This window comes from Methylobacterium sp. BE186 (assembly GCF_031457035.1).
GTDB classification, from domain to species: Bacteria; Pseudomonadota; Alphaproteobacteria; order Rhizobiales; family Beijerinckiaceae; genus Methylobacterium; species Methylobacterium segetis.
This window is the reverse complement of sequence record NZ_JAVDVV010000034.1, coordinates 1-57,014: the sequence shown is the minus strand read 5'-3', so window position 1 is coordinate 57,014 and position 57,014 is coordinate 1. Positions and strand designations below refer to the sequence as shown.

Genomic DNA, 57,014 nt, shown 5'->3' with positions numbered 1-57,014 from the left:
AGCATGAAGAACGAGCCCGTCAGGTAGAGCACGTTCACCAGACCGCTCATCACCCCAACGCCGATGAACGCCGTCCGGCATCGGCTCAACGCCGATACGATCTCGACCGAGTTACGTTCACTCTTCACAGCGATCGATCCTCCGAGGCCGAGGTTTTGTAGACGGTTCGTACGATGGGAATCCAGAACTATCTGTCGCTAGTCCTAAGGACTAATCCCTAATCATCGATGCACGACGCGCGATTTCTAATGACGCTTAACACAGGATTGCTTTTCGACGGCGCCGTCGCCTCTTTCGGATGATACGAGAGCCCGCCGCGCCTCCGGCGCAAGCCAACGACCACGCCGCCTGCGCCCATGAAATTCCATGAAGAGGCTGCTCCTCAAGCAGTCTTCCAGACTGGGCTCGTCGCCCCGAGCAGGCAAGAGAGCAAGGTGATTTTCGGCGCGAGACGCATAGGTCCGTGCTTCCGTCGGAAAGCGAGGGTTGTCGGCCTGGAATTCGTTCCTCCAGGCGACCGCTCGACAGCTGCGGTGGAAAACTCCTTTCCAAGATGTACACTACCGTACGAAGCTCAACATTTGACGTTATGTTAGTGTAAAGGCCCTATCTTTCGCTGGATGCGTATGCGGGCCATGTTGATGTGCTCGATGCGTGATGATGACGTCTACGTCGCTGTTCGGCGAAATCAGGATTGCGGGTTCCATGTTCTGCCTGGGCCGCTGCGGATGTGAGGCTCGGGACGAGCGTTCGTCCCGTCGCGCATCCGGCGCGCTCACCTTAGCGGGAGCCCGGGCGTCCGCGTGGTCGCCGGCCGTCGCCCGCCCGAGCGGCGGCGCCGAGCCGGGGCTCCTGCACCCCTGCCGGGCTTGTCGCCCATGACACGCCCCTCCCACGCGCTGGTCGTCGATACGCATCGGCTGTTTCGAGAGGCTTTCGGCACGCTGCTCCGGCGGGATTGCGGTTTCGCCACGGTCCTGGAGACGGCCTCCCTCGACGAAGCGCTCCAGATGCTCGACGAGCACCGCGAGATCGTTTTCGCCTCCTTCGATCTCGCCACCCCCGGGATCGGCAACCCGCTGAGCCTGCGCAGCGTGCGGGAGGTCTATCCGGACCTGCGCATCGCCGCGCTCGCCGCCGCTTCCCGCCGCGAGGACATCTTCCTCGCCCTTCGGGCGGGCCTGCACGGCTTCGTCGCGAAGACCTTCGAGCCGGCGGAGATCATCCGCGCGGTGGGCCTCATCATGGAGGGCGGCATCTTCGTGCCGCCCGATCTCGTGGAACTGCCCCTCGCGGCGGAGGCCGGCGGCGAGCCCGGCTCAGAGCGCCGCAATGCGCAACCCTTCCGGTTGACGCCGCGCCAGCTCGACGTGCTGCGCCTGATTCGGTCCGGCCTGTCCAACAAGGAGATCGCCAAGACACTCGGGCTCACCGAAAACACGGTGAAGGTCCATGCCAACGCGCTCTACCGCGCGCTCGGCGTGAAGGATCGCTCGGGCGCGATGAAATGGGCGGAGACGCCCGGGCTTTCCTAGCTCTGCGCTCAGCCCTATCCTCCCCGCGGACGAGAGGTGCGGGATGCGCGACGCGGCGATGGTTCCTGCGTTTCCGGGGACGGAGGCGCCCGGCTCGGCGGACGGGCGGACGCGACGCGCCGTGATGCTCGGCCTCGCCGTCGCGGCGGTGCTGGCCGTCCTCGCCGCGGGTGGCGGGGCGGCGGATACGGAGCCCGACCTGCTCCGGCTCGTCCGCTTCATGGCCGCGCTCAAGGGCGCCTTCGCCCTGGCCGCGCTCGTCGCCTGCTTCTGGCGGCTCCGGCGCCCGGCCCTGCCCTGGCGGCAGGCCGTCTACGTCGTCGCGCCGGCCCTGATGGCGGGAGGTGCGCTCGCCCTCTGGCAGGTGCAGCTGCCCGGCCTCGCCGCGATCCTGCTGCATGCCGGCCTGTTCGGCTTCCTCGCCGCCGCTCTGACCGATGCCGACTTCCTCGAAATGCCCGTCCGGCGACTCCGTCAGGCGGCGGGCGGGCGCGAGCGCAGGCTCTCGCCGACGGAGTGAAGGGCGCTGGCGCAGGCGATCGCCTGGTCGACCGAGAACCGCAGGACCAGTTGCGCGCCGCCGAGGAGGTGGGCCACCATCACGGGCAGGCGGGAGGCGCTGAGGCTGCCCGTCTGCCAGCCGATCACGGGCAGGTGCACCGGCTCGATCCGCTCGCCCTCCTGCGGGCGGGGGTGTCCGGGCGAGCAGACGGCGCTGGCGGCGAGCAGCGACAGGGCGAGCTGGTTCGCCTGATCGGGCCTGATCTCCACCGGGATCGACCGGTCGCCGATCTGAATGCGGAGGCGCGGATTGCTCGGCCCCATCTCGACGCTGAACGTGACGCCGGGCGCTGTTCCGCTCTCACTCACGATGCCCCACCCCACCTATACCCAGGGGTTGTGGCATGCAGGACCATCCCGCGTCGACTCTCCGGAGGGGGCCGTCCGGCGTTGGTCTTCGGGGAGACGGAGGCCGGGGTCGGCGCGGTGACGGAGGCGGGCGGGCGCCATCTCCTGCCGGTGCGGGCGCCCTACGATTGGGACGCGATGGCGGCCTTCCTGGCGGGGCGGGCGATCCCGGGCGTGGAGCGGGTGGAGGCCGGGCGCTACCGGCGCACCGTCCGGTTCGGGGCGCGGCAGGGGACGGTGACGGTGCGACCGGGGCCGGGCGGGCCGATCGTCGAGCGTGATCTCGGCGAGGATGATCGCGATCTCCCGCGGAGCCTCGCGACGTTGATCGCGATCTTCGACACGCAGGCCGATCCGGAGGCCATCGCGCGGCACCTCTCGCGCGATCCGGGCCTCGCCCCGCTCGTCGCGGCCCGGCCGGGCCTGCGCGTGCCGGGCGCCTGGGACGGGTTCGAGATGGCGGTGCGCGCGATCCTCGGGCAGCAGGTCTCGGTCGCCGCCGCGACGCGGCTGGCGGGACGCCTGGTGGCCGCCTTCGGGACGCCGCTCGCCGCCGGAGGCGACGGCCTGACCCACCTGTTCCCGGAGCCGGAGCGGCTGGCCGGGGCGGACGTGTCCGCGGCCCTCGCCATGCCGCGCGCCCGAGGGCGGGCGATCCAGGCCCTCGCCGCCGCCCTGCTGCGGGAGCCGGACCTGCTCGCGCCGGGCCAGGGGCTCGAACCCGCGGTGGCGCGGCTGACGGCGTTGCCCGGCATCGGTGCCTGGACGGCGCAGTACATCGCCATGCGCGTCCTGCGGGAGCCGGACGCCCTGCCGCCCGGCGATATCGGCCTCCTGCGGGCGCTCGATTCCGGGCGGGGGCGCCCGTCGCCCGCGGAACTGCTCGCGCGGGCCGAGAGCTGGCGGCCCTGGCGCTCCTACGCCGTGATGCATCTCTGGACCGCGGACGCGGCAGCGATTGCCGAGCAAGCGCCGGGATGCGAGGCCGGAGCGGACGGGCGAGGGTGAGCCGGGACGCGAGCCGAGGGGCTCCGGGACGAGACGGGAGTGGCTCATGGTGGCGAGGCCAGCGCTGGTGACCGCGATCGAGGCGGGCGAGGCGGCGGACGAGGATGCGGCGCGCTGGGCGGCGCTCGAGCGCCGCGATCCCGAGGCGGACGGGCGCTTCGTCTATTCCGTGCGGACGACGGGGGTCTATTGCCGGCCGAGCTGCCGGGCGCGGCGCGCGAATCCCGGGAACGTCGCCTTCCACGAGACCTGCGAGGCGGCGGAGGAAGCGGGCTTCCGCCCGTGCCGGCGCTGCCGCCCGGACGAGCCCTCGCGCCGGGAGCGGCAGGCCGAGGCGGTCGCCCGCGCCTGCCGCCTGATCGAGCGTGCCGAGGGCGTACCCCCGCTGGCCGACCTCGCCCGCGCCGCCGGGATGAGCGCCTTCCATTTCCACCGGGTCTTCAAGGCGCTGACCGGCGTCACGCCGGCCGCCTTCGCCGATGCGCGGCGCGGCGCGCGGGTCGCCGACGGCTTGCGGACGGCCGGCAGCGTCACCGAGGCGGTCTACGGGGCCGGGTTCAACGCGGCGAGCCGGTTCTACGCGGGCGCCGGCGCCCGGCTCGGCATGACGCCGCGGGCCTATCGCGAAGGCGGCGTCGGCACGGTGATCGAGTTCTCGACGGCGCCCTGCTACCTCGGGACGGTCCTCGTCGCGGCGACCGGGCGCGGCCTCTGCGCGATCCTGCTCGGCGACGGCCCGGAGGCGCTGGAGCGCGACCTGCGCCAGCGTTTCCCGAAGGCCGACATCCGGCCGGCGGAGGCCCCGTTCGGGACTCTCGTCGCGCAGGTCGTCCGCTTCGTCGAGGCGCCGGCCCAGGGGCTCGACCTGCCCCTCGACATCGGCGGCACGGCCTTCCAGCGGCGGGTCTGGGAGGCGCTCCGGACGATCCCGCCCGGCACCACGGCGAGCTACGCCGAGATCGCCCGCGCCATCGGCGCGCCCGGCGCGGTGCGGGCGGTGGCGCAGGCCTGCGGCGCGAACGGGCTCGCCGTCGCGATTCCCTGCCACCGGGTCGTGCGCTCCGACGGGGCGCTCTCCGGCTACCGCTTCGGCGTCGAGCGCAAGCGGCGCCTCCTCGCCCGCGAGGACGGGGCGGAGTGAGGCTCCGCCGAGGGGGTGGCAGGGCTGCGCCGCGGGGGCTGTCCCGCCGGGCGGCGATCTCCTAACAGACCCCGCCCGGCCGATCCGGCCGCCACCGCGAGATTCCAGCGGAGATGTCCCCGTCCTCCCCGTCAGCCGGCCGCCGGGCCTATGCGCTCCTCACGCTCACCGCCCTTCTCTGGGCGGGGAACGCGGCTGCGGGGAAGATCGCGGTGGGCGAGGTCTCGCCGCAGGCGCTCACCTGCCTGCGCTGGGCGGTGGCCTGCGCCGTGCTCGGCGTGGTCGCGCGGCGGCCGCTCCTCGCCGAGTGGGACCGGCTCCTGCCGAGCTGGCGGCGCGTGCTCGCCATGGGCGCCTGCGGCTACACGCTCTACGCGAGCCTGTTCTACGCGGCCGGCACCCTGACGAGCGGGGTCAACCTCGCCCTGCTGCAGGGGTCGATCCCCGTCCTCGTCATCCTCCTCAATCTCGCCTTCTACCGCCGGGCCGTGGGCGCCGGGCAGGCGCTCGGCGTCGCGATCACGCTCGTCGGCGCCGCGGTCGCGGCGAGCCACGGCGACTGGCGCGTTCTGGCGACCCTCGCCTTCAACCAGGGCGACGTGCTGATGCTGGCGGCCTGCGTGCTCTATGCCGGCTACACCGTGGCCCTGCCGGCGCGCCCCAAGGTCTCGGCGCTGACCTTCTTCACAGCGATGGCGGCGGCCGCCCTCCTCACCTCGCTGCCGCTCCTCTTCGCCGAATGGGCGGCCGGGCAGACGATCTGGCCGACGCCGAAGGGCTGGTTCATCGTCGCCTTCGTCGGGCTCGGGCCGTCGCTGACGGCGCAGCTCTTCTTCATGCGCGGCGTCGAGCTGATCGGCCCGAACCGGGCCGGCCTGTTCGTGAACCTCGTCCCCGTCTTCGGGGCGGCCCTCGCGGTCCTCCTCGTCGGCGAGCCCTTCGCCTGGAACGACGCGCTGGCGCTGGCGCTCGTCCTCGGCGGGATCGTGGTGGCCGAGCGCCTGGGGCGCCGGCCGGCGGCCTGAGAGCCTGCTGGAGACCGCTGAAGGCGATGCCGATCGGTTCTCCGTGCGGCCGCTCTCGCTCGGCCGCGCGCGGGCGCCCTTTCAGGCTAGGCCGCCTGCTCGTAAGGTGAGGTCTTGCGCCCCCTCAAGGAGCACCGCCGCGGTGCCGACCTCGACGACGCTTCTCGCCTTCGCCCTCGTCGCGCTCGGGATGGTCCTCACACCCGGGCCGAACATGGTCTACCTGATCTCGCGCTCGATCTGTCAGGGGCGCGCGGCCGGTCTGATCTCGCTCGGCGGCGTGGCGCTCGGCTTCGTTTTCTACATGCTGTGCGCGGCCCTTGGGATCACGGCGCTCGTGTTCGCGGTGCCCTATGCCTACGACGCCCTGCGGCTGATAGGGGCGGTCTACCTCCTCTCCTTGGCTTGGCAAGCGGTGAAGCCGGGGGGCCGCTCGCCCTTCCAGGTGCGCGATCTGCCCGCCGACGCGCCGCGCAAGCTGTTCGCGATGGGGTTCGTGACGAACCTGCTCAACCCCAAGATCGCCATGCTCTACCTGTCCCTGCTCCCCCAGTTCATCGACCCGGCGCAGGGCAGCGTCCTGGCGCAGTCCCTCGTCATCGGCTGCGTCCAGATCGGGGTCAGCGTCACGGTCAACGCCGCGATCGCGGTTGCGGCCGGTTCCATTGCCCTGTTCCTGGCGCAGCGGCCGGCGTGGCTCCTCGTGCAGCGCTGGATGATGGGCACGGTGTTGGCCGGGCTTGCCGTCCGCATGGCGACCGAAGCACGCCGCTAGGGCCGAGATCGCTATCGTGCCGCTCGCCCGCGCAGGCGTGGTCGGCAAAGCACCGTGTCGCGAGGGGCCGGGGGCGACGCGAGCCGCGCGGCAGCGCCACGCCACCGTGGCGGCGAGGCGGTGCCGCCTGCGCCCGATCACGCGTCAGGCCCGCTCGAAATTCCTGCTGCTCACCGCGCCGTCAGGCCCTCACTCCCGTTCCGAACCGGGCTTCGACAGTCAGGCCTCCTCGGGCTCCGCCCAGTCGAAGGCGCGCTTCACGGCCCGGTTCCAGCCCGCGTAGAGGCGCTGGCGGTCGGCGGCGGCCATGCCGGGCTCCCAGCGCCGGTCGACGCCCCAATTGGCCGCGAGGTCGTCGAGGCCGTTCCAGTAGCCGGTGGCGAGGCCGGCCGCGTAGGCCGCGCCCAGCGCCGTGGTCTCCGCAACCTTCGGGCGCACAACCGGCACGTCGAGGATGTCGGCCTGGAACTGCATCAGGAGGTCGTTGCCGACCATGCCCCCGTCGGTGCGCAATTCGCGGATGCCGATCCCTGAATCCTCGACCATCGCCTCGACGACCTCCCGGGTCTGGAAGGCGGTGGCCTCCAGGGCCGCGCGGGCGATGTGGCCGCGATTGGCGTAGCGGGTCAGGCCGATGATCAGCCCGCGGGCGCTCTCGCACCAATGCGGCGCGTAGAGGCCGGAGAAGGCGGGCACGAAGAAGAGGCCGCCATTGTCGGCGACGCCCGCCGCGAGGCTCTCGACCTCGGCGCTGTCGCGGATGAGGCCGAGATTGTCGCGCAGCCATTGCACGAGGGCGCCGGTGATCGCGATGGAGCCTTCGAGGGCGTAGACCGGGGCCTGCCCGCCGAGCCGGTAGCCGACCGTTGTGACGAGGCCGCAGGTCGAGGGCACGGGCTCGGCGCCGGTGTTCATCAGGAGGAAGCAGCCGGTCCCGTAGGTGTTCTTCGCCTCGCCCGGCCGGAAGCAGGTCTGCCCGAACAGGGCCGCCTGCTGGTCGCCGAGGATGCCGGCGATGGGCACGCCCGCGAAGGGCGCCCGCGTCTCGCCGTAGACCTCGCTGGAGGAGACGATGCGCGGCAGGATGGCCTCCGGCACGCCGAGGGCGCGGCACAGATCCGGGTCCCAGGCGAGGTCGGAGAGCGACATCAGGAGGGTGCGGCTCGCATTCGTCGCGTCCGTGACGTGGAGCCCGCCCTCCGGCCCGCCGGTCAGGTTCCAGACGAGCCAGGTGTCGACGTTGCCGAACAGGATGTCGCCGGCCTCCGCCGCGGCGCGCGCGCCCTCCACGTGGTCGAGGAGCCACGCGAGCTTGAGGCCGGAGAAGTAGCTCGCCAGCGGCAGGCCGGTGCGGGCCCGGAAGCGGTCGCGCCCGCCCTCGCGGGCGAGGCTCGCGACGAGGGGCTCGACGCGGGTGTCCTGCCAGACGATGGCGTTGTGCAGGGGCTCGCCCGTCCGGCGGTCCCAGATCAGGGTCGTCTCCCGCTGGTTGGTGATGCCGATCGTGAGCAGGTCCTTCGGGGTCAGGCCCGCCCCATCGAGGGCGTCCCGCATCACGGCCTGGGTGTTCCGCCAGATCTCCCGCGGGCAATGCTCGACCTGACCGGGCTTGGGGTAGATCTGCGCGTGCTCGCGCTGCGCGCAGGCGATGACGCGGCCCTGCCGGTCGAACACGATGAAGCGCGTGCTGGTGGTGCCCTGGTCGATGGCGCCGACGTAGCGCGACATGGCCGCTCCCTCCCTTGGCTGGTTCCGCTTCGGCGGCGCGGCGTCCGCGCCGCCCCGATCATCCCGCGACCGCCTCGGCGCGGGCGAGGTGACGTTCGAGCCGCGCGACGCCCTCGCGGCTGGTGCGCAGGCCGAGCTTCGTCCGCCGCCACAGGATGTCCTCGGCCGTGCGCGCCCATTCCTCCCGCCGGAGATAGGCGATCTCGGCCGCCGTGAGGCCGGCCTCGAACCCCTCGCCGAGATCGGCGAGATTCCGCGCCCCCGACAGGATCCGCTCCGCACGCGTGCCGTAGGCGCGGGCGAGGCGGTGGGCGGTCTCTGCCGGCAGGAAGGGGTGCCTGCCCGCCAGCAGCCCGGCGAAGGCCGCGAAATCCGCCCCCGCGAAATCCGCCCCCGCGAAATCCGCCCCCGCTATGTCGCCGCCCGGCAGGGCCGCCCCTCCGGTCCAGGCCGGCCCGAGGCCGGGGCAGTAGGGCCTCAGCTTCTCCAGCGCGTGCTCGGCCAGCCTGCGATAGGTCGTGATCTTGCCCCCGAACACGGAGAGGACGGGGGCGCCGCCGTCCCGGTCGGCGAGGTCGAGCACGTAGTCCCGCGTCACCGCGGAGGCGTCGGCCGCGGCGTCGTCGTAGAGGGGCCGCACGCCCGAATAGCTCCAGACCACGTCCGCAGGCCCGATCCGGCTCCGGAACGAGCGGTTGATGCAGGCGCAGAGATATTCCGTCTCCTCGGCCGAGATCGTCACCGGGCCGGGCGCGCCGTCATAGGGCACGTCGGTGGTGCCGATCAGCGTGAAGTCGCGCTCGTAGGGGATGGCGAAGATGATGCGCCGGTCCGGCTGCTGGAGGATGTAGGCCTGCGCGCCGGGATAGAGCTGCGGCACCACGATGTGGCTGCCCTTGACGAGGCGCAGGCCGGCGCGGGCAGGGAGGCCGAGCGTCCCGCCCAGGACGCCCGCGACCCAGGGGCCGGCGGCGTTCACGATGATCCGGGCGCGCACGCGGCCGGTGCGGCCGGTGCCGAGGTCGGAAAGCCGCGCGATCCAGGCCGCCTGCGCGCCCGTGCCCACCCGCTCGGCGGCCTCGACCCGGGTGCGGGTGCGCAGCTCCGCGCCCCGGTCGGCCGCGTCCCGGGCGTTGAGGACGACGAGGCGGCTGTCCTCCACCCAGCAATCCGAATAGGCGAAGCCGCGGGTGAGCCGGTCCTGCAGGGGCGCGCCGAGCCCGGAGCGGCGCAGATCGACGCTCTCGGAGGCCGGAAGCGCCCCGAGGCGCGACAGGTGATCGTAGAGGAACAGGCCGAGCCGCAGCAGCCAGGCCGGGCGCAGGCCGGCATCGTGCGGCAGGACGAAGCGCAGCGGCCAGATGATGTGGGGCGCGAGCCGCAACAGCCGCTCGCGCTCGGCCAAAGCCTCCCGCACGAGGCGGAACTCGTACTGCTCGAGGTAGCGCAGGCCGCCATGGATCAGCTTGGTGCTCGCGGAGGAGGTGGCTTCCGCGAGGTCCCCCTGCTCGCAGAGCATCACGCGCAGGCCCCGGCCGGCCGCGTCCCGCGCGATGCCCGTGCCGTTGATGCCGCCGCCGATGACGAGAAGGTCGACCTCGCCGTGCTCCACGCTCCCGCCTCCGTCCGCGCCCCGTTGCCAAGATAGGCCACGCGGCCGGGACCGGGCAGTCGCCCCCGCGCGTTTCCCCCGCGGGGGCGGCGCCGCGCGGATGCGGCGAGCGGAGGCTGCCGATGCCGGCGCTGAACGGCGTTCTCGAGACCGTGCTCTACGTCGAGGATCTCGACCGGGGCGACGCCTTCTACGGCGGCGTGATGGGCTTGGCCTGCCTTCACAGCGATTTTCGCATGCGCGGCTACGACGTCGCCGGGCGCGGCGTGCTCCTGCTGTTTCCCCGCGGCGGCTCCCTGCAGCCGATCGAGACGCCGGGCGGCACGATCCCGCCCCACGACGGCAGCGGCCCCCACCACGTGGCGTTTTCCATCCCCGCCGACGCGCTCGCCGCCTGGGAGGCGCATCTCGCGGCAGCCGGTATCCCGATCGAGGGCCGGACGCACTGGCCCCGCGGCGGCACCAGCCTCTATTTCCGCGATCCGGACGGCCATCTCCTCGAAATCGCCACGCCGGGGCTCTGGCGCGGGTATTGAGGCGCTTCGCCGCCGTCGATCACGCGGTCCAGCTGCCGGGAATCAGTTCTCGCGGGAAACTGTAGGGTCTTCGCGCGGAGGCCCCCGTCCCTATGCAATCGTCGTCCGGTCGGTTACCGTCGATCCGATCGGAAGCGCAGGTTGCGTCGGGACATGATGTCGCGCTGGAGGCCCACGGCCATCGCCGCCCTCGGGGCGGGCCTGTTCCTGGTGTTCGTGGCCGCAGGCGCCTTCGCGATCGTCAGCCTGATGCCCGCCGCCGTGGCGGTGGCCCCGCCGAAGGGCATCTTCCTCGCCGACACGGCCGCGCCCGGCGCCTCGCCCGCCCTCGCCTGGACGGAGGGGCGGGCCGAGCCGGCGGCCGTGACCCCGCCGCGCGAGCCGCCCCCACCCGCCGCGGCGAGGCCGGAGCCCGCTCCCCCGCCGCAGCCGCGGCCCCCGGCGCGGCTGCCGAACCGGGACATGGCCGCGCTGCCGGCCGAGCCGCAGGCGCCCCTCCGGCCCGCCCCGCGCCCGCAGGCCGCGCCGCAACCCGCGCCGGCCGATCCGCGCCTGCGCAACGTCCTGACCCCGGCCGAGATTCGCCGCATCAAGCTGTCGCTGCGGCTGACCGCGGAGCAGGAGCCGCACTGGCCCGCCGTCGAGGCCGTCCTCACCGAGATCGGCGCGCAGCAGATGGCGCTCGCGCGGGCCGGCCAGAACACCGCGGACGCGTTCTCCGGCACGACGCTGCGCATCTACGCCGCCGCCCGCCCCCTGATCGGGGTCCTGCGCGAGGATCAGAAGGCGCAGATCCGCAATCGCGCCCGCGCCATGGGGCTCGAATCGGTCGCCTCTTATCTGTGATCCCGCCGCCGAACCGGCCCGGGACCGGTTTCGCGGGATGTGGGACCTTGCGGCAACAGTCTCCGGCCGGACGAGGCCGCGTGTCGAGGCCGCACCGGCGCGCCCGGAATTGCGCTTTTCTGTGAAGGTGTTCGCGGCAATCGAGCGAGCCCTTTCAGACATCGTCAACCCTGCCGCCAATGAGCGGTGCAGATATTGTATTCGCGCGTCCCAAGAGCCCGTTCGCGTGAAACCAAGATTGATTTCTGCGCGTTTTGGCGCATGGTGAATCACGACATGGCGATTGAAGGAGGGAAGGAGATGGTTCGACACGTACGTTGCTTGGCCGCAACACTCGCGCTCGCGTTCGGTACGCTGGGTGCCGGCTCGGCGCTCGCGCAGAACGAGGTGGTCTCCGAGGCGCGGCTCGCCAACGCGAAGCGGCACATGGAGCTCGTCTGCCAGCCCCTCGAGAACCGCCGGCAATTCGCCAAGGCGGCCCGCTGCTTCTCGAACGTGACGGCCTACCTCACCGATGCGACCGTCGCCCTGGCCGAGCCGGCGCAGCCGCGTCCGGTCCGCGTGGCCGTCGAGGCGCCGACCCGCGTCGCGCTGATCGCGCCCCGCCGCACGGGCGGCCTGCTCACCTCGAACTTCGTGCTCTCCGGCGTCGGTTTCTGACGCCGCAGACCCGGGACACCGAAAGCGCGCCGCAGGACACCCCTGCCGGCGCGCTTCCGCATGTCCGGACCCTCGCGCGGCCGCCTCAGCGGCGGGCGTCGAGGCTCCGCTGCGCATTCTGGATCGCCCGCTCGGCGGCCAGCCGCGCCCGCCGGGCGTCCCGCCGCGCCCGCATCACGGGCGGGCGGGATGCGTGTTGAGCCGCCGTCGGGGCGCCCGTCACCTCGGCCTGGGGTCGCACCGGCACCCCTGGCTTTGCTTGCGCCGCCTCGGGCTTCGCTTGCGCCGCCTCAGGCTTCACGGGCGGCGTGTCCAGCTTCGCGGGCGATGCCTCGGGCTTCGCGGCGGCCGGCGGCTTCTCCTCGGCCCGGGCCGGCAGGGCGGGCGCGAGGGCGAGAAGCAGCGCCGCGAGAAGGGCGCTCCGGCGCCTCGCGGCGGCGGGCAGGGTTCGGCTCGTCGGTCGGCTCATCGGCAGGGATCCTTCCCCAGTTGCGCGTGGCGGAGCACGCTGGTCACGGGTCACGGCCTCGGCGGCGCGGGCCGCACCGGCAGGGAGACGGGCTGGATTCCCGCGTCCGGGCGCGCCACGGCATGCACGTTGCGGTAGCGGTTCAGCCGCAGGCCGATCATCGTCTCGAACTTGTCGCGCACCGCGCTCACCGACAGGCTCTGCATCTTCCCGTCGGCCGCCGCCGAGTAGAAGATCGGCCGGTTCGCCTCCGCGGGCTTCGGCAGCAGCTCGGCCGCCGCCGCGTTCGGCGCCGCCACGGCGCGCGCGATCAGCCGCTCCGCGCCGTCGGGGCCGAGGAAGTGCACGAGGTAGGTCTCGCCGCCGGTCAGGGGACGCCCGAGGCGGCGCGCGATCCGCTCGCCGTCGCGCTTCAGCATCTCCGCGGCGAAGACGGCCGAGAGATAGGCGTCCCGGCGCAGGGCGAGGATGCGGGCGCGCTCGGCGCCGGGCAGGTCCCCGCCCGCGAGGCGCGCCTCCTTCTCCAGGCCGTAGGTGCCCCCGAAATCGCGCACGACGCCGAGCCAGGTCTTCTCGATGAACTGGAACAGCCCGGTCGCCGAGGAGGTCTGGGCCTGGACCTCGGTCGCGAAGCTCGATTCCTTGTCGGCGATGGCCATCAGGAGCACCGGGTCCATGCTCGTGATGCGCGCCGCCCGGACGATCTTCTCGACGAGGTGGCGCCGGATGCGCATCGGCCCGAAATTGAGGAGCTCGTCCGGATTGCGCGGGCCGGAGGATTCGAGGGCCACGGCGAGCGAGGCGTAGGCCGCGAGCTCCGGCCGGTCGGAGGCGCGCTTGCGCGCGTCCGAGAGGTCGCCGGAGAGGATCGACTTGCCCACGGAGGAGGCGAGCTTCACGGAGGGCCGCGCGATCGGCCGCGCCTCGGCGAGCGGCACCCGCTTCAACTCGACGCCCGAGGGCACGAGCCGGATGACGGGTGTGAGGGGTGAGGCGGGCGCGGCGTCGACGTCCGAGACGTCGTAGAGCTGCTCGGCCACGTCCTGCGAGACGAGGAGGACCGGCTCGTCGGCGGCGAGCGAGAGCAGGGCGGTCGCCTGCACGAGATCGGGATCCTCCTCCGGCTCCGCCGGCACGAGAAGCCAGCCGATGCCGATCGCGAGGCAGACGAACACCCCGATCAGGCCCGCCCCGAAGATCGGCCGCCGCTCGAGGTCGGGCAGGCGCAGGAACGAGGTCAGGGTCCGCCAGGGCGTCTCGGCGGCCTCGTCCCGGCGGGGAATCACCCGCGTCGCCCGCTCGGCGTGCAGCCTCTCCGCGGTGAACGCGGACACGGCCTCGAACCAGTCGATCGCGGGCTGCCCCTGCGCGCCCTCGCCCTCGAGCTGCGCCACGCGCTCGTCGAGGTGCTCGGCGAGGAGCCGCGAGGTCTCCAGGGCGCGGGCGAGGTCGGCGGGCTTCGCCGACCGCCCCCGGGCCCGGGCGTCGATCGCGTAGAACCAGTGCTGCAGCGGCGGTTGCGGCTTGGAGAAGGGGGTCCCCTGGCAGGGATAGAGCTTGAAGCCGCAACTCCGGCAGGCGAAGGCGCGGTGCTTGCGCGTCGCCTCGAAGCCCGCCTCGCGGCCGCAGGCCTCGCAGGCGCGCTCCCCGTGCCGCAGCCGCATCACCTCCGCCAAGCAGGCGTCTTCCGAAACGCTGCCTGCAAAGGTCTCGAACGCCGTCACGTCAGATCCCCCGGCGCGACATCAATCGTTCCGCCCTGGTCATGCGCGGACGATCTGTTGTTTTCGCCCGGAACGCAATCGAAAACCGGATCGAGTACGGTATGGGCGGTGATACGCCGGTCTTCACGCGCGTCAGGCCCCGTTGCTGAGCTTGAAGTACTTGACGCTGATGCCGATCGGGCCGCTCTTCGCGGCGTCTTCGGAGACGAGCTTGAAGAAGCGGTCGGCGCTGATCCCGCCGGCCTTCACGGCCGCCATCGCGCCGGCGAGCGGGCGGTGGCTCGCCAGCGCGACGACGAGTTGCGGCTGCGCGTCCGCGCTGCGCTCGTTGCCGACGACGCGCAGCTTGGCGGTGAGGGCGTCGCCGGCCTTCTTGGCGTAGGCGGCGAGGCTGTGGACGGTCCCCTCGTCCGAGATCAGCAGGAGCTCGACGGTGCGGTCCGCCTTGGTGTCGCTGGTCACGACGAGTTCGTCGCCGCTGCGCAGCGTATCCGCCTTGAGCGAGAGCGCGGGCTTGGCCGCGCCGCGCTGCGCGCCCTGCCGGGCGAGGTAGTCGACGAGGGGGCATTGCGCCGCCGTGATCTGGCGCAGGTTGATCTCCGGCTCGAAGCCGAGCGTGCGCTGGAACGCCTCGTCGAAGGCCATGAAGGGGGCGGGGGTCGAGCCGAAAGCCTCGATCGTCGCCTCGTTCATCGCCAGCGTCACGGGCGTGATGAAGAAGCACTGCCCGCCGCTGTAGCCGCGCAGGAAGTCGCGCACCTGGTCGAGGCTCGTCTCCCGCCGCTGCCGGCCCTGGGACGGAGGCGCCTCCGGCGACCCGCTCGGAGGCGGCAGGTGCGCGAGGGCGGGATCGTTGCGGGGGCGCTCGGGCGGCGGCTCTTCCAGCCGTGACTCCTCCTGCCTCTGCGGGTCCTGTCTCGGAGCATCCTGCCTCGAAGCATCCTGCCTCGGCGCATCCTGCCGCGGGCCGTCGACGGGCGGGCTCTCGCGGCGCGCCGTCTCGGTCCGGGGCTCTTGGCGCGGCCCTTGGAGTGGCTCTTGGCGCGGCTCGGGGCGCGCCGGGGGAAGTTCCGGCGGGAAGACGGGGGGCTCCGGGGCGAGCCGCGCGGCCTCGTTCGTCCGGTTCGGGCTCGCCGGCTCGGCGGCCCTCTGGCCGGGCTCGCCCCCGGTGCGGGGCCAGAGCCCGCCGAGATCGAGCGTGCCGGTGAGGAGCGCCGCCCCGAGCCCGCCGGCGATCAGCACGATCGCGGCGGCGCCCGCGAGGAGCCAGCGCCGGCCGCCGCTCGGCGCCACCTTCGGCACCCAGGCCGCGATCTCGGCCATGCTCTGCGGCCGGTCCTTCGGGTTCGGCTGCAGCATCCGCTGCAGGATCGTGCGCAGATCGGGATCGATCCCGGCGAGGTCCGGCACGCGACGGCGGCGGTCGATCACCTCGACATGGCTGTGGCCCATGTCGAGGATCTTGCCCCGCGCCGCCTCGGCCATGACGAGGCCGAGGCTGTAGATGTCCGATGGCGGGCCGACCTCGCCGCCGAACAGGCCGAGCTGCTCGGGCGAGACGTAGTTCATCTTGCCCGCGAAGCCGCTGCCGATCAGGGTTCCCTCGCCGAGCGGCGAGCGCGCGATGCCGAAATCGATGATCTTGGCGCGGGAGACGTCGCCGCCGGGCACCAGGACGTTGTCGGGCGAGAGGTCGCGGTGGACGATGCCGAGTTGGTGGGCGGCCTGCAGCCCCAGCGCCAAGCGGCGCATCAGGACGCAGATGTCCGGGGTGCCGAGGGCGCCGCGGCGGAGGATGTCGGAGAGCGACTCGCCCTCCACGAACTCCATCGCGAGGTAGGGAATGCCGAGGACGGGGTCGATCGTGAAAACGAAGTAGCGGACGATCGCCTCGTTGTAGAGGTTGTGCAGCGAGGCCGCTTCCTTGCGGAACAGGGCGAGCGCGGTGTCGTTCTGAGCGAGGTCCGGCCGCACGGTCTTGATCGCCACGACGTCGCCGGTGACGACGGCGCGGCCCCGGTAGATCTCCCCCATCCCGCCGGAGGTGATGTACCGGTCGATCTCGTAGATCCCGTTCAGGCGCGTCCCCGGCGTCAGCCGGAAATAGGGCCCTGGGGAGATGACAGTCTCGTCGCTCACGCGGATACCTCGTCGGGAGCGCCGGGGCCGTCGGGTCCGGGCGCTGGATCGTAGCGGACGACCACCACCGTCACGTTGTCGGTGCCGCCCCGCTCCAGGGCGAGGGCGACGAGGGCGTCGCAGGCCGCCTGCGGCTCGGCACCGTCGAGGCGCGCGCGGATGTCCTCGGGCTCGGCGTGGCCGGTCAGCCCGTCCGAGCAGATCAGGAAGGTGTCGCCCGGCTCCAGCACGCCGCTCGACAGCTCGATCTCCGGCTCCGGCCGCACGCCGACCGCGCGGGTGATGACGTTGCGCCGCGGCCAGGTCCTCGCCTCCTCGGGGGTGAGGGTGCCCGCGTCGATGAGCTGCTGGACTTCCGTATGGTCGCGCGAGAGCTGGAGGAGGTCGCCGCCGCGCAGCCGGTAGATGCGGCTGTCGCCGGACCAGACGCAGGCGAAGTTGCGCTCGAAGGCGAGGAGCACGGCGACGGTGGTGCCGATGACCCGGTCCCGCGCCTGCCCAATCTCCTGGATGGCCATGTTGGCGCGCAGGATCCGATCCTCCAGCCGCGCCAGGAGGTCGTTCGGGGAGACCGCGGCGCCGATCGAGGCGAGGCTCTCGACCACCGTCGTGCTCGCGACCTCGCCGGCCTCGTGCCCGCCCATCCCGTCGGCCACGGCGAAGACGCCGATCTCGGGCGCCAGGAGATAGCGGTCCTCGTTCAGCTGGCGGACCCGGCCCGTGTCGCTCAGGGCTGCGCAGCGGAAGGGGGAGGGTCCCGGCAGGCCGGGGGCGCCCGGCAGGGGCAGGCCGAGGGGATCGTTGGCGTCCTGCATCATGCGCGGCTAACCCTCCCGAATGACCCCGTGAGCATCGCGGCGAAACAGGCCGGATCGGGCAGGCCGCGGCTCGCCAGCGCGCGCGGCGCCACCTCCTCGCCGCCCAGCGTCCACCAGTAGGTCGCGCCGGCGCTGGAGCGCGCGATCCCGGCGGCGCGCAGGGCCGCGAAGGCCCCCCTCGCATCGCCCTCGGCGAGCGGGCCGGGGAGGGCGGCGCGGGGCCATTCGGCGATGCCCTCGGGCAGGGCCGGGGGCGGTGCCGCGGCCGGCCTGCCGAGCGCCTTCAGCGCCTCGCTGACGCTCTCGAGGCCGGTGCCGGGGGCGAGCGCGGACAGGAGGATGTCCTCGACGGCGCCCATCCAGGCATCCTGCGGGTCGATGTCCGGGGGCACCCAATGCTCGTCGGCCTCGGCGCAGGCGAAGGCCGCCAGGGGGAAGTAGCGCCCGACCCCGTCCACCGAGGGCATCAGGGCGCCGAGCGTCGTCGCCCCGCAGACCTCGTGCCCGAGCCAGAAGCGCCAGATCGGCGCCCGCAGGAAGGCGGGCTGCCACTCGGCCCCGAGGCTCGCCCGGCTCGCCGCCACGCCCTGCTGGAGCCAGGGCTCGACGGTCGCGAGGAACTCGCGCGAGGCCCCGGGGGCGATGAAGTCGCGCTTGGCGGGGAGCTTCCCGTAGAGGCCGCAGCGCATGGCGGTCAGATGCCGGAGGGGCAGCGGAATTCGCGCAGGGCCGGCAGCGCGAAGGGGTTCAGGAGCGAGCTGACGTTGATCTGGTAGGAGAGCTGGCGCCCGCCGATCACGAAGGTGGCGACGATGTTGTCGCCCTGCTTCAGCACCGAGCCCGTGTCGAGGGCCCGGAAGAGGGACCACGCCCCCGTCTTCTCCATGACGATCGGCTGCGTGTTGTAGCCGAAATCGAGGGTGATCGCGGTGCGGCCGAGCCCCGCCGGGCCGGGCCATTGCATGGTGACGGGGGCGTTGACGCCCTGCTGCGTCTCGAGCGCCGTGCCGTTCACGTCGAGCCGCGCCTTCTGGACGTCGGCGCTCAGCGTCAGCGGGGTCACGGCGAAGGCGAAGGCCGGCATGTTGCCGCCGGTGGGGAAGAAGGCGTCGCGGATCTCCGCGGCGCGCTGGAACTCCCTGAGGGTCGCGGCCGAGAAGGAGCGGGCGACCTGATCGTCCTGCCGCCAGACCCATTGCGGGCGCGAGCGGTCCGCCCGGGCCGCGAGGTTCTGGGTGAAGAAGCGGTCGAGGATGCCGCCGGGGCCGAACAGCCGCGCGAAATCGGCGATCGGCGTCTCGCGGTCGCTCGTCCGGACGAAGGGGTAGCGGTTCGTCACGATCTGCTGGCAGTCGCGGATCACCTGATCGCCGAGCGACTGTGCCACCTGCGAGACGGCCGCCCCCGTGGCGCTGCCCTCGAACTCGTTGGCGATGCCGCGGATCATCGGCTCGAAGGGCGGGGGGAAGCGGGCGGCGAGCGCCCGCAGGGAGCGGGCCTGCGTGACCAGGGCGATGTTGGCCTGCGCCGCCTCGGCCGGGTTGAGGGCGGAGAGCGCCGCGTTCTTGATCTCGTTGAGGTTGGCGATCAGTTGGTCCGTGGCCCGGCGGCCGGCCTCGCCGTCGAGGAGGACGTGGAAGGGCCGGAAGGCCGCCTCGATATTGGCGCCGGGGGCCTCGTTCGTGGGCACGGCGAAACGGTCGCGGCCGCCGCCGCGCCCCTCCATCCCGAGGCGGCCGAGGGCGGTCGCTGTCGAGGCGAGGCCGGAGGGGAGCCGGTCCGTGACCGCGCGCTCGGCGGCATCCGCCGCCGCCTTGCCGGCGATGGCCTTGGCCCGGCCCGCCCGCCCGTCGCCGTCCTTGCCCTTGTCGGCCGGGCGCTCGCGGGTGAGCTGCGTCTCGTCGCGCAGCGATTCGAGCATCTGGCGCAGCGGCGAGGTCGGCGCCGCGACCGCCTGCAGCGCGAGGTAGCGCGGCTTGTCGCTGAGGAGCGCGCGCATCTTCAGCTTGGCGAGCGCCTGCTTCCAGGCGGGCACGAAGTCGCGGGCGTAGAGCTTGAGGAGGTCGGCGAAGAGCGAGCCGTACTGCGCCGTGTAGGCCTGCTGCTCGCCCGAGGGGCCGAGCACCCAGCGGTCGCGGTCGGCGGCCTCGGCCACGTCTCCGAACCGGTCGATGAACGCCTCGAAGAACCCGTCATAGGTGAAGAAGAACGGCACCCGGACCCGGTCGAGGTCGCCGCCGCCCACCACCTCGAAGACGAGGGAGGTGTCCGGCCCGCCGGCCCTCAGCGCCGTCCAGTCGCGCTGGGAGGCGGCGCGGGCGTCCGATTTCAGGAGCTCGTAGGCGCGCTCGGCGATGCTGAGGCGGGCGAGCGCCCGCTGGCAATCGTCGACGAGGGATTGGTTGACCGAGACGAGGAGCGGCGTGCCGTCCTCGAGGTCGAGCATCGCCCGCAGGTGCTCCTCGAGGAGTTCGCGCCCCTTCGCGTAGCCGGCGCCGGGGAAGAGGTTCTCCGCCCAGTCCCGCCGCATCCAGGCGAGCACGAGGTCGCGGTCGGGCGGCGCCTCGGGGCGCCCGCCGACCATGAGGTAGACCTTGAGCGCCTCGTAGAGGAAGCCGGGATTGTTGCGGTTCGCCTCCAGCTGCTCCTCCAGGCGGAAGATCAGGCGCGGCCGCAGGAGCCGCTCCAGCCCGGTGTGGTAGGCGGTCAGCGCCGCGGAGTTGAGGCGCTCGCGCTGGCTCAGGCCGAAGGTGGCGAGCGTCGGCGCGGATTCCTCGCGGAAGGCGTAGCCCGCGGGCATGTAGCGGAGCGTGTTGAGGAGCGGCACCACGCGGGCGAGGTTGCGGTCCGCGACCACGGGCTCGCGCAGGATCTCGGCCGCCTCGCCCTGGTACTTGGCGAGCAGGACGTTGCTCTGCTGCACGAGCTGGCTGTTGCGCAGGTAGCTCGTCCACCACAGGCCGACGAGGAGCGCCGAGGCGAGGGCGAGCCCGCCATAGGCGGCGAGCCGGGTCAGGTTCGAGCGGCGCACGGCGGCCCGGTCGGTCGAGACCCAGCCCGCCTCGCCGATGATCACGGTCTTGAGGAGGTCGGTGAGGAAGTAGCTCCGGCCCTGGCCCGAATAGGCGCCGGCCCCGACATCCTCGGAGCCGAAGCTGCGCGAGAGCGAGCCGATCAGCTGGTCGATCGGGGTGCCGTTCTGCGTGCCGGAGGTGAAGTAGAAGCCGCGCAGGGTCGCGTTGACGTGGTAGCGCGAGGGCTCGAACACGCGGTTCAGGAAATCGACCACGTGCGCCTTGGTCGAGGCGAGCTGGGAGGGGAAGCCGAACAGGACGACGCGGGCGGTGGGGTTCGGCTCCTCCTGCAGGCGGTCGGGCAGCCACTCGTTCAGGCGCTCGACCAGCGCGTCGAACTCGGCCGGCACGTCGCCGATCATGTTGCGGGTCTTCTCGTCGGTCTGGAAGGTGTGACCCCAGACCATGCGGCGGTCGATTTCGGGCAGGTGGGCGAAGAAATCCGTGAAGCCCGCCAGGAGGTCGGCCTTCGTGAAGACGACGTAGACCGGGAAATCGATGCCCAGGCGCTCGTTCAGCTCGAGGAGCCGCTTGCGGACGGCGTTGGCGTGGGCGACGACCTCCGCCTCCCCGCCGCGGAGGAGATCCTCCAGGCTGATCGCGACGATGACGCCGTTCACCGGCTGGCGCGGCCGGTACTTCTTCAGGATGTCGAGGAAGGCGGTCCAGCTCTGGCGGTCCGAGCGCGGGTCGGAATCCTGCGTCGTGTAGCGGCCGGCGGTGTCGATGAGCACCGCGTCGTCCGTGAACCACCAGTCGCAGTAGCGCGTGCCGCCCGCGCCCGCCACCGCCTCGGGCGTGGCGCCGCGGCTCAGGGGGAACTTGAGGCCGGAATTGACGAGCGCCGTGGTCTTGCCCGAGCCGGGAGGGCCGATGATCACGTACCAGGGCAGCTCGTAGAGGTGGTCGCCCTTGGCGCCCCGCACCTTGCGCAGGGTGGCGAGCGCGTCCCGCATCGAGGCCTGGAGCACCGTGCCGTCGTTCTCGGCCTCGTCGCCGGCGGCGACCTCCGATTCGAGGGCCCGGATCGCCTTGCGCCGCTTGTAGAGCTCCCAGCCGACATAGCCTCCCGCCCCGAGGAGGATCGCGAGGCACAGGATCGCGCGCGCCCAGACCGGCTCGAGCGGGCGCACATCCCCCACCGCGACGAGGGGCCCGGCCCACCAGAACAGCGCGCAGAGGGCGAGGGCGCCGATCGCGGTGGCGGCCAGACGAAGCCAGGCGGCGAGACTCATGACGGCAGGCTCATGACGGACGGCTCACGACGGACGGCTCGGGCGGGACGGCTCTCGGGCGCTCATGGAAGGGGCTCTCGGCGGGGGATCTCGGCAGGGGCTCTCGGACCGGCGATCAGCCGCCGCGGGGGATCAGGATCTCGACCCGGCGGTTGCGCGCCCGCCCGTCCGGCGAATCGTTCGGGGCGATCGGGACGTCGGCGCCCTTGCCCTCGACCTCGACCCGCTCGGGCCGGGCGAGGCCCGCCTTCATGACCTGTCCGACCGCCTTGGCGCGCTCCAGCGAGAGGTGGAAGTTCGAGGGGAAGCGGACGTTCTTGATCGGGGCGCTGTCCGTGTGCCCGACGACCTTGATGCCGCCCGGCTGCCCGTCGAGGAGCTTCGCCAGACGCTCGATCAGGGTGCGGAACTCGGGCTTCACGGCGGCGTCGCCCGGCGGGAAGAGCGCCGCGGCGATGCGCACCACGATGGTGTTGCCCGCCTCGCTCACCGAGATCTTCTGGCTCGCGATCTCGTCCTGGAGGGCGCTGCGCAGCTTCGCGGTGGGGCTCGTCGGCGGCGGAGGGGGCGGGGGCGGGGGCGGCGTGTAGATGCGGCGCTGGATGCCGAGCTCGGTCGCCGGATGCACGGAGACGAGGGCGGTCGCCGCCGCCTCGGTGCTGCCGGCCAGCATGAAGCGGAGCAGGATGTAGAAGCCGAGGAGCAGGACGGCCACGACGGAGCCGATCGCCCAAAGCGGCACCTGGAACTGGGCGATGGCCGCCGCGAGGCTGCGGCCCTGCCAGCGCGGGGAGACCTCCCGGTTCGCGGGCCGCGTCCGCCGGAGCATCTCGTAGAGGTTGCGCTGAATCTGCTGCAGGGTCGCTGCGCCGCCCGCAGAGGTGCGGTGGATGCCCTGGAAGCCCATCGCCAGGCAGGCGTATTGCAGCTCCAGCAGGTTGTAGTTCCCGTGCGGGTCGACTTTGGCCCGGTCGAGCTCCTCGAAGAAACGCACGCCGCCCGTCCGCTCGCCGAAGAAGCGGCTCAGCATGCTGTACTGCGTCCAGACGTGGCGCTCGTCGGTGGGGATGTTCTGCACGACGTCGTCGGCCGTGGCGCAGACGATGTACTTGGCGGTCCGGGTCTGCTCGGCCGGCGCGCCCGCGGCGCGGGCATCGGCCTCGAAATCCTCGATCGCCGACGCGACCTGCTCCATCAGGTTCGCGAAGGAGGCGCGCGAGAGCTGCACGCGCAGGCGGCCGAACAGCAGCAGGAGGGGGCCCGCCGCCTTCAGGTACGGGTTCTGGTTCGGCGCGACGACGATGTCCCGCTTGAGCACGAGCGCCCGCCCGCGCTCGGCCGGCGGTGGCGGAGGGGGAGGGGCGGCCGTCGAGGACCACGCGTCGGCGGCGCTCGGCTGGCCCTGCCGGCCCGGCTCCGGCGGGGCGCCGTATCCCGGCGGCGGATAGGCCGGGGACGGGGCCTGCGGCGCCTGCGGGGAGAGCGTGTCCGGCCCCGGCCGCCGCCCGGCCGGGTTCGGGACGATGATCGTCCGGTCTCCGCGCCCGAACGGGTCGGAGGGGCTGCTCATCGCTCACCCCGCCCGCGATGCCGCGATCCGGGCCGGGCCGGCGCGGTCATTGCCTCCCCTCCTGGACGGCCCAGAGCTCGAGTTGGAGGTCCGGCCACTCGCCGGCGAAGTGGAGGCCGATCGAGCTCGCGACGCTGAATTCCGGCCAGAGCGGCGAGTGCCGGTCGAGCCGGAAATAGACGTGATCGGTGATCGCGCGGATCTGCGGCGGCGGCGTCGGCAGGTGGACGAGCGGCACGCCCGGGAGGTGGGCGTGCACGATCTCGTTCATCTTCGTGTTCGGGCCGACCTTGAAGAGGTTCGGGAACTGGTTCTGGATTTCGGTGAGGGGCCGGCGCGCGGAGACCTCGATGATGAGGGTCGCGTTGCGGAACAGGTTCCGGTCGCGGATCGTCGAGATGAAGGCGTTCGGCGCCCGTTCGAGCAACTCGAGGCGGATGGCGCGGCGGCCGAGATGCGCGCTCAGGAAGTGCTGGATGTCGCGCAGGACCGGTTCGAACACCATCTCCAGGGCGTCGTGGTCGTAGGCCGGGTAGGTCTGGGCGCGCCGACCCGCCGTGGCGAAGGTCGCGAGCTCGCCCGCGATCCGCAGCAACTCCTCGAAGAGCCGCTCCGGATGCACGTAGCGGGATTCCCGGAAGTGCTTCAGCACCGGGATGTGCCGGTTCAGGACCTGCAGCATGAAGTAGTCGGCGCTCTGCAGGCCGCCGCCGGCGGTCGGGTCCGCCGCGTAGCGGGCGAGTTCCTCGAGCTTGTTGTCGATCCAGCCGATCACCCGGTCGATCCAGCCCGTCGCCACGGGGTGCGCGGCGCAGGTGAGGAGCGGGGGCGCGAAGCGCTCGTCGAACACCACGGCCCGGTCGCGGACCTCGACGACGCGGGCGATCGGCAGGCCGACATAGCCGGGCTTCGCGCTGCGCCGCAGCTCGAAGGACAGGCGCGGATGCGCCACGTCGATCTCCTCCTCGGATCGGAGCGCCGAGGTCGAGTCGATCAGGGTCTCCTGTCCGGGATACCAGCGGCTCGCGCTCTCGGCGTCGGCGGCCTCGACCTCGCGGCTGTTCGGCGCGGCCACCGGCATCATCAGCCAGAGCATCTGCTTGGCCGCGTCCTCCGGCACGTCGATCGGCGGCGGCAGGGGCGATTGCCCGGGTATGTCGAAGGGCGTCCCGTCCGGCAGGATGCCGACGGCGCGGCGCACGGAGAAGCGACTCTGCTGCGCGAGGTCGCGGTCGATCTCGAGTTGAGAGAAACCCCAAGGATAAGGGGCGAGATACCGCACGCGGCTCTCGACTAGACTTTCGAGATATCGATCGTTCTGCTGCAGGTGGTGCGGACGGAGAAACAAACCCTCCGACCAGACAACCTTACTGTTCCAGGACATTCGCCGCGGCCCCTTCCGGCGATGTTGTATAACCGTGCGGCCACCGCCTGTCAGCCAAACACACCGGTTTTCCGCATATTCCAAGCCACTGTCATGGACGCGCATCACTCCCGCGAAAAGGGTATCGGCGAGCGAATCCTTCCCGAATCGGCCGCCAGTGCAGTTTTGAGAGGATCTGTTTACGCTTCGGGCGGGATCGGGACGGTCCGGAGCGGGCCGCCTCAGGCGCGCTCAGGCGCGCGCCGCGATTCAAATGCGGATCACGAATCGCTTTGCCGCCAGCCCCCCCGGGCCTTTCGGGGCCGGGCCAGCCTGTGCGGGGCGGGCGTTCAGCCCTTGCCGCCCCGGTCGTAGCATTCGGCGAAGAAGACCATGAACGCGTCGACCATCCCGTCCTCGTGGGCGGCGGTCATCGCGTCCCAGCGCGTGGCGTAGAGGTCCCAGAGGCGCGCCTTGCGCGAGCCGAGCAGGGCGCCGAGACCCTTGTCGTCGCCCATCGACGCCTCGACCGCCTCGGGATCGAGGTCCTGCAGCAGGAGGCGCAGCGCGTGCTGCATGGCCGAGTAGACCTTGACCTGATGGGTCTTGAGGTCGCGGAAGCCCTCTTCCATCGCCCGGCGGGCGGGCAGGTAGCCGCTCGTCGGGCGCCCGAACAGGATGCGCAGGGCGTCCTCGGTCGTCGGCGTGAACTTCAGCGGGTTGTTGTCGAGGGCCTGGATCATGGTCTGGCTGGAGGCGCGCGCCACGCGCTTCGCCTCGGCGCGGGCGGCGAGAAGCTGCTTCAGGTTCTCGACCGAGAGCCGGGTGAGGGCGCCGAGCTCCTCCGCGAGGTCGCCGGCATCGCGCCACTCGAAGATCTCGGGCGAGACGCCCGCACCCTTGGCGAAGCGCGCGACGAACTCGTCCGCGCCGCTCGCCGGCGCATTTCGGGCGCCGGAGGCCGGAGCCGATCTCGGCGGCGGGGTGAAGGCCGGCTCCTGCACCGGGGCGGGGACCCGTGATTCCGCGGGATGTGCGGGCTCGCGCCCGCTGGAGATCCCGAGGGAGGGCTCGCCCCAGGGCCGGTCCGGCGTCGGCGGCGGCGTGACGGGACCGCCCGGCGCCTCCTCCGCCCAGAGGGAGCCTCCCGGCATCGGCCGGGGCCTGCCGGAATCCGGCGCCCCGGCGGGCGGCCAGCCGCCGGAGGGCGGCGGAGCGGGCGTCTGGACGGAGGGAAGCGGCGCGAAATCGGCCCCCTCCGTCTCGGGCGCCGGGATATGGACGGACCATTCGGCGAAATCGACCTGGGCCGGCCCGTTGCGCTCCTTCGGCATGAACTTGCGCGGGTCCTCACCCGGGGCGGCATCGCCCGCGCCGCCCCAGAGATCGCCCGTTCGATGATCGGTCGGGTGAGCGACCGGGACCGGGGCGGGGGCCGAGGACAGGCCACTCTCGCCGTCGATCTCCACGCGGATGATGTAATGCCCGATATAGAGGCGGTCGCCGCCCCTCAGGCGGTAGGGCTCCTGCAGGCGCTGGGCGGTCTGGTTCACGAAGGTTCCGTTGCGCGACACGTCGTGCAGCCAGTAGGCGCCCTCGCGCCACCGCACCTCGCAATGCTTGCCCGAGATCGCCCGGCCCGGGTCGGGCAGGGGCCAGTCGAGATACTGGTCGCGGCCGATGTCGATGCCCCGCGTCCCGTTCACCGTGTAGGCGAGGGGACCGCCGTCGGGCAGGCTCGTGACATTCTCGATGATGAGACTCAGCGGCATCGGGCCGAACCTGCTCCGGAACTCGTGTCAGCGCTACAGGAAGACGCCGCGCGGCGCACCCACGGGCGCCGCGCGGCCGGGCGTGATCCGGCGCGCCGCATTCAGGCCTCCTGCGGCACCTGCATCAGGCGAAGGCCGCCCTCGAGGCAGCGCCGCAGCCGGTCGGCGCGCTCCCGGGCCGTGACGCGCGCGAGAGCGCTCAGGATCGCCACCCGGACCGCCTTGGCGGTGTAGTGCGGCGCGGCGAGCACGGCGGCCTGGCCCGGCCGCGCGATGTTGCCCCCGGACCACCCGGCCGCCAGGGCGAGCCAGGTCGTCGGCAGGCGCCGGTCCGCTTCGGCGCCGAGGGTGAGGGCGGCGAGGCGGCGCTCCTCCTCCGGCTCGTGCACCCAGGCCTCCGCGGCCTGCAGGGCCGCATCGGACGTTTCCGGCCCGGGGATCAGCAGCCGGACGCATTGGCACGCCCACCAGACCGCCTCGCGGCGCCCGAGCACGTAGGCGCAGAAGGCAACGCCGTCCTCGGGCGTCTCGCTGGTGCCGAGGGCACGCAGGTAGGTGTGGGGCGGCTCGCTCGTCGGAGCCGCCTCCATGTCGTCCCGAAGGGTCGGGAGCGCGTCGAAGACTTCCTGGGCGGTGCTGAAGCGCAGCCTCGTCATGGACGCCTCAATTGATCTTGATCAGCGGGGCGGTCTGGACGATGTCGGCCGCGCCCTCGAGCTTGATCTCGCCGGACTCGATCTTGATCGTGGCGGGCGTCATGGTGATCTTGCTCGCGCCGACTTCGAAGGTGATCTGCAGGCCGGCCTTGAAGTGGATCTTCTGGGCGATGTCGGCGTTCCAGTTGCCGCTCTCGACCTTCAGCTTCTCGTCGCCGTTCTTCAGGGTGGTCGCGCGGGCGGGCGAGCCGACCGGGGTCTCGAAGGTCTCGCCGATCACCCGCGTCTCGGCGTGCCGGACGACCGAGTCGTGGTCTTTCTCGGCCCGGAACTTGACGTTCTCCTGGCCCTTCTTGTCCTCGAACAGGAACTCGTTGTAGCCGTTGTGGCCCTTGGTCGAGTCCGACTTCACGCCGGAGATCGTCTTGTTGGCCGGCAGCGCGTAGGGGAACGCGTAGTCCTTGTTGTAGACCGTGCCGACGACGAGCGGCTGGTCCGGGTCGCCCTCGAGGAACTCCACGACGACCTCCTGGCCGACGCGGGGTATGAACTGCCAGCCCCAGGCCTTGCCCGCCCACATCTGCGCCACCCGGACCGGGCGCGAGATGCGCTTCTTGTCCCGGTTCCAGTGGAACTGGACGAAGATCCGGCCCTCCTCGTCGACGTCGATCTCCTCGCTCTTGAACTTCTCGCGCGCCACGACGATCGCGGTCTGCGGGCCGCGGATATGGGGCTTCGGGGTGACGATCGGCGCGCGGAAGGGGCGCGAACTCTTCAGAAGCTCGTAATGGCCGTGATAGACCTCTTCGGGCGAGGCCGCGCCCGTCGAACTGAACTGCTCGGCGACGAAGGCGTGCGTGGCGCGCACGACGAGATACTCGTCGTCGTCGGTCGGATGCTGGTTCAGGCTGAACAGGCCCCCCGGATAGAGGCTGACGGCGTCGCCCGCGGCGTGGCGGCGATGGTCCAGGGCCTGCTCCGCCTCGAGCCGCACCTGCGCGAAGCTCTTGCCGCGCCCGCGCTCGGTGTAGCGGCCGGGGTAATCGTAGGATTCGAGGCTCGCCTCCGCGTACGCCTCCGAACCCTGCGCATCCGCCTTGAGGTCGGCGGTCGGCTTCATGTAGTCGAAGTCGTTGAGCGTGTACTTGCCGGTGCGGAACCGCCGCTCCGAGACCCAGTGGTAGATGTGCTCCCCGCTGCGCTGGTTCTGCCCGTGATGGGCGATGAAGGGGAGCCTGCCGCCCGCGGCCGCCACCTTCTCGTGGCACGATTTCGAATCGGCGATGACGAGCAGGTGCTGGCTCTCCGAATGCATGTAGAAGGTGTAGAGGCCGAATTCTTCCATCAGGCGTGAGACGAAGGCGAGATCGGTTTCGCGGTATTGCACGCAATACTCGATCTTGGGATAATCGCCGCGATTGGCCTTGATCTTGTATTTGCTGAAGCTGCAATCGGCGAAGACTTCCTCGATGATGTCGAGGACGTTCTTCTCGTTGAAGATCCGGCAATTCGCCTTGCGCCCGAGCAGCCAGAACCAGGGCCGCAGCACGAGACGGTAGGCGAACAGGTCCTGCTGCACGCCGATCCACTGCGCCTCGACGAGGACGCCGTTGAAGTGCCGGACGGCGCCTTCGTAGCTTTGCAGGCTGGCGGTACAGAGTTTTCCAATGGATTGCGAGAAGTCAATATTTCGCTGTGGGCTGAGAGCCTCGATCCTGTACTCGAACGCCTCGCTCAGGCCCTCGTCCGCTTCCATCCGCGACAAGACAAGTTTGTCACCGGATACCGGAGTCTTCAGGCGCGCGATCCGCGTTTCCTGTGACGGCGTTGATTGCATTCGAGCGTTTTCCGGTTTTCGATGAACAGGCGATCACGCAGACTTGACAGTACCGGAACCGGGCCGCATAGTCGACTCGCTGCTATGGGGAATGACGATGGCGCGGCTGGTTTCTGGATTGGGCTGGAGTCTTGGCTTCGCCTGCTGCGTTCTCGCATCTGTTGCGTCTGCACAGACTAAGCCGGCCTACAGCGCCTCCGACATCGAGCGGCATTTCTCCGAAGCGAAGGATCTCGGCCCGTCGCGGGCGCTCTGCATCGGTGCCGACAGCGAGTGCGCGAAGTCGGCGCCCTCCCGCCCGAAGATCAGCAGCGGCTTCGACCTGATCGTCAACTTCGACTACAACTCGGATACGCTGACGCCGGGCGCGCGAGCCAATCTCGACGAGTTCGCCAAGGCTCTGCGCGGCGCGCAGCTCGGCCATTCCGGCTTCATGATCGAGGGCCATACCGACGCCAAGGGCGGCGAGGCCTTCAACATGGACCTGTCGTCCCGCCGGGCGCAGGCCGTGACGCGCTACCTCGCCGAGCGCGGCGTCGATGCCGGGCGGCTCGAGGCCAAGGCCTTCGGCAAGTCCAAGCCCCGCGCGTCCGACCCCTCGGATCCCGTCAATCGCCGGGTCGAGGCGCGCATCCGCGAGGACTAGGCCGGATCGCACGTCCGGGCCGTTCGGCCGCCCCGCGGCGAACGGCCGATGGCAGCCACCGTCCGTCGGCGCGACCTCTCGACCGAGCGCGAGTCTGATCCGGCACCCCTGCCATGGCTTCCCTGAACTTCGCCGAGTTCGAGCGACCGCTCTCGGCCGACGCGCCCTGCGGGCCGGACCTCGACCTTGAGGGCGACGCGGATTTCATGCAGCTGATGGCGCGCGTGGAGTACGTCCTGCCGGCCGCGTTCCTGAAACGGAACGAGGAGGGCATGGTCGAGCAGTTCGACCGCTCCAGCATCGATTTCAAGGCCGAGTTCGCCGCCCTGAACGGGCTCCTCAAGCGCACGCGCGACCTGCGCCTGCTGACCTTCGCGGGCCGCCTCCTCGCCCTCGACCGGAACCTCGCCGATTGCGTGCGCTGCCTCGACCTGATCGCGACCCTGCTCCGCGACCAGTGGGACAGCGTGCATCCGCGGGGCGAGGAAGGGGATTTCGGCTATCGGATGGCGGTCCTGCAGGCTCTCGACGACATGCCGACGATGGTCCTGCCGCTCCAGTATCTGCCGCTCGTCTCGCACCGGCGCTTCGGCGGGATCAGCGGCCGGACGATGATGGTGGCCACCGCCGCCGCGTCGGCGCGCGAGGACGAGGCGACCCTCGATCGCTCCGACCTAGAACGCGCCCTCCGCGAGGCCGATCCGGACGATGTTGCGGCCGCCCGGGAGAGCGCGCGGCGTCTCGGCGAGACCGCCGCGGAGATCGGGCGCATCAGCGCCGAGCGGGCCGGCGGCTCGGGAGCGGCCCGGCTCGACCGGCTGGTCGAGTTGGCCGAGGGGATGCTGCGCGCCTTCGCGGATGTCTCTCCGGCCCCGGCGATGCCGGCCCCGGCAGAGGAGGGGGCTGCCGCGCCGTCAGTCGGTCCGGCTCCCGCGGCGGCTCTGCCCACGGGCGCCATCACGGGGCGTGCCGCCGCGGCTGCCGCCCTGGCGGCTGTGAGCGACTATTTCCAGCGCCACGAACGGTCGAGCCCTGCCGCGCTGCTGGTGCGTCAGGCCCAAAGGCTCATCGGCCTGCCCTTCCACGAGATGCTGCGCGCGCTGGTGCCGAACCACGCGGGCGAGGCGAGCCTCTATATCGGCCCCAAGCCCGGATCCTCGTTCGAGTTGCGCATCGACCGGATCGCCGAGCTCATCGGCGAGGACGAGCTCTTCCTCGATCTCGAGGACGCGCCGGTGCCCGTCTTCGAGGTGGCCTCGCGCGCCGCGGCCGTCGCTCTCCTCCGGGAGGTCGCCGCCTATTACCGGACCTACGAACCCTCGAGTCCGATACCCCTCTTCACCGATCGTGCGTGTAGCCTCGTCAACCAGGACTTCCTCAGCATCCTGACCGACGTTCTACCGGGTATTCGTCTCTCACGCGATACGGATTAAAGCTTGATGGTGAGACTGGAAGCTTGACATTGGCCGGCGTGTGGATTTTATCGTCTATGCAATCGTGGGTCCGAATCTGAGGAAGAGTCGCGGCGGATTCCATCCGAAGCATTCCTCGCACGAATGATGCTCCCCTTTTTCGCGCTCGGCAGTCGTCGCACCTGCAGGAGTCCCGGATGTCCGACTCGAGTCAGAAATTCATCAAGCGGAATCGCCCGCCGCGCGTGCACATCACTTACGAAGATCCCTACGACGCGGAGAAGAACGTCGAGCTTCCGTTCGTGATGGGGGTGATGGCCGATCTCTCGGGCAACGATCCCGGCACCGCCAAGGAGAAGGTCGGGGACCGCAAGTTCACCGAGTTCGACATGGACAATTTCGATCGCCGGATGAAGGCGATCAATCCGGGCGTGGCGTTCCGCGTGGCGAACCGCCTGTCGGACAATCCCGACGAGAAGCTCTCGGTGAACCTGCGCTTCGAGCGGATGGAGGATTTCAGCCCCGCCGCGGTCGCGCGCCAGGTCGAGCCGCTCGCCGAGATTTTGAAGGCGCGCGAGCAGCTCGCCAACCTGCTCCGCTACATGGACGGCAAGGCTGCGGCCAGCGACCAGATCCAGGCTCTCCTCGGCAATCGCGACCAGATGGCGGCGCTCAAGGAGCTCGTGGAGCGCACCCGCGCGGCCAAGGCCGAGGGCGGGGCGCAGGAGAACGGGGCCGCCCCGGCGGACGGGGCCTGAGGCGGGGCGAGAGAGCCCACCCGGCGAGCCGGGCGGGTTCGGTGACGGGGTGAGGCGCGTGGCGGGCGCGGGGCCGGGAGGCGGCCCCTCGACGCCGCGGCGGTGAGGGGTTTCGAGGGGCGACCATGTCGGCAGGAATGGCAGGCTTCGAGCCGCAGCGGGACGACGCCGCTGTACAAACCAGCGAGCTCGGCGAGTTCGCGGATCTCCTGAAGCAGAGCTTCAAGCCGCGCAGCAAGGACGCGCAGACCGAGGTCGAGAGCGCGGTCGTCACGCTCATCAACCAGGCGCTCGCGCATGGCGACGTCGTGAAGACCGACGTCCTCGACACGATCGAGGCGATGATCGCGCAGCTCGACCGGAAGCTGACCGATCAGGTCAACGCGATCCTCCACGCGGAGCCGTTCCAGCAGATCGAGAGCGCGTGGCGGGGCCTGAACTACCTCGTCTTCAACTCGGAGACGGACGCGACGCTGAAGATCCGGGTGCTGAACGCCTCGAAGACCGAACTGTACCGCGAGCTGCGCCAATATCCCGGCGCCCGCTGGGACCAGAGCCCGCTGTTCAAGCAGGTCTACGAGGCGGAGTTCGGCCAGCTCGGCGGCGAGCCGTTCGGCTGCCTGATCGGCGACTATTATTTCAGCCACCAGCCGACCGACGTGGCGCTGATGCGCGACCTGAGCAAGGTGGCGAGCGCCGCCCACGCCCCGTTCTTCGCCGCCGCCGACCCGACGCTCCTCGGCATGGACAGCTACACCGAGCTGTCGAACCCGCGCGACATCGGCAAGATCTTCGACACGCCCGATTACGCGGCCTGGAAGTCGCTGCGGGACTCGATCGATTCCCGCTACATGGGCCTGTGCCTGCCCCGCGTCCTCGCCCGCGTGCCCTACGGCGCACGGACGGAGCCGGTGGAGGAATTCGCCTTCGAGGAGGAGACCGACGGCCATACGGGCGACAAGTACGCCTGGATGAACGCGGCCTACGCGATGGCCGTGAACATCAACCGCGCCTACAAGGAATGCGGCTGGACGGTGCGCATCCGCGGCGTCCAGTCGGGCGGCGAGGTCGTCAACCTGCCGAGCCACACCTTCCCGACCGATGACGGCGGCGTCGACCTCAAGTGCCCGACCGAGATCGCGATCAGCGACCGGCGCGAGGCGGAGCTCGCCAAGGCCGGCCTGATCCCGCTGATCCACCGCAAGAACACGGACAAGGCCGCCTTCATCGGCGCCCAGTCGCTCTACAAGCCGAAGACGTATTTCGGTGAGAAGGGCGTCGAGCAGACGGCGTCCGACAATCTCTCGTCCCGACTTCCCTACATGTTCGCGGTCTCCCGGTTCGCGCACTACCTGAAGTGCATGGTCCGCGACAAGGTCGGCTCCACCAAGGAGAAGGATCAGCTGACGCGATGGCTGCAGGAATGGATCAACCAGTACGTGGACGGTGATCCGGTCAATTCCTCCGAGCAGACGAAAGCCCGCCGACCCCTCGCCGATGCGCGCGTCGACGTGTTCGAGAACGAAGAAAATCCTGGATACTACTCAGCCCGCTTCTACCTTCGGCCGCATTACCAGCTCGAGGGCATGGATATTGGGATGAGCTTGGTGTCACGCCTGCCCGCACCGGCGAAATAGCCCCTCCGCCCGCGCCCCGAACCGACGCTCGCGGGGCGCGGCGTCCTCTTCAGCATCGGCTGAGGTCAGATCGAGCGGACATCCCGAACGGACCCGCGCATCTCTGCGGGCAGATGGAGTAGTGTGACGATGGCCGTCGATATTTTCCTCAAGCTTGATGGCGTGAAGGGCGAGGCCCAGGACGCGAAGCACAGCAACGAGATCGACATCCTGGCTTGGTCCTGGGGTGCCTCGCAATCGGGAACCACGCATATGGGCTCGGGCTCGGGCTCGGGCAAAGTCGCGGTTCAGGATCTCAGCCTCACGAAGTACATCGACAAATCTTCGCCGACGCTGTTTCAGTTCTGCTGCAACGGTAAGCATATCGCGAAGGGCCAGCTCGTCGTCCGCAAGGCCGGCGAGAATCCGCTCGAGTACATCAAGATCGATCTCGAAAACATCATCGTTGCCAACGTGTCGCTGGGCGGGTCGGGCGGCGAGGATCGCCTCACCGAGAACGTGACGCTCAATTTCAGCAAGATCAAATACGTCTACACGCCCCAGGAGAAGAATGGCGCTCCTGGTCAAGCGGTCGATATCTCCTGGGACATCGCGAAGAACGTCTCGTCCTGAGAGCGCTCCGATACGGCTCTCGCGGCCCCGACGGCTTGAGGCCGATCGGGGCCGCGCCCCGCGGGCCGCCGCATCGCCTCCGCCGCATTCCGCAGGATCAGCCTGTCGCAGAAGCGAAGCCCTCAGATGACCAAGCGGGTCCGGACTCCGATCACGGAGGCGTTTCGTCTTGCGGCCCGGCAGCGTGACCGTGGGCAGGGGCGCCCTGCCGACGCGGCGCCGGAAGGCGCCCAACAGCCGCGCGCGATCGTCGGCCGCCGCTCCGTCGTCGCAGGGTCGATCTCGGAGAACGAGCTGCAGGAGATCGTCCAGTTCGATCTCGGATCGCTCCTCAACACCGTGAACTTCGCCGCGGGCACCGACCTCTCGGACCATCCGGAGGTGCGCCGCTCAATCCTGAATTTCGGCTTCCCCGACACGATGCACCGCTCGATCGACGAGCACTCGGTCAACGACATCGCCGACGAGATCGTCTGGGCGCTCTCGAACTTCGAGCCGAGGCTCGTTCCGGGCTCCGTCCGCGTCGACCGCGACCGCTTCATCGGCACCGAAACGCTGCGCATCCGCTTCGTCGTCTCCGCCGCCCTCGACATCGAGCCGCTCAGCCTGCCGGTGCAGTTCTTCGCCGATCTCGAGCGCGATACCGGCCGGATCGTGATCCAGCGCCGATGAACCAGGAATTCCTCGATCTCTACAATCGGGAACTCGCGGTCCTGCGAGACCAGGCGAAGGAGTTCGCCGAGGAGTTCCCGAGCCTCGCGGAGCGGCTCGGGGGCCTCCTGGAGGAGCGCTCGGACCCGATGATCCTCGGGATGCTGGAGGGCGCGGCCTTCCTCGCCGCCCGCGTCCAGCTGAAGCTCAAGCACGAATTTCCCGAATTCACCGCGAGCCTGCTCGAGCAGCTCGTTCCGAACTACCTCGCCCCGACGCCCTCCGCCCTGCTGGCGAAGGTGGTGCCCGTCTACGGCGATCCCGCCCTGCGCGAGGGCCGCCGCATTCCGCGCGGCGCCCTCCTCGATTCGACCTACAAGGAGATGCAGCGGCAGATCTCCTGCCGGTTCCGGACGACGTCCGACCTCACGATCTGGCCCTTCGAGATCGGGCGCGTCGAGTATTTCGCGTCGCCGGGCCCGATCCAGGCTCTCGGCATCCCGACCGGGCGGGAGGACGTCGCGGGCCTGCGCATCGAGATCCTTCACCGCTCGGCGAAGGAGCGCGGCGACGAGATCACCGATCACGCGGAGATCGCGCGCAGCCCCGCCTCCTGGATCGCCGGCTGCGCCGTGCGCGAGTTGCCGATCCACCTCGTCGGGCCGGAGGCCGACGCGGTGGCGATCCTGGAGCAGATCTTCGCCGACCGCACGGCCACCTACATCCGCCACCTCGACAAGCAGGGCGAGGCGATCGTCCGCCGCGCCGGGGACGATTGCATCGCCCCCCTCGGCTTCGAGCCGGAGGATGCCCTGATCCCGAACGACCTGAGGGTGTTCGAGGGCTTCAACCTCCTGCGCGACTACTTCCTTTTCCCGCGCAAGTTCGTCGGCTTCGCGCTCACCGGCCTCGACGCACTCGTCGGACGGCTCGAGGCGCGCGCCTTCGACATCGTCTTCACCTTCGACGAGGCGAGCGCGCGCCTGCCCGCCGCCGTGAAGCCGGACGCCTTCGCCCTCTACGCGGTGCCCGCCGTCAACCTCTTCCGGATGTCCCTCGACCGCGTCCCGGTGAGCCACCGCCAGCACGAGTTCCACCTCGTCCCGGACCGCAGCCGGACCCTCGACTTCGAGGTGCATCAGGTGCTGGAGGTCAACGCGCACGAGGCCGGCAGCGCGAACAAGGTCGCGGTGCCGCCCCTCTACTCGGCGCGTGGCGAGGCGACCCGGCAGCCGGCGCTCGCCTACACGATCCGGCGCCTGCCGCGCCGCCGGACGAGCTCCGAGCGGACCTACGGCACCGTCTCGGACTATGTCGGCACGGACGTGTTCCTCTCCCTCGTCGAGCCGACGCGGATCGACGAGGAGCGAGGCCTGTCCGAGCTGAGCATCCGCGCCCTCTGCTCGAACCGCCACCTGCCGGAGCAGCTTCCCGTGGGCGAACGCTCCGTCGACTTCCACTTCCTCGACGACAGCGAGTTGCAGATCGTCTGCCTCCACGGACCCACGCGCCCGCGCGAGGCGGTCGTCTCGGCCCTGCGCAGCCGGACCGAGACGGCCTTCACCGGTTCGGTCGCGTGGCGGCTCCTCAACATCCTGAGCCTCAATCATCTCGGGCTCGTCGATCGCACCCTGCGCGGCACGCCGAGCGGCGCGGAGGCGCTGCGCGAGGTCCTGATGCTCTTCGCCGATCTCAGCCAGGGCTCGATCGAGCGGCGCATCCGCGGCGTCCGGTCGATCGGCAGCCGGCCCGTCGTGCGCCGCCTGCGCCGCCGGACCGGCACCGGAACGGCGCGGGGCACCGAGATCACGGTGCTCCTGGAGGAGAAGGCCTTCGAGGGGACGGGCGTGTTCCTGCTCGGCGCCGTGCTCGACCGCTTCTTCGCCGAATATGCCGGCCTCAACCACTTCACCCAGACCGTGATCCGGACGGTGGAGCGCGGCGACATCATGCGATGGCCGCCCCGCTCGGGCGCGCGGAGGCCGTTGTGACCGGCCCGCTGCGGGCGAGCGCCCGCCCCGCCGACGCGCCCCTCCGCCCGCATGCGGGCACCCGGCACAGGGTGCCGGCATGAGCACGATCGACGACCTGCGCGAGCGGCCCTGGGAGTTCGACCTCCTGTGGACCCTGCGGCTGATCGAGCGCAGCCACGACACGCAGCCGCGCATCGGCGACAGTGCCAGCCGGGCCGACGATTACGTCGCGCTCGGCGAGAACCCCTTCCTCGAATTCCCGGCCTCGAGCATCGAGGCGGCGGACGAGGACGCGCGCAAGCGCCTGCGCCTGTTCGTGCGCTTCCTCGGGTTGCTCGGCCCGCAGGGGCCGCTGCCCCTGCAGACCACGGACGAGGTCTACGGCTGGTGGAGCAACGGTCACGAGGGCTTCTCCCGTTTCCTCGACCTGCTGAACCACCGGTTCCTGCAACTCTACTTCCGCGCCTGGGCGGATGCGCGGCCCGCCGCGCAGGCCGACCGGCCGGGGCAGGACCGGTTCGTCGCCTATATCGGCAGCACGATCGGCCTCGGGAGCGCGCCCTACCAGAAGCGCGACACCGTCTCGGATGCCGGGCGCCTCGTCTATGCCGGCCTGCTCGGGGACAAGGCCCGCTCCGGTTCGCGGCTCTGCCAGGCCGTCGAGGGCCTGTTCGGGATCCGGTGCGAGGTCGAGGAATTCGTCGGCACCTTCCTGCCCTTCGAGAAGGGAGAGCAGAGCCGGCTCGGGCGCAGCTATTGCGGGCTCGGCGTCGACTGCCTGATCGGCGCGAGCGTGTTCAGCGTCGAGGACAAGATCCGCCTGCGCCTGTTCGCGCGCGATCTCGAGGAGTTCGGCCGGTTCCTGCCGAACGGCTCGCTCTGCACGCCGCTCGCCGACCTGCTGTTCTTCTATCTCGGCAGCGAGCTCGATTGCGAAGTCGAGATCGCGCTGCCGCGCCGGTCCGTGCGCCCGCTCCGCCTCGGCGAGGCGGGCTGCGCGCTCGGCTACACGACCTGGATGGTGAAGTCGCAGGATCCGGCGGCGAAGGGGTACCGCTTCGACGCCCGGCTCAATCCGGCGGAGCGCGCCCGCCGTCAGGCGCCGAAGAGCGAAGGGCGACAGGGGGAGAATCATGGCCGACATCAGTCTTGAGACCGTCACGGGCAAGCTCAACCGGGTCGGCTACGAGGGCTTCTTCCAGGCGCTGCGCCAAGCGAAGGGCGCGGGCAACCGCAACGTCGAGCTCGCGCACTGGCTGTCCCACCTCCTCCAGCGCAACGCGACCGACATTGCGCTCTCGGCCGACGCCTACAAGCTCGACCGCGCCAAGCTCCTGATGGATCTCGAGCGCGCGATCTCGGGCTTCCGGCGCAACGAGACCGAGATGCCTGGCGTCTCGAACACGATCGTCGACCTGCTCGACCGCGGCTGGCACTACGCGACGCTGTTCTTCGGGGAGACCCAGATCCGCACCGGTCACGTCCTGCTCGCCGGGCTGAAGGGGGGCGAGTTGCGGCGCGCCTTCCTCAGCCTGTCCCAGGAATTCGCCAAGATCCCCGTCGAGGCGCTCTCGACCGAGCACCGCACCCTCTGGGGCCGGTCCGAGGAGGAGAGCCTGCGTCCGATGGACGGGTCCGGCGCCATCGCCGCCGGCACACCCGGGGCCGAGGCCGCGCCGAAGGGCCAGACCGCCCTCGACCGGTTCTCGCAGGATCTCACCGCCAAGGCGGCGGGCGGCGAGATGGACCCGATCCGCGGGCGCGACGACGAGATCCGCCAGCTCATCGACGTGCTGATGCGCCGGCGCCAGAACAACCCGATCCTGACCGGCGAGGCCGGCGTCGGCAAGACCGCGGTGGTGGAGGGCTTCGCTCAGCGCATCGCTTCGGGCGACGTGCCGCCCCCGCTCAAGGGCGTGCGCCTCTGCGCCCTCGACATCGGCCTCATGCAGGCCGGCGCCTCGATGAAGGGCGAGTTCGAGCAGCGGCTGCGCTCGGTGATCGACGAGGTGCAATCCTCGCCCAAGCCCATCATCCTCTTCATCGACGAGGCCCACACCCTCATCGGCGCCGGCGGGCAGGCGGGGACGGGCGACGCGGCCAACCTCCTCAAGCCGGCGCTTGCCCGCGGCACCCTCAAGACGATCGCGGCCACGACCTGGGCCGAGTACCGGCAATATTTCGAGAAGGACCCCGCTCTCACCCGCCGCTTCCAGCCGATCCAGATCGGCGAGCCGGACGTGGCGCGCGCCTGCGACATGCTGCGGGGCCTGCTCGGGCCGATGGAGAAGCATCACGGCGTGCGCATCTCGGACCGGGCCGTCGTCGCGGCGGTCGAGTTCTCGCACCGCTACATCCCGGCCCGTCAGCTTCCGGACAAGGCGGTGAGCCTGCTCGACACGGCCTGCGCGCGCGTCGCGATCAGCCAGAGCGCGACGCCCGCGGCGATCGAGGACACGCGGGTCGCCATCGCCTCGCGGGAATCGGAGCGCGCCGCCCTCGTCTCCGACCGCGACCTCGGCGCGCCCGACGAGGAGCGCGTCGTCGAGATCGACGCCGAACTCGCGGATCTCCGGGACCGGCTCGCACGCCTCGAGGGGGAATGGTCCTCCGAGCGCGCCCTCGTCGACGAGATCCGGGCGCTTCGCGAGAGCCTTGGCCGTTCCGACCCCGGAACGGACCCGGAGAGCCAGCGCGCAACCCTGCGCGAGCGGTCGGGCGCCCTCGACGCGATCGATGCCGAGGGGCGCATGATCTACGCCCACGTGGACGAGCAGGCGGTGGCCTCCGTCGTGTCCGACTGGACCGGCATCCCGGTCGGCCGGATGGTCCGCGACGAGATCGAGACCGTGCTGCGCCTGCCCGAGATCCTGAACCGGCGGGTGGTGGGCCAGTCGCACGGCCTCGCGATGATCGCCAAGCGTATCGAGACGAACCGCGCGAAGCTCGAGAATCCGAACAAGCCGATCGGCGTGTTCATGCTCTGCGGCCCCTCCGGCGTCGGCAAGACCGAGACGGCGCTGGCCCTGGCCGAGTCCCTCTACGGGGGCGAGCAGAACATGATCACGATCAACATGAGCGAGTTCCAGGAGGCGCACACCGTCTCCACGCTCAAGGGCGCGCCCCCCGGCTATGTCGGCTACGGCGAGGGCGGGCGCCTGACGGAGGCGGTGCGGCGGCGGCCCTACAGCGTGATCCTCCTCGACGAGGTCGAGAAGGCGCACGGGGACGTGCACGAGATCTTCTTCCAGGTCTTCGACAAGGGCGTGATGGAGGACGGCACCGGCCGCCGGATCGACTTCAAGAACACGCTCATCATCCTGACCTCGAACGTCGGGACGGACCTGATCATGCAGCTCTCGCAGGACCCGTCCTACGCGAGCGACCCGGAGGCGCTGGCGGTCGCGCTGCGCCCGCAACTCCTCAAGGTCTTCCCGGCCGCACTCCTCGGGCGGATCGTGACGATCCCCTACTTCCCGCTCTCGCCCGCCATGCTCGGCGGTATCGTGCGCCTCCAGCTCGACCGGATCGGCCGCCGCATCCGCGAGAACCACGACGCCGCCTTCTCGTACGAGGACGCGGTGGTCGAGCACATCGTCTCGCTCTGCAACGATCCGGATTCGGGCGGCCGCATGATCGACAACGTGATCACCAACACGCTGCTGCCGGAACTCTCGCGCGAATTCCTGAGGCGCATCGTCAACAAGCAGGTCGTCACGGCCGTCCGGGTCGGCTCCGAATCCGGCGCCTTCACCTACGCCTTCGACGCGGCGGGCAATCCGGCCTGACCGCCGGCCCTGGGCAAGGCTCTCCACGCGGGTCTCGGACGCCCGCGGTGCCGCGCGGGCGGCGCGACGGGCCGTCCCGGCGGCAACATCGTCATCGATCGAAGGGGGAAGCGAGATGGGCGCAAGTGCAGGAAAGACCGTCGTGACCATCGGCTTCTTCGACGGCGCCATGCTCCTCGCCAGGCGAACCTTCGGCAACGGCGATCTGCGTCAGGACATCTCCAAGGCAGCATCGGCAGCGGTCGCCGAACAATGCGAGTTGGGGGAGGAGTTCTACTTCTCCTTCAATCTCAACGAGCCGTGGCTGTTCTACGAGAGCGACGGCCACCTCTACATCGAGAAGGTCGATTCCTCTCCCGTCATCCGGATCGGCATCGAGCCGCGCAAGGATGTGAAAGCGTGGGTGCCACGCCTGCAGGAGGCGAAGCAGTTCATCGCCGACCCGTTGCGCTTTCCCAATCTGACGAGAAGCCTGCCCGACCGGGAGAGCGGGGACGAGGATTAGCGCGCCCGCGCGCTCGAACGACGAAGCCCCGGGCATCGGCCTCGGGTCCACATGCAGGGAGTGGTCATGGCCAACCAATTCGAGCAGGTCGACGAGCCGCCGCAGGACGCTCTGAGCCTGATGCTCCGGCGCGACGGCGACAGGCTGTCGGGCCAGAGCTTCTGCCCCGCCTCCGCCAGCGGCGGACGCCTGCCGAAGGATTTCCGCAGCGCGGAGATGCCGCTCAAGGAAGCGTTCCGAGCCGCCATCAAGTTCGCGAACGACTTCAAGGTCCCGATGGTCGTCGTGGATCCGGACGGGCTCTGGCAGCCGGAATGGGGCACGCTCTACCGCGACGACGAGGACGACGCCGAGCTTTCGGCTTCGTAGGGCGAGGCCGGCCCGCCTGTGTCGAGGACGGGTCGCGCTACCCCCCGATCAGCACCGTCGGCAGTCCCGAGACGATCACCCCGCCATGCGCGGTGGTGTCCCCGATGCGCGCCGCGGGCTTTCCGCCGATCAGCACGGTCGCCGAGCCCTTGACGATCACGTCGGTCGGGCCGGTGCACAGGGCCATGTCGCCGACGCGCGCGGCCGGGATCGAGCCTATCAGGACCGTCGGGCAGCAGGGCGGCAGGATCGGTCCGCCCACATGCGGGACGACGCCGGTCACCATCGGGCAGGTGTGCATGTCGGTGATGCGCGCGGCCGGCTGACCCATGTCTCCCCCTCAAGCCCCTGACCACGCCTGCCGAAGCGGCAGGATCGCCCGCCCGGCCGGGCAACGGCCAACATTGCGAATACACGATGATGGCCGTTTCCGCGAGTATCGGTCCGGCCCGCCCACGCTTCCGCGCCTCGGATGAGCTGGGACGGGACTGTGGATCGTGCGAGGCGTCCGGGCGTCGACCGTGCTCTGGCGGCCATAGCGGCGCGGAAATGCCATGATCGCCATCCACAGGAGGGCCGCGTTCGGCTAAACTCTGTGTTTCCGGTCGCGGGCCCGTTCGTTCGATTGTGTTCGCCGGAAGAAGGTCGTTCGTGAAGCAGTCGTCGACGAGAATCGGGCGGACATCGGTCGGGGCGCGCCGCGCCGCCCCGCGCCGCCCGCGCCGTCGCGTGGCGGCCCTGCTGATCTGGCCTGTGCTGCTCTGGGCCGGGGTGGCGTCCTGGTTCGCCTATTCCGGCAGCGAGGAGGCCAAGCGCCTCGCCGCCGAGCAGGTCGCGCAGAAGGCGGCCTACGAGGACAAGGTGAAGGCCCTGACCCGGCGCCTCGTCGGCGTGGCGAGCCACCAGATGCTGGAGCAGGACGGGCTCGCCGGCCGCATGGCCGACATCGTCACCCGGCAGGTCGAGCTGGAGAACCGCGTCGCCACCCTGTCCGCCTATGCCGAACGCGTCGCCGATCCGGCCCGGGGCGGGGCGCCCGCGCCGACGCAGGAGGCGGCAGCGCGCCCGGTCGAGGAGGCCGCGCCCCGCGAGCCTGCGCCCGCTCGCGGAAGGCCCGCGGCGGAGCCGAACGTGCTGCGGCTCGGCGGCCCCCGTGCGGCCGACACGCCCCCGCCCGCGCCGAACCTCGCGCCGCGCTCAGTCCTGGAGCCGCGCTTGGACCTTGAGCCGCCACAGGGCACCGACAGGGATGGGCGGGTCCGGGCCATCCTCGCCCAGCCGACCCGTGTCCAGTTCGACGCGCTCGAAGCCTCCCTCACGGGCGCCGAGCGTCGTCAGGGCAGCATCCTCGACGGTCTCGCGCGCGGTGTGCGCGGCGGGATCGGGGCGCTCCGCGCCGTCCTCGGAAGCCTCGGGGTGGCGCTGGCGGTTCCGGCACCGGCTCAGCCGGCCGGGCGGCCCGCTGCCTTGCGCGACCCGTTCGAGGACGGGGTCCGCAATCTCGAAGCCGCCTTCGACGAGAGCCGCCGCTGGCGCAGCGCGGCCGACGCCGTGCCCCTCCGCCGCCCCATCGCGGCCGCGGAGCGCAACCTGACCAGCAATTTCGGCCTGCGCAAGGACCCGTTCACCGGGGCGGCCACGATGCATGCGGGCATGGATTTCCGCGCCCCCGTGGGCACCGAGGTGCGCGCCGCCGCGGCCGGGCGGGTGATCACCGCGGGCGTGACGGGCGGCTACGGCAACCTGATCGAGATCGACCACGGCAACGGGGTGGTCACGCGCTACGGGCATCTTTCCGCCTACGTCGCCTCGGTCGGGCAGGTGGTCCAGGCGGAGAGCGTCGTCGGCCTCGTCGGCTCGACCGGGCGCTCCACCGGGCCGCACCTCCATTACGAGACCCGTGTCCACAGCGCCGCAGTCGATCCGCTGCGATTCCTGAAGGCTGGCGCCGAGCTGTTCGACAGGGCACACTCCGCCGAGATCGGGAGCGGCGCGCCTCCCGCTGACGAGACTTCGGAGGATTGATGCCGGCCCGTCGGACCGTGCCGGATCGGATCCACCAGCCGGGCGGGGCGGGCTAGGCCGTGCGCGCGCTCCTCGCCCTCATCCTCGGTCTCGCGCTGACGCTCGCGGCGGAGTGCGCGCTCGCGGCGGAGCGCCGCGTCGCGCTGGTGATCGGCAACGCCGCCTACCAGAAGTTTCCCTCGCTGCCGAACCCCCGCAACGACGCGGACGACGTGACGGCCGCGCTGAAGCGGGCGGGCTTCGAGGTGTTCGGCGGCACCGACCTGCGGCGGGAGACGATCCGCGATCATCTGCGCCAGTTCGCCCGCGCCGCCCAGGGCGCGGACGCCGCGCTCGCCTATTACGCGGGCCACGGTCTCCAGTACAAAGGCCGCAACTACATCGTTCCCGTGGATGCCAAGCTGCAGGACGAGTTCGACCTGGAATACGAGACCGTCCGCATCGACGACGTGGTCGGCGAGCTGAACCGGGCGGACGGCGCCCGCATCCTCATCCTCGACGCCTGCCGCAACCTGCCGCTCAAGGAGAAGAGCGACCGCAACCCCTTCACGGAGACCGGCCTCGCCAAGATCAGCGGTCGCGGCCTCGTGGTCGCCTACGCGACGCAGGCGAACGCGCTGGCCTTCGACGGCGTCGGCCGCAACAGCATCTTCACGGACGCCTTCCTGAAGGCGATCGACGAGCCGGGCCTCGACCTGCCGCAATTCTTCCAGCGGGTGAGCATCGCGGTGGACCGGCAGAGCGGCGGGCGGCAGACGCCCGAATTGTCGCTCTCCTATCCCGGACAGTTCTACTTCAATCGCAGCGAGACCGACCGCGACGCCTGGCGCAAGATCCGGGACAGCAACGACCCGGCCGCGTTCCGCGGCTTCGTGCAGAAATATCCGCAGAGCGACCTCGCCGACGCGGCCAATGCGCGGCTGGCCAAGCTCGACGATTGGAGCGCCCTGAAGGAGCAGCAGGCCCGCCGCGCGGACGCGGCCCGGCGCCGCCGGGAGGAGCAGGAGCGCGCGGACGAGGAGGCGCGGGCCCGGAAGGTCGCGGAGGAGAAGGCCGCCGAGGAGCGGGCGGCGGAGGCCAGACGCGTCGCGGAGGAGCTGCGCCAGCGCAGGCTCGCGGAGGAGCGGGAGGCGGAAGCGCGCCGGGTCGCCGACCTCGCCCGCGCCGCCGAGGAGGCGCGCCAGAGGAAGCTCTCGGAGCAGCGCGAGGCCGAGGCCCGCCGCGCCGCGGAGCAGGCGCGCCTCGCCGAGGAGGCGCGGCAGAAGAAGCTCGCCGAGGAACGGGCCGCCGAGGCCCGGCGTGTCGCCGAGGAGACCCGTCTCGCCGAGGAGGCGCAGCGCCGGAAGCTCGCGGAGGAGCGGGCGGCCGAGGAACGCCGCAACGCCGCGGAGAAGCGGATCGCTGAGGAGCACCGGCTGGCGGAGGAGCGCCGGCTGGTTGAGGAGCGCAGGGCCGCCGAGGAGCGGCGCCAGGCGGAGGCGGCGGCCGACGAGAAGAGCCGCCGGAAGCGCGCGGACGAGCAGGCCGCGGAAGCGCGTCGCGTCGCCGAACGGGCCGCCGAGGAGGCGCGTCAGCAGCGTCTTGCCGAGGAGCGGGCCGAGGCTGCCCGCCGGGTCGAGGAAGCCCGCGTGGCGGAGGAGGCGCGGCTCGCCGATCAGGCCCGCTTGGCCGAGCAGGCCCGCCTCGCCGAGGCCGCGAGCCGGTCCCGCGAGGAGCACCGGGCGGCGGAGCCCGTCACCGATTCCGCGGTGGCCCTCGCCCCGGGCGCTGCGCCCGAGCCGGACCGCCCGATCGGCCGCCTCGCCTCCCTCGATGCGCCGGGCGCGGCGCCGGAGGCTTCGGGCGGCCCGTCGCGCCCCGCGCTCGGCGAGTCCCGGATGGCCTACAACGATCCGCAGGCCGCTCTGCCCTCGGTGAAGCCCGCCGAGCCGTTCCCGAGCGAGGCGATCCTGCGCGACCGGCTGCACCGCGACGCCGAGGCCGAACTCGGCCGGATCGGCTGCGCCGTCGAGGGCGCGGACACGGATTGGAACGATGCCTCCCGGCGCGCGCTCGCCCGCTATGCCAAGCAGGCGAAGCTGAAGCCCGTGCCGACGGAGCCGAACGCCGCCCTCTTGGAGGAGATGCGCAGGCGCCCGGAGCATTTCTGCCCGATCGAGTGCGGCGCGGGGCAGAAGGCGGAGGGCGACCAATGCGTCGCCGTGGCCAAGCCGGAGAAGGCGAAGCCCGAGCCGGAGCCGAAGCCGGTGGCCCGCAAGCCGAAGCCCGAGCCTGAGCCGAAGCCCGTCGCGCGCAAGCCGAAGCCCGAGCCGAAGCCGGTGGTGCAGGAGCGGCCGAAGCCGGCGCGGGAGATCGCCCAGCCGAAGCCCCGGCCGGCGCCCGTCGCCGCCCCGCGCCCGGCGCCGCCCCAGGCCCCGGTCTCGACGGCCGCCCGGCCGATGCAACGACCGCTGATGGGCGTCGGATTCTGATCCGCCGCGGCCGAAAGGCGGCCTCAAGTGTCTCCCGCTTGCGTCAGGCCGTGGCAAACCAGTTTTCGCGCGTGCGGAAGGGGCGGCGCCCGGTGTCGGATCCCCCGATCGTGGTCTAGAGACGGCGCTTGGTCAGATCATCGCCCCCACGGAGACCTCGGCGAATGCGACGCGCACGTATCGATCGGTGGAAACATCAACATTCGCTGGCCGCGCTGCTGCTCGGCACCGTTCTTCTGGCCGGCCCCGCCGCCGCGCAGCAGGGGGGCGCCGCCAAGGCCGCGCCGCAGCCCGCAGCCCCGGCCGTCCCCACCGAGCCCGGCCTCACCACCGCGACCTTCGGCGACTGGGTCCTGCGCTGCCAGCGCACGGCGGAGGCCGAGAAATCCCGCAAGGTCTGCGAGATCGCGCAGTCGATGCAGGTGCAGGGCCAGTCCGCGCCGATCGCCCAGGTCGCGATCGGCCGCGTCGCGCCGGGCGACCCGCTCACCATGACGGCGATCCTGCCGAACAACGTCTCCTTCCCGAGCAGCGTCCGCGCGACGCTGGACGAGAAGGACAGCCAGGGCTTCGACCTGCCCTGGCGGCGCTGCCTACCGGGCCGCTGCGTCGCCGACGCGACGGTCCGCGACGACACGCTGAAGCGCTGGCGCTCGGCCCCCGAGGCGGGCCGGATCACGTTCAAGGACGCGGGCAACCACGACGTCGCGATCCCGCTCTCCTTCCGCGGCCTCGCGCAGGCGCTGGACGCGCTGGCGCGCGAGTAGCGCGCCTCTCCGGCGCATCGACCCTCCGCGACACCCGCCGAGCGGCGGACGAGGTTGCGCGCCGCGGCGTTTCAGTAACGCCGCGGCCTCATCCCTGCCGACGGCCAGTATTCGGATCGCATGCTTCGGTCGATCTCGCGCGGTGCCCGGGTTTGCGATCGCTCGCCGAGCTCCCCACACCCGGCGCGATACGTTGCTTCGATTTTGTTACGTTGAATACTTAAGTAGATTGAATTCCTGCTTTCTTCATCAAATCTGTTGCCGGGCTGCTACACTCATCCGGATTCGAATGTTGTGATCGCTGGATTCAATCCGAATATGACCGAAAGCCGGACTCTGATATAACAGCCCATCTATCTGAAAGATTGGACGTTTCGGCCATTTTTCCGGCGGCTTTCCGGGCGAATTTCAATCACAGATTGCCTGTTGAAGGTTCAGAGCTGTTGTTGCCGCCTTATTCTCCGGGACCTAATCAGTCTTGCCGGCCTCCGGGTTTGAAAAAAGGAGGCGGCCGCGCTTCGTGCGCGGATGCAGTCGGGGGATTTATGATCGTGGCCAGCCGTACTGATCGTCCGCAGGTTCGTCCTGCGCTGCGCCCCCTGCGGCGCGCGCTCGATGCGTCCACGGCGCTCGTCGGGATCATTGTTCAGCCCTTGCAGGGACCGACCGTCCTTCACGCCGCCGCGTCGCCCGGGATGCTCCGCGCGCGGATGGCCCGCCTCCTGACGCTGGCCGTCGAGGCGCCCGGCTCGCTTCTCGCCCGGCTGGGCGCCCTGGCCCCGCCGCGCAGAAGCGGGGTGCGGCCGGCGGCGCGGATCGGGCGCAGGAAGTGGCAGCGTGTACTGCTCGCGACCGCGGCCTTGATCGGCGGCGCGTCGGGCGCCGCGGCCCAGAGCATCTCCTGGTCAGGCAATGCGGGCAACGACTGGAACGAGCCCCTCAATTGGAACGGTGGCACCGTGCCGGATACGGCCGGCGAGCGGGCGATCTTCGGATCGGCCGCCAGCCGGAGTCCGTTCTTCACCCAGGCCACGACCGTCGGCGGCATCACCTTCGACGCCGGGGGAAGCCAGTACTTCATCTCGAACAACGGTTTCGCCGTCACGTTCACGTCGGACATCGTCAGCAATTCCGGCGAGCAGTTCATCTACTCCAACAAGGGTGGCGTTGACGTCGCCTTCTCGGCCAATGCCGGCAACATCACGCTGGTCTCGACCAGTACGCCTGCCGGCACCAGTGTCGTCGGGACGCCCGGCGGTGGCTTCCGGTTCGACACGAACGGGCAGGCCGGGCAGGCGCAGATCCGTTTCGCTGAAGGCGGTCCCCTGACCGTCAACACTGGCGCGAGTACGACGCTGAATGTCGGGTCGCTCGCGGGCTCCGGAACCGTCCGGTTCGAATCGGGCAACCAGACCTTGTCTGTCGGCGGCTTGAATCTCAGCACCGTCTATTCCGGCGTGATCGGCACCGGCGCCGGGACGGCCACGGCCGGGCTGACCAAGGTCGGCTCCGGTACCCTGGTTCTGACCGGCGACAACATCTATGGCGGCGGTACCACCGTCTCGGGCGGCACGCTGCAGGTCGGCGGCACGGTGGGTGGGACGGTCGGGGGCGCCACGGGCTCGCTCACCGCGGGCTCGAACGTCAGCGTGGCGAGCGGCGCTACCCTGGCGCTCGCCCGCACCGGTACGCTCGCCTTCGGCAACAACGTGTCTGGCGCGGGCGCGGTGACCGTACGCGGCGGCACGGCCATGGGCGACCTGATCACTCTGTCCGGTGCTCTGACGCAGACCGGCGGATTCACCGTCGCCAATGCGGCGAACGTGGCGCTGAGCGGTCGGATCGACCCGGTCACCGGTAACGCCGTCACGATCGCCGTCACGGGCGGCACCTTCACGAACCAGAACGGTGGCCTGATCAGTTCGGTTGACGGGCGGGGCGTCAGCCTCGGAGCCGGCGGCACGATCGACAACCAGCTCGGCGGCACGATCCGTCACACCGGTACAGCGGACAACGGTGTCGGCAACGACGCCGCGGTCTACTCCATCGGCAACCTGACGCTGACCAACGGCGGCTTCATCACCACGACGAGCACCGGAGCGAGCGACGGCGTGACCGTGCTCGGAACCGCCACCATCACCAATACCGGGACGCGCAACGCCGGCACCCTGACCGGGGGCCTCATCCAGGCGGCGAATGCCAGCGGCATCGCGATCACCGGGGCGGGCAGCAGCGTCACCAACAGCGGCGTGATCCAGGGCGGCACCAGCCCGAGCTTCGGATACGGCGTCGCCTTCGTCGGCGGGACGATCACCAACCAGGGCGGCGGCGTGATCACCGGAAACCAGGGCGGTGTCAGCGCATCGAGCGGGACGGCGACCGTCGACAACAACGCGGGTGCGGGAATCTCCGGCGCCACGGGCGTCCGCACGACGGGCGCGGGCACGGCGCTGGCCGTCACGAACGCCGGCAACCTCGTCGGCACGTCGAACGCCATCAACGCAGGCGGCACCGGTGCGGCGACGATCACCAACCTCGGCACGATTGGCACCGGCACGCTCTCGGCCGACGGACAGACCTACACGAGCAGCGGCACCGGTACCGCGATCGTCCTGTCCAACGGCGGCACGATCACCAATGGCTCGGCCGCGTTCAGCGCCGCGCAGAACGCGGCTTCGGTGATCAATGGCGCGACGGCGATCGACGTTTCCTCTGCCAATGCCGCGACCATTGCTCTGAATGCCGGTTCCGCCACGAACGGCGTGATCGCGTCATCGGGGGCGGGCGCACGGACGGTGACGGTCGCCGGCGCGCTGAACGGCGACTTCAACGGCGGCACCGGCACCGGCGTCGTCAACTTCACCCTCGGCGCCGCCGGCGCCATGCAGCGCGCAACCTTCGGCGATGCGAACGACACCTTCACTTATCAGGGCGGCACCGTCGGCGGCGTGGTCGATGCGGGCACTGGCACCGATGCGTTCGTCAGCGCGCTCGGCGCTGGTGGCATGGCGACGCTCAACCAAGCCAATTTGACGAATTTCGAGAGCTATGCGCAGCAATCGGGCACGCTGACGCTGACCGGCATCAACCCGTCTAACGTCCGCTGGGACATTCAGGGCGGGGCGCTCAACGTGGCGGGCACGCTCTCGACTTCCGGCGTGGCCGTTTCAGCCTCCGACGGGACGATCCTGCGGGTCGCTCCGGGCGGCCTCATCACCAACACGTCCGGCATCACGATCAACGGCAGCGGCGCCTTCACGATCGTGAATGCCGGCACGATCCGCAACACCGGCGACGGCTCCGACGTGATCAACACCGGCGCCCGGGTGACGCTCCTGAACACGGGAGCGGTCACGAACACCGCATTCGTCGCCGTCGGCGCCAACGGCGCGGGCAGCCGTATCGTCAATGCGCAGGGCGGAAGCCTGACCGGCGGCTCCAGTACGCAATATGGCACCGGCGCCAATCTCGGTGCCGGCGGAACGATCGATAATTACGGTACGATCTCGGGCGGCGCCACGCTGGCGGGCGGCGGTGGCACGCTCAGCGGCAGCACCGGCATCACGGCCAATCTCTACGCCGGCTCCAGCACCGGCACGGTGCTGCTCGGCGCCGGTTCGACGCTGTCGCTCTACACGGGCACCGGCACGACCAACGTGGCGGGGGTCACGACCACCGATCCGGTGACCGGCGCGACCGTCATCCTGCAGAACGCCGGCGCGAATCCGGCGGCCACGGTGGGCGCGATCTCGCTCGGTGCTGGCGGCGTCATCGCCCTGCGTGGAACCGGCGACAACACCTCCGGCAAGGGCGCGGCGGGCGCGCTGAACATGTCGGCAGTGGCGAGCGCCACGACGCTCAACAAGCAGGATACCGGCACCTTCGTGCTGACGGGCGGCTACGGCGGCGCGCTCACCACCAACGTTCTCGCCGGCCGGTTGATCGAGCGGGTCACCGGCGGCGTCACCAGCACCGTGTTCGGCACCGGCACGGTCGACATCGCCTCGGGCGCCGTGGTCGAGCTCAACGGCGGGTTCCTTCAGGGCGTCAACACCTTCACCGGCGCGGGCCGGATCGAGAAGACCGGCGCGGGCGAGGTCCGGTTCGGCAGCTTGGCGGGTCAGACGATCATCCGGCAGTCGGTCGGTGGCGTGATCGATGTGCAGGACGGCCTGCTCCGCGGCAGCAGCAGCGGCAACGGCATCTGGACCAACAACCAAGGCAGCCTGAACATCGCCACGGGCGCCACCTTCGACGGCATCGAGGGGGCCATCTTCGTCGACGGGCTGACCGGCAACGGCACCTTGCAGGGCGGCTTCGGCGGCGTCGCGCGCACCACGACGATCGGCACCGGCAACAGCGACGCCTCGTTCGGCGGCATCATCCAGAACGCGCCGCTCGCCTCCCGCTCAAGCGACGACAATCAGGTCGGCGTCCTGGCATTGACCAAGCTCGGAACCGGCACGCAGACGCTCTCCGGCACGAGCACCTACTCGGGCGCCACCACGATCAGCGGGGGCACGCTGCGGGGCGGAGCCCCCAACAGCTTCAGCGCGAATAGCGCCGTGACGGTGAACACCAACGGGACGCTCGATCTGGGCGGGTTCAACGAGGCGATCGGATCGCTCGCGGGCGCGGGCACGGTGACCAACTCGGGCGCCGCCGCCACGCTGAGCACCGGCGGCTTGAATCAGTCGCCGACCTTCTCCGGCATCATCCGGAACGGCGCCGGCACCACCGCGCTGACGAAGACCGGGGTTGGCACGCTGACGCTGACGGGCGCCAACACCTACACGGGCGCGACCACGATCTCGGGCGGCACCCTCCAGATCGGCGACGGCACGGCCGGTGGCGATGCCGGCCGGATCGGCCAGAACGCGGCCGGCACCGTGTTCAGCACCGTCGCGACGACGGGCGGGACCCTCGCCTTCAACCGGACCAATGCGGCCAATTACACCTTCGGCGGCACGATCACCGGTTCGGGCATCGTCAACCAGATCGGCACCGGCACCACGACGCTGACGGGCACGAACAGCGCCGGCAGCCAGTTCACGGGCACCGCCAACGTCACCGCCGGCACGCTCGCCGTGAACGGCGTGTTTGGCGACACCGTCGGCCGCACCGCCATCATCAACGTCAACACGGCCGGCACCCTGCATGGCTCGGGCACCATCGCCGGGTCAGTGGTCGTCGGAAGCGGCGGCATCGTCTCGGCCGGCAACTCGCCCGGCACCATGAACGTTGCCGGCAACTACACGCTCCGCGCCGATTCGACCTCGCTGTTCGAGATGGGCTCGTCGGGCGTGGTCGGCGGCCCGAACGGCGCCTCGACCAGCAACGACCTGATCAATGTCGGCGGCAACCTCACGCTCGCCGGCACGCTGCAACTCGTCAACACCGCCAGCCCCGCCACGCCCATCGTCACGGGCTATTACCGGCTGTTCAACTACAACCAGAACAATGCCGGCGGCACCCTCACCGGTGCCTTCGACACCGTCACGGTGGCCAGCGGCTCGAGCGCGGAGGTCTACGCGACGATCCCGAATCAAGTGAACGTGCTGGTGCGCAACGGCACCCAGGTCACGCAATTCTGGGACGGCGGCGACGCCACCGGCGGGACCACCGGTGACGGGGGCGGCACCGGCACCTGGAACGCGACCAACACCAACTGGACGACGCTGCCGGGCGGGCAGATCAACGACCAGTGGCGCTCGGGCGTCGGCATCTTCGGCGGCACGGCCGGCACCGTCACCGTGGCGGGCACGCAGAGCGTTGAGGGCCTGCAATTCGGCACGACCGGCTATCAGGTCGCCGGCGGCTCGCTCAACCTGACGGGCAACCCCTTCAACGCTTCGGACCCCAACAGCTTCATCACCGTCGACGCGGGCGTGAGCACGACCATCGCCAGCACGTTGGTGGGCTCCGCGACGGTGGGGCTGACCAAGCTCGGGGACGGCACGCTGGTTCTCACCGGCAACAACGGCTACAGCGGCGGCACCGTCTTCTCCGGCGGCACGCTCAACGTCGGCAGCGCCAACGCGATCGGCACGACCGGTCCGCTCGCCTTCACGGGCGGCACGCTGCAATACAGCGCGGACAACACCACCGACTATTCCGCCCGCTTCTCGACGGCGGCCAACCAAGCCTACCGGATCGACACGAACGGGCAGGCCGTCACCTACGCCACCGGCCTGACCTCGCCGGGGGGCAGCCTCACCAAGCTCGGGGCGGGCACGCTGACGCTGACCGGCGCCAGCACCTACACCGGCGCGACCACGATCTCGGCCGGCACGCTTCGGATCGGCAATGGCGGCACCACCGGCTCGCTCGCCGCGGCCTCGCCCGTGAGCGTTGCGGGCGGCGCCACCCTGGAGCTCAACCGCTCCGGCACGCTCGCCTTCGGCAACGCCGTCTCGGGCGCTGGCGCGCTCACCGTGCGCGGCGCAACCGGCGCCAACGACCTGATCACGCTGTCGGGCGCGCTGCGGCAGACCGGCGGATTCACCGTCGCGGACGCCTCGAACGTGACGCTCAGCGGCAGCTACGTCGCCGCCGTCGCAGGCGACGGCATCCTCCTGAACGGCGGCCGGTTCACCAACCAGGGCACCGTGACCGTCACCGGCGGCCCGGGTTCCAACGCCATCCTGACCAGCACGAATGTGGCCACGACGGTCGTCAACGCCGCGGGAGCGAGGATCGAGGGTCTCGGCAGCGCCGTCATCCAGAACACCAGCGGAGTCGCAGGGGCGCTCACGGTCGACAATGCCGGCCTGATCAAGGGCGACAATTTCGATGGCGTGACCCAGCACGGCACGGGCGCGCTCACCGTCACGAATGCCGGCACTGGCGTCATCTACGGGCAGAACGCCCTCAATTCCGGCAACGGCTACGGCGTCGGCAGCGACGGCGGCGGCGTGCTGACCCTGACCAACGCCGCGGGCGGCAAGATCGTCGGCCAGTACGGCGCGGTGGGCTCGAACGCGGGCGACCGGATCACCAACGCGGGCACGATCGCCTCGGGCTCCTTCGATGAAGCGACCGGCGTGGTCACGCCGGGCGGCGTCGCGGGCATCCAGCTCAGGGCCGGCGGCGCGGTGACCAACCAGGCCGGCGGCGTGATCCGGAGCGCGCTCGGCGGCGTCCAGGTCACCAGCGGCACGCTGACGGTCGACAATGCGGGAACGATCGCGGGCGGCACGAACGGCATTCAGTCGGTCGGGACGGGGATCGCCACGACTCTCGTCAACCGCGCGGGTGGATCGGTGACGGGTGGCGGTGCCGGCCTCTATGCCGGCACCGGCGCCAACCAGGGGAACACGATCAGCCTCGTCAATGCCGGCTCGATCTCCGCGACGAGCGGCGTCGGCGTGGGCGGCGCCGGAGGCTCGGGCCTGTTCACCATCGTCAACGCCAACGGCGCGACGATCCAGGGCGGCGGCAACAATGCCTTCGCGCAGGGCATCCAGCTCAACGGGGCCGCCGGTTCGACGGTCGACAATTACGGGACGATCGCGGCCGGCTCCGGCACGCCGAACGCCATCAACAGCACGAACAACGCCTCAACGATCAACCTCTACGCCGGGTCGACGGTGACGGGCGGCATCGCGCTGGGCGGCGGCAACGACACCGTCGCGCTCTACACCGGCACGGGCACGGCCAACACCAACGCGGTGACTTTGGCCGACCCGGTCCTCGGCGGGGCGAACACGATCACCCTGCGCGCGGCCGGAACCTTCGGCGCGGCGAGCTTCGGCGCGATCAGCCTCGGCGGTGGCAGCAACACGCTGTCCCTGCGCGGCACCGGTGACGGCACGGCGGCCAACGGCGTGGCCGGCACGCTGGCTCTCGGGACGGTGAGCGGCGCGGGCACGTTCAACAAGCTCGACACCGGCACCTGGACGCTCACCGGGCAGACGGTGGCGCCGCTTGCCGGCATGACGGCCAACGTGAATGGCGGCACGCTCGCCATCAACGGCGTGTTCGGCGACACGGCGACGAACAGTGCCACCGTCACCGTCAACACCGGCGGCACCCTGCACGGCTCGGGCACCGTTGCCGGCTCGGTCGTCGTCAACAACGGCGGCACCGTCTCGGCCGGCAACTCGCCCGGCACGCTCACGGTCGCCGGCAACTACACCCTCAACGCCGGATCGACCTCGCTGTTCGAGCTCGGCGCCAGTGGTGTCGTCGGCGGCGCCAGCAACGACCTCATCAACGTGGGCGGCAACCTCACCCTCGGCGGCACCCTCACCCTCGTCGATACCAGCACGCCGGCCAACCCCCTCGTCTCCGGCTCCTACCGCCTGTTCAACTACGCGCAGGTCAATCCGGCCGGCACGGTGAGCGGCAGCTTCGCCACGGTGAACGCAGCCGCGGGCTCGACGGCCCTCGTCTACACGACCATCCCGACCCAGGTGAACGTGCTCCTCAGCAATGGCGGCCAGTCCGTGCAGTTCTGGGACGGCGCCGACACCACCGGCGCGGCCGCCGGCGGCCAGGGCGGCACCGGCACCTGGAACGCGACCAACACCAACTGGACGACGCTGCCGGGCGGGCAGATCAACGACCAGTGGCGCTCGGGCGTCGGCATCTTCGGCGGCACGGCCGGCACCGTCACCGTGGCGGGCACGCAGAACGTCCAGGGCCTGCAATTCACCGTCGACGGCTACAGGCTGACCGGCGGCACGATCAACCTCGCCGGCGATCCCGTCTCGACGCCGACCCAGAGCTTCATCAACGTCGATGGCGGCGTGAGCACCCGGATCGAGACGCAGCTCGGCGGCACCGCCGCGACGATCGGCCTGCGCAAGATCGGGGCGGGCACGCTCGTGCTCGCGGGCAACAACACCTTCACCGGGCAGACCCGCATCAGCGCCGGCACGCTCGAGGTGCAGGGCGGGCAAGCCATCGCCAATCAGAGCGCCGTCCTGCTCGACAACGTCGCCGGCGCGCGTCTGCTCGTCACGAATTCCGAGACGATCGGCTCGCTGGCCGGGGGCGGCGCGGCGGGCGGCACGGTGGCGATCGCGGCCGGTCAGGTCCTGACCACCGGCGCCGACAATTCCAGCACCACCTTCGCCGGCGTCATCGGCGGCGCGGGCGGCCTCGCCAAGACCGGCACCGGCACCTTCACCCTCAGCGCCGCCAACACCTTCACCGGCGGCACCCTCAACCAAGCCGGCACCCTCGTCCTGGCCGCGGGCGCAAGCCTCGCCTCGGGCGTCACCAACAATGCGGGCGCGACCTTCCTCAACAACGGCACGGTGAACGCCGACCACGCCAACGCCGGCACCTCGACCAACAATGGCGCCATCAACGGCAACGTCGGCAACACCGGCACCTTCACCAACACCGGCAGCGTGGCCGGGCGGCTCACCAATGCCGGCGGCGCCACCAACAATGGCGCCCTCAACGGCGGCGTGACGAACACCGGCACCTTCGCCAACACCGCTGCCGGCACCGTCGCCGGCGGCCTGATCAACAATGCCGGCACCACCACGAACGACGGCCTGATCGTCGGCGGCGCCACGGTCGCGGCCGGCAGCACCCTGACCACCACCAGCCGCATCGACGGCGGCATCAGCAATGCCGGCACCGTCAACGCCCGCGGCCAGGCCAACGGCAGCTTCGCCAATACCGGCACCCTCACCCTCACCGGCGGGCTCACCGGCCTCACCCGGCTCACCAACGACGGCACCGTCGATCTGGGCACCAACAGCCTGACGATCGGCTCGCTCGCCGGCAGCACCGCCGCGGCCGTGATCCGCAACGGCGGAACCCTGAGCACCGGCGGCGACGGCACGAGCTCGGACTATGCCGGCCAGATCGCCGGCGGCGGCACCGCCCTGACGAAGCAGGGCGCCGGCACCTTCACGCTGTCGGGCAACAACACCTACGGCGGCGCCACGCAGATCCAGGCCGGCACGCTCGCGGTCTCGGCAACCGGCCTCATCAACGGCTCGTCGGCGATCCTCAACGACGCCGGCTTCCAGATCGCGGCCGGCGGCCAGGTGACCACCGCGACCCTGACCAACAACGCCAGCCTCACCAGCGCCGGGGCGCTCACCGCCTCCAGCGCCATCACCAACAACGGCCGCTTCACGGTCTCGGACGGCACGCTCAACACGCCGAGCCTGACCAACGCCGCCGCCGCGACGCTCACCCAGACCGGCGGCACGATCGGCGCCGGGACCTTCACCAACGCGGCCACCGCCACCTTCACGCAGAGCGCCGGCGCGCTGAACACCGCGACCACGGTGAACAACGGCAACTTCACCGCGGCCGGCCCGGTCGCGGCGACGACCTCCTTCACCAACAACGCGGCGCTCACGGCCACGGGCACGCTGACCACGCCGACCTTCGTCAACACCGGCACCGTCACCGGCCTGCTCACCCTCGCGGGCGTGGCGCAGATCACCAACACCGCCGGCGCCGTCCTGCGCGACGGCGTCAGCCTGCGCACGGCGGCGGGGGGCGCCACCCTCGACAATGCCGGCACGATCGGCTCCGGCGGCCTCGTCATCGACGTCGCCGCGGGCAGCCTCACCGCCAACAACACCTCGGGCCGGACCTTCAACGGCTACGTCTCCTCCGCGGCGGGCACGACGGCGACCTTCAACAACACCGCGACCGGGCGCTGGACCTACCAGGGCACCGGCAACCTCCTGGGCACCGACACGATCAACAATGCCGGCCTGTTCGAGGTGAGCGCGGCCGGTGGCACGCTGAACGGGCTCGAGGCGTTCAACAACCAGGCCGGCGGCTCGGTGCTGCTCAACGCCAGCCTCGGCGGCCCGATCAGCAGCTTCAACAACGCCGGGACGGTGGGCATCCCGGGCACGGGCGGCTTCAACGGCTCGCTCGGGGCCTCCAGCTTCAACAACCTGGGGACGGGCCGGATCAGCCTTCAGAACGGGCTGACCACGGACCGGCTGGCGCTGACGGGAAGCTATGCCGGCAGCGCCGGCT

39 protein-coding genes are annotated in these 57,014 nt (G+C 71.0%); 24 read left to right on the top strand and 15 right to left on the bottom strand.

Annotated features, from left to right (window positions below; translation table 11 throughout):
* Window positions 1-878 precede the first annotated feature (878 nt).
* Both J2X36_RS24180 and J2X36_RS24175 read left to right on the top strand, forming a co-directional pair.
* Window positions 879-1,535, top strand: a complete 657-nt coding sequence (locus J2X36_RS24180) for a response regulator transcription factor (RefSeq protein WP_132256280.1) — start codon at window positions 879-881, stop codon at window positions 1,533-1,535.
* 43 nt (window positions 1,536-1,578) lie between these two features.
* A complete protein-coding gene (locus tag J2X36_RS24175) occupies window positions 1,579-2,055 on the top strand; it encodes a hypothetical protein (RefSeq protein ID WP_310354474.1) in 477 nt (158 codons plus the stop codon).
* Here J2X36_RS24175 and J2X36_RS24170 read toward each other — a convergent pair.
* Window positions 2,010-2,405 carry a hypothetical protein gene (locus tag J2X36_RS24170; RefSeq protein ID WP_132256276.1) on the bottom strand — a complete coding sequence of 132 codons (396 nt, stop codon included), beginning with the start codon at window positions 2,403-2,405 and terminating at the stop codon, window positions 2,010-2,012. The two genes, J2X36_RS24175 and J2X36_RS24170, sit on opposite strands and share 46 nt — an antisense overlap.
* 81 nt (window positions 2,406-2,486) lie before the next feature.
* Between J2X36_RS24170 and J2X36_RS24165 the strand changes: the two genes are divergently transcribed.
* The 4 genes from J2X36_RS24165 to J2X36_RS24150 all read left to right on the top strand — a co-directional run bounded on the left by J2X36_RS24165 (window position 2,487) and on the right by J2X36_RS24150 (window position 6,393).
* The gene (locus tag J2X36_RS24165) at window positions 2,487-3,452 is read left to right on the top strand and encodes a DNA-3-methyladenine glycosylase family protein (protein ID WP_405029848.1); all 966 of its coding nucleotides are present in this window, start codon (window positions 2,487-2,489) and stop codon (window positions 3,450-3,452) included.
* Between the two features lie 46 nt (window positions 3,453-3,498).
* The gene (ada, locus tag J2X36_RS24160; RefSeq protein ID WP_310354471.1) at window positions 3,499-4,593 is read left to right on the top strand and encodes a bifunctional DNA-binding transcriptional regulator/O6-methylguanine-DNA methyltransferase Ada; all 1,095 of its coding nucleotides are present in this window, start codon (window positions 3,499-3,501) and stop codon (window positions 4,591-4,593) included.
* A 113-nt stretch (window positions 4,594-4,706) separates the two neighbouring features.
* Window positions 4,707-5,618 carry a DMT family transporter gene (locus J2X36_RS24155; RefSeq protein ID WP_310354470.1) on the top strand — a complete coding sequence of 304 codons (912 nt, stop codon included), beginning with the start codon at window positions 4,707-4,709 and terminating at the stop codon, window positions 5,616-5,618.
* 190 nt (window positions 5,619-5,808) lie between these two features.
* Window positions 5,809-6,393: a LysE family translocator gene (locus J2X36_RS24150; RefSeq protein ID WP_405029850.1), complete on the top strand. Its 585-nt coding sequence runs from the start codon at window positions 5,809-5,811 to the stop codon at window positions 6,391-6,393.
* Between the two features lie 219 nt (window positions 6,394-6,612).
* On the opposite strand, the gene glpK is transcribed toward J2X36_RS24150, so the two are convergent.
* Window positions 6,613-8,121: a glycerol kinase GlpK gene (glpK, locus tag J2X36_RS24145; RefSeq protein WP_310354466.1), complete on the bottom strand. Its 1,509-nt coding sequence runs from the start codon at window positions 8,119-8,121 to the stop codon at window positions 6,613-6,615.
* A 58-nt stretch (window positions 8,122-8,179) separates the two neighbouring features.
* The gene (gene glpD / locus J2X36_RS24140; RefSeq protein ID WP_310354464.1) at window positions 8,180-9,733 is read right to left on the bottom strand and encodes a glycerol-3-phosphate dehydrogenase; all 1,554 of its coding nucleotides are present in this window, start codon (window positions 9,731-9,733) and stop codon (window positions 8,180-8,182) included.
* Between the two features lie 122 nt (window positions 9,734-9,855).
* On the opposite strand from glpD, the gene J2X36_RS24135 reads away from it, so the two are divergent.
* From J2X36_RS24135 to J2X36_RS24125, 3 genes are all read left to right on the top strand, one after another.
* Entirely contained in the window at window positions 9,856-10,269 is a 414-nt protein-coding gene (locus tag J2X36_RS24135) for a VOC family protein (RefSeq protein ID WP_310354463.1), read from the top strand.
* Between the two features lie 153 nt (window positions 10,270-10,422).
* Window positions 10,423-11,115 carry a hypothetical protein gene (locus tag J2X36_RS24130; RefSeq protein ID WP_310354462.1) on the top strand — a complete coding sequence of 231 codons (693 nt, stop codon included), beginning with the start codon at window positions 10,423-10,425 and terminating at the stop codon, window positions 11,113-11,115.
* A 321-nt stretch (window positions 11,116-11,436) separates the two neighbouring features.
* Window positions 11,437-11,775 carry a hypothetical protein gene (locus J2X36_RS24125; protein WP_132257077.1) on the top strand — a complete coding sequence of 113 codons (339 nt, stop codon included), beginning with the start codon at window positions 11,437-11,439 and terminating at the stop codon, window positions 11,773-11,775.
* A gap of 85 nt (window positions 11,776-11,860) precedes the next feature.
* On the opposite strand, the gene J2X36_RS24120 is transcribed toward J2X36_RS24125, so the two are convergent.
* From J2X36_RS24120 to J2X36_RS24070, 11 genes are all read right to left on the bottom strand, one after another.
* Window positions 11,861-12,244 (bottom strand): hypothetical protein, encoded by a 384-nt coding sequence (locus J2X36_RS24120; RefSeq protein ID WP_310354460.1) that lies wholly within the window; start codon window positions 12,242-12,244, stop codon window positions 11,861-11,863.
* 50 nt (window positions 12,245-12,294) lie between these two features.
* Entirely contained in the window at window positions 12,295-13,911 is a 1,617-nt protein-coding gene (locus J2X36_RS26945; RefSeq protein WP_405029849.1) for a transglycosylase SLT domain-containing protein, read from the bottom strand.
* Window positions 13,912-14,100: 189 nt separating this feature from the next.
* Entirely contained in the window at window positions 14,101-16,107 is a 2,007-nt protein-coding gene (locus tag J2X36_RS24110) for a protein kinase domain-containing protein (protein ID WP_310354458.1), read from the bottom strand.
* Window positions 16,104-16,925 (bottom strand): protein phosphatase 2C domain-containing protein, encoded by an 822-nt coding sequence (locus J2X36_RS24105; RefSeq protein WP_310354456.1) that lies wholly within the window; start codon window positions 16,923-16,925, stop codon window positions 16,104-16,106. The genes J2X36_RS24110 and J2X36_RS24105 overlap by 4 nt, the downstream gene beginning before the upstream one ends.
* Window positions 16,922-17,614 carry a type VI secretion system-associated protein TagF gene (gene tagF / locus J2X36_RS24100; protein WP_310354454.1) on the bottom strand — a complete coding sequence of 231 codons (693 nt, stop codon included), beginning with the start codon at window positions 17,612-17,614 and terminating at the stop codon, window positions 16,922-16,924. Before tagF ends, J2X36_RS24105 begins: the two co-directional genes overlap by 4 nt.
* Before the next feature lie 5 nt (window positions 17,615-17,619).
* On the bottom strand, window positions 17,620-21,234 hold the full coding sequence (tssM, locus tag J2X36_RS24095; protein ID WP_310354452.1) for a type VI secretion system membrane subunit TssM: 3,615 nt from the start codon (window positions 21,232-21,234) through the stop codon (window positions 17,620-17,622).
* A 115-nt stretch (window positions 21,235-21,349) separates the two neighbouring features.
* Window positions 21,350-22,804, bottom strand: coding sequence for a type VI secretion system protein TssL, long form (tssL, locus tag J2X36_RS24090; protein WP_310354450.1), 1,455 nt, complete (start codon window positions 22,802-22,804; stop codon window positions 21,350-21,352).
* Window positions 22,805-22,850: 46 nt separating this feature from the next.
* Window positions 22,851-24,188, bottom strand: coding sequence for a type VI secretion system baseplate subunit TssK (gene tssK / locus J2X36_RS24085; protein WP_310354449.1), 1,338 nt, complete (start codon window positions 24,186-24,188; stop codon window positions 22,851-22,853).
* A 329-nt stretch (window positions 24,189-24,517) separates the two neighbouring features.
* Window positions 24,518-25,939: a type VI secretion system-associated FHA domain protein TagH gene (gene tagH / locus J2X36_RS24080; protein ID WP_310354448.1), complete on the bottom strand. Its 1,422-nt coding sequence runs from the start codon at window positions 25,937-25,939 to the stop codon at window positions 24,518-24,520.
* A 101-nt stretch (window positions 25,940-26,040) separates the two neighbouring features.
* Window positions 26,041-26,595, bottom strand: a complete 555-nt coding sequence (locus J2X36_RS24075; RefSeq protein WP_132253131.1) for a DUF6931 family protein — start codon at window positions 26,593-26,595, stop codon at window positions 26,041-26,043.
* 7 nt (window positions 26,596-26,602) lie between these two features.
* The gene (locus J2X36_RS24070; RefSeq protein WP_132253133.1) at window positions 26,603-28,432 is read right to left on the bottom strand and encodes a type VI secretion system Vgr family protein; all 1,830 of its coding nucleotides are present in this window, start codon (window positions 28,430-28,432) and stop codon (window positions 26,603-26,605) included.
* Window positions 28,433-28,523: 91 nt separating this feature from the next.
* Here J2X36_RS24070 and J2X36_RS24065 point away from each other — a divergent pair, with 91 nt between their 5' ends.
* The 11 genes from J2X36_RS24065 to J2X36_RS24015 all read left to right on the top strand — a co-directional run bounded on the left by J2X36_RS24065 (window position 28,524) and on the right by J2X36_RS24015 (window position 40,783).
* Window positions 28,524-29,078: an OmpA family protein gene (locus tag J2X36_RS24065; RefSeq protein ID WP_310354445.1), complete on the top strand. Its 555-nt coding sequence runs from the start codon at window positions 28,524-28,526 to the stop codon at window positions 29,076-29,078.
* A 113-nt stretch (window positions 29,079-29,191) separates the two neighbouring features.
* Entirely contained in the window at window positions 29,192-30,511 is a 1,320-nt protein-coding gene (locus J2X36_RS24060) for a type VI secretion system ImpA family N-terminal domain-containing protein (RefSeq protein WP_310354443.1), read from the top strand.
* A 176-nt stretch (window positions 30,512-30,687) separates the two neighbouring features.
* Window positions 30,688-31,248, top strand: coding sequence for a type VI secretion system contractile sheath small subunit (gene tssB / locus J2X36_RS24055; RefSeq protein WP_132253140.1), 561 nt, complete (start codon window positions 30,688-30,690; stop codon window positions 31,246-31,248).
* Between the two features lie 125 nt (window positions 31,249-31,373).
* On the top strand, window positions 31,374-32,885 hold the full coding sequence (gene tssC / locus J2X36_RS24050) for a type VI secretion system contractile sheath large subunit (RefSeq protein WP_132253142.1): 1,512 nt from the start codon (window positions 31,374-31,376) through the stop codon (window positions 32,883-32,885).
* Between the two features lie 129 nt (window positions 32,886-33,014).
* A complete protein-coding gene (locus tag J2X36_RS24045) occupies window positions 33,015-33,497 on the top strand; it encodes a type VI secretion system tube protein Hcp (protein WP_132253144.1) in 483 nt (160 codons plus the stop codon).
* Window positions 33,498-33,623: 126 nt separating this feature from the next.
* Complete coding sequence (locus J2X36_RS24040) at window positions 33,624-34,169, top strand: GPW/gp25 family protein (RefSeq protein ID WP_310354441.1); 546 nt, start codon at window positions 33,624-33,626, stop codon at window positions 34,167-34,169.
* Complete coding sequence (tssF, locus tag J2X36_RS24035) at window positions 34,166-36,139, top strand: type VI secretion system baseplate subunit TssF (RefSeq protein ID WP_310354440.1); 1,974 nt, start codon at window positions 34,166-34,168, stop codon at window positions 36,137-36,139. Before J2X36_RS24040 ends, tssF begins: the two co-directional genes overlap by 4 nt.
* A 79-nt stretch (window positions 36,140-36,218) precedes the next feature.
* Entirely contained in the window at window positions 36,219-37,274 is a 1,056-nt protein-coding gene (gene tssG / locus J2X36_RS24030) for a type VI secretion system baseplate subunit TssG (RefSeq protein WP_132253150.1), read from the top strand.
* Window positions 37,255-39,909 (top strand): type VI secretion system ATPase TssH, encoded by a 2,655-nt coding sequence (tssH, locus tag J2X36_RS24025; RefSeq protein ID WP_310354437.1) that lies wholly within the window; start codon window positions 37,255-37,257, stop codon window positions 39,907-39,909. The genes tssG and tssH overlap by 20 nt, the downstream gene beginning before the upstream one ends.
* A gap of 142 nt (window positions 39,910-40,051) precedes the next feature.
* Window positions 40,052-40,414, top strand: a complete 363-nt coding sequence (locus J2X36_RS24020; RefSeq protein WP_132253155.1) for a hypothetical protein — start codon at window positions 40,052-40,054, stop codon at window positions 40,412-40,414.
* A 66-nt stretch (window positions 40,415-40,480) separates the two neighbouring features.
* Window positions 40,481-40,783 carry a hypothetical protein gene (locus J2X36_RS24015; RefSeq protein WP_310354435.1) on the top strand — a complete coding sequence of 101 codons (303 nt, stop codon included), beginning with the start codon at window positions 40,481-40,483 and terminating at the stop codon, window positions 40,781-40,783.
* Window positions 40,784-40,820: 37 nt separating this feature from the next.
* Here the strand turns inward: J2X36_RS24015 and J2X36_RS24010 are convergent, their stop codons facing one another.
* Window positions 40,821-41,114, bottom strand: a complete 294-nt coding sequence (locus J2X36_RS24010) for a PAAR domain-containing protein (RefSeq protein WP_132253161.1) — start codon at window positions 41,112-41,114, stop codon at window positions 40,821-40,823.
* 320 nt (window positions 41,115-41,434) lie between these two features.
* Between J2X36_RS24010 and J2X36_RS24005 the strand changes: the two genes are divergently transcribed.
* The 4 genes from J2X36_RS24005 to J2X36_RS23990 all read left to right on the top strand — a co-directional run.
* A complete protein-coding gene (locus J2X36_RS24005; protein ID WP_310354433.1) occupies window positions 41,435-42,808 on the top strand; it encodes a peptidoglycan DD-metalloendopeptidase family protein in 1,374 nt (457 codons plus the stop codon).
* Between the two features lie 59 nt (window positions 42,809-42,867).
* Entirely contained in the window at window positions 42,868-45,279 is a 2,412-nt protein-coding gene (locus J2X36_RS24000; protein WP_310354431.1) for a caspase family protein, read from the top strand.
* Between the two features lie 164 nt (window positions 45,280-45,443).
* Window positions 45,444-46,046, top strand: coding sequence for an invasion associated locus B family protein (locus J2X36_RS23995; protein WP_310354429.1), 603 nt, complete (start codon window positions 45,444-45,446; stop codon window positions 46,044-46,046).
* Window positions 46,047-46,756: 710 nt separating this feature from the next.
* Window positions 46,757-57,014 (top strand): autotransporter-associated beta strand repeat-containing protein (locus J2X36_RS23990; protein ID WP_310354428.1); only part of this gene is annotated, 10,258 nt, incomplete at its 3' end.

Excerpts from the sequence above, each read along its gene's own strand:
- J2X36_RS24180 (WP_132256280.1), top strand. The coding sequence starts at position 879 with ATGACACGCCCCTCCCACGCGCTGGTCGTCGATACGCATCGGCTGTTT.
- J2X36_RS24175 (WP_310354474.1), top strand. The coding sequence starts at position 1,579 with ATGCGCGACGCGGCGATGGTTCCTGCGTTTCCGGGGACGGAGGCGCCC.
- ada (WP_310354471.1), top strand. The coding sequence starts at position 3,499 with ATGGTGGCGAGGCCAGCGCTGGTGACCGCGATCGAGGCGGGCGAGGCG.
- J2X36_RS24155 (WP_310354470.1), top strand. The coding sequence starts at position 4,707 with ATGTCCCCGTCCTCCCCGTCAGCCGGCCGCCGGGCCTATGCGCTCCTC.
- J2X36_RS24150 (WP_405029850.1), top strand. The coding sequence starts at position 5,809 with ATGGTCCTCACACCCGGGCCGAACATGGTCTACCTGATCTCGCGCTCG.
- glpK (WP_310354466.1), bottom strand. The coding sequence starts at position 8,121 with ATGTCGCGCTACGTCGGCGCCATCGACCAGGGCACCACCAGCACGCGC.
- J2X36_RS24135 (WP_310354463.1), top strand. The coding sequence starts at position 9,856 with ATGCCGGCGCTGAACGGCGTTCTCGAGACCGTGCTCTACGTCGAGGAT.
- J2X36_RS24130 (WP_310354462.1), top strand. The coding sequence starts at position 10,423 with ATGATGTCGCGCTGGAGGCCCACGGCCATCGCCGCCCTCGGGGCGGGC.
- J2X36_RS24120 (WP_310354460.1), bottom strand. The coding sequence starts at position 12,244 with ATGAGCCGACCGACGAGCCGAACCCTGCCCGCCGCCGCGAGGCGCCGG.
- J2X36_RS24105 (WP_310354456.1), bottom strand. The coding sequence starts at position 16,925 with ATGATGCAGGACGCCAACGATCCCCTCGGCCTGCCCCTGCCGGGCGCC.
- tagF (WP_310354454.1), bottom strand. The coding sequence starts at position 17,614 with ATGCGCTGCGGCCTCTACGGGAAGCTCCCCGCCAAGCGCGACTTCATC.
- tssM (WP_310354452.1), bottom strand. The coding sequence starts at position 21,234 with ATGAGTCTCGCCGCCTGGCTTCGTCTGGCCGCCACCGCGATCGGCGCC.
- tssL (WP_310354450.1), bottom strand. The coding sequence starts at position 22,804 with ATGAGCAGCCCCTCCGACCCGTTCGGGCGCGGAGACCGGACGATCATC.
- tssK (WP_310354449.1), bottom strand. The coding sequence starts at position 24,188 with ATGTCCTGGAACAGTAAGGTTGTCTGGTCGGAGGGTTTGTTTCTCCGT.
- tagH (WP_310354448.1), bottom strand. The coding sequence starts at position 25,939 with ATGCCGCTGAGTCTCATCATCGAGAATGTCACGAGCCTGCCCGACGGC.
- J2X36_RS24075 (WP_132253131.1), bottom strand. The coding sequence starts at position 26,595 with ATGACGAGGCTGCGCTTCAGCACCGCCCAGGAAGTCTTCGACGCGCTC.
- J2X36_RS24070 (WP_132253133.1), bottom strand. The coding sequence starts at position 28,432 with ATGCAATCAACGCCGTCACAGGAAACGCGGATCGCGCGCCTGAAGACT.
- J2X36_RS24065 (WP_310354445.1), top strand. The coding sequence starts at position 28,524 with ATGACGATGGCGCGGCTGGTTTCTGGATTGGGCTGGAGTCTTGGCTTC.
- J2X36_RS24060 (WP_310354443.1), top strand. The coding sequence starts at position 29,192 with ATGGCTTCCCTGAACTTCGCCGAGTTCGAGCGACCGCTCTCGGCCGAC.
- tssB (WP_132253140.1), top strand. The coding sequence starts at position 30,688 with ATGTCCGACTCGAGTCAGAAATTCATCAAGCGGAATCGCCCGCCGCGC.
- tssC (WP_132253142.1), top strand. The coding sequence starts at position 31,374 with ATGTCGGCAGGAATGGCAGGCTTCGAGCCGCAGCGGGACGACGCCGCT.
- J2X36_RS24045 (WP_132253144.1), top strand. The coding sequence starts at position 33,015 with ATGGCCGTCGATATTTTCCTCAAGCTTGATGGCGTGAAGGGCGAGGCC.
- J2X36_RS24040 (WP_310354441.1), top strand. The coding sequence starts at position 33,624 with ATGACCAAGCGGGTCCGGACTCCGATCACGGAGGCGTTTCGTCTTGCG.
- tssF (WP_310354440.1), top strand. The coding sequence starts at position 34,166 with ATGAACCAGGAATTCCTCGATCTCTACAATCGGGAACTCGCGGTCCTG.
- tssG (WP_132253150.1), top strand. The coding sequence starts at position 36,219 with ATGAGCACGATCGACGACCTGCGCGAGCGGCCCTGGGAGTTCGACCTC.
- tssH (WP_310354437.1), top strand. The coding sequence starts at position 37,255 with ATGGCCGACATCAGTCTTGAGACCGTCACGGGCAAGCTCAACCGGGTC.
- J2X36_RS24015 (WP_310354435.1), top strand. The coding sequence starts at position 40,481 with ATGGCCAACCAATTCGAGCAGGTCGACGAGCCGCCGCAGGACGCTCTG.
- J2X36_RS24010 (WP_132253161.1), bottom strand. The coding sequence starts at position 41,114 with ATGGGTCAGCCGGCCGCGCGCATCACCGACATGCACACCTGCCCGATG.
- J2X36_RS23995 (WP_310354429.1), top strand. The coding sequence starts at position 45,444 with ATGCGACGCGCACGTATCGATCGGTGGAAACATCAACATTCGCTGGCC.